Origin of the sequence: Draconibacterium halophilum (assembly GCF_010448835.1) — a bacterium.
In the GTDB taxonomy this organism is placed as follows: Bacteria; Bacteroidota; Bacteroidia; order Bacteroidales; family Prolixibacteraceae; genus Draconibacterium; species Draconibacterium halophilum.
In genome coordinates, this window is sequence record NZ_CP048409.1 from 230687 (window position 1) to 288357 (window position 57671).

46 protein-coding genes (2 of these 46 running past the window's edge) are annotated in these 57671 nt (G+C 40.9%); 21 read left to right on the forward strand and 25 right to left on the reverse strand.

The features are described from left to right. Positions 1-1187, reverse strand: partial view of an isoleucine--tRNA ligase gene (gene ileS, locus G0Q07_RS00730; RefSeq protein ID WP_163344279.1) — the 5' end (the start) only. The gene continues 2251 nt to the left of window position 1, outside the view; 1187 of the gene's 3438 nt are visible here — the first part of the coding sequence; its start codon is at positions 1185-1187; the stop codon falls past the left edge of the window. 283 nt (positions 1188-1470) lie between these two features. Here ileS and G0Q07_RS00735 point away from each other — a divergent pair, with 283 nt between their 5' ends. Next, on the forward strand, positions 1471-3054 hold the full coding sequence (locus tag G0Q07_RS00735; RefSeq protein WP_163344280.1) for a sulfatase family protein: 1584 nt from the start codon (positions 1471-1473) through the stop codon (positions 3052-3054). A gap of 267 nt (positions 3055-3321) precedes the next feature. Here the strand turns inward: G0Q07_RS00735 and G0Q07_RS00740 are convergent, their stop codons facing one another. Both G0Q07_RS00740 and G0Q07_RS00745 read right to left on the reverse strand, forming a co-directional pair. Then, the gene (locus G0Q07_RS00740) at positions 3322-3633 is read right to left on the reverse strand and encodes an isoamylase early set domain-containing protein (RefSeq protein WP_163344281.1); all 312 of its coding nucleotides are present in this window, start codon (positions 3631-3633) and stop codon (positions 3322-3324) included. A 402-nt stretch (positions 3634-4035) separates the two neighbouring features. Further along, the gene (locus tag G0Q07_RS00745; protein ID WP_163344282.1) at positions 4036-4830 is read right to left on the reverse strand and encodes a BtpA/SgcQ family protein; all 795 of its coding nucleotides are present in this window, start codon (positions 4828-4830) and stop codon (positions 4036-4038) included. Positions 4831-4942: 112 nt separating this feature from the next. Between G0Q07_RS00745 and G0Q07_RS00750 the strand changes: the two genes are divergently transcribed. After that, a complete protein-coding gene (locus G0Q07_RS00750) occupies positions 4943-5875 on the forward strand; it encodes a CPBP family intramembrane glutamic endopeptidase (RefSeq protein ID WP_163344283.1) in 933 nt (310 codons plus the stop codon). 59 nt (positions 5876-5934) lie between these two features. Here G0Q07_RS00750 and G0Q07_RS00755 read toward each other — a convergent pair whose 3' ends face one another. The 4 genes from G0Q07_RS00755 to G0Q07_RS00770 all read right to left on the reverse strand — a co-directional run bounded on the left by G0Q07_RS00755 (position 5935) and on the right by G0Q07_RS00770 (position 10572). Beyond that, positions 5935-6672, reverse strand: a complete 738-nt coding sequence (locus G0Q07_RS00755) for a hypothetical protein (protein ID WP_163344284.1) — start codon at positions 6670-6672, stop codon at positions 5935-5937. Between the two features lie 456 nt (positions 6673-7128). Beyond that, entirely contained in the window at positions 7129-7890 is a 762-nt protein-coding gene (locus G0Q07_RS00760) for a succinate dehydrogenase/fumarate reductase iron-sulfur subunit (protein ID WP_163344285.1), read from the reverse strand. A gap of 37 nt (positions 7891-7927) precedes the next feature. Further along, entirely contained in the window at positions 7928-9868 is a 1941-nt protein-coding gene (locus tag G0Q07_RS00765) for a fumarate reductase/succinate dehydrogenase flavoprotein subunit (protein WP_163344286.1), read from the reverse strand. A 14-nt stretch (positions 9869-9882) separates the two neighbouring features. Beyond that, positions 9883-10572 (reverse strand): succinate dehydrogenase cytochrome b subunit, encoded by a 690-nt coding sequence (locus tag G0Q07_RS00770; RefSeq protein WP_163344287.1) that lies wholly within the window; start codon positions 10570-10572, stop codon positions 9883-9885. Between the two features lie 464 nt (positions 10573-11036). On the opposite strand from G0Q07_RS00770, the gene G0Q07_RS00775 reads away from it, so the two are divergent. From G0Q07_RS00775 to G0Q07_RS00800, 6 genes are all read left to right on the forward strand, one after another. Continuing rightward, complete coding sequence (locus G0Q07_RS00775) at positions 11037-12068, forward strand: galactitol-1-phosphate 5-dehydrogenase (protein WP_163344288.1); 1032 nt, start codon at positions 11037-11039, stop codon at positions 12066-12068. A gap of 60 nt (positions 12069-12128) precedes the next feature. Then, positions 12129-13256, forward strand: a complete 1128-nt coding sequence (locus tag G0Q07_RS00780) for a Gfo/Idh/MocA family protein (protein ID WP_203532633.1) — start codon at positions 12129-12131, stop codon at positions 13254-13256. Between the two features lie 30 nt (positions 13257-13286). Beyond that, positions 13287-14645: a GntP family permease gene (locus G0Q07_RS00785; protein ID WP_163344289.1), complete on the forward strand. Its 1359-nt coding sequence runs from the start codon at positions 13287-13289 to the stop codon at positions 14643-14645. A gap of 282 nt (positions 14646-14927) precedes the next feature. Continuing rightward, positions 14928-15380, forward strand: a complete 453-nt coding sequence (locus G0Q07_RS00790) for a GNAT family N-acetyltransferase (protein ID WP_163344290.1) — start codon at positions 14928-14930, stop codon at positions 15378-15380. A 3-nt stretch (positions 15381-15383) separates the two neighbouring features. Continuing rightward, complete coding sequence (locus G0Q07_RS00795) at positions 15384-16118, forward strand: hypothetical protein (protein WP_163344291.1); 735 nt, start codon at positions 15384-15386, stop codon at positions 16116-16118. 83 nt (positions 16119-16201) lie between these two features. Further along, positions 16202-16945: a hypothetical protein gene (locus G0Q07_RS00800; RefSeq protein ID WP_163344292.1), complete on the forward strand. Its 744-nt coding sequence runs from the start codon at positions 16202-16204 to the stop codon at positions 16943-16945. Here G0Q07_RS00800 and G0Q07_RS00805 read toward each other — a convergent pair. Beyond that, positions 16942-17358: an SIR2 family protein gene (locus G0Q07_RS00805; RefSeq protein WP_163344293.1), complete on the reverse strand. Its 417-nt coding sequence runs from the start codon at positions 17356-17358 to the stop codon at positions 16942-16944. The genes G0Q07_RS00800 and G0Q07_RS00805 overlap by 4 nt on opposite strands. Positions 17359-17483: 125 nt before the next feature. Here G0Q07_RS00805 and G0Q07_RS00810 point away from each other — a divergent pair, with 125 nt between their 5' ends. The 6 genes from G0Q07_RS00810 (at position 17484) to G0Q07_RS00835 (ending at position 24990) form a co-directional block, all read left to right on the forward strand. Continuing rightward, complete coding sequence (locus tag G0Q07_RS00810) at positions 17484-18044, forward strand: peroxiredoxin (RefSeq protein ID WP_163344294.1); 561 nt, start codon at positions 17484-17486, stop codon at positions 18042-18044. Positions 18045-18079: 35 nt separating this feature from the next. Next, the gene (locus tag G0Q07_RS00815; RefSeq protein ID WP_163344295.1) at positions 18080-18484 is read left to right on the forward strand and encodes a hypothetical protein; all 405 of its coding nucleotides are present in this window, start codon (positions 18080-18082) and stop codon (positions 18482-18484) included. A 67-nt stretch (positions 18485-18551) separates the two neighbouring features. Next, positions 18552-21893 carry a transcription-repair coupling factor gene (gene mfd, locus G0Q07_RS00820; RefSeq protein ID WP_163344296.1) on the forward strand — a complete coding sequence of 1114 codons (3342 nt, stop codon included), beginning with the start codon at positions 18552-18554 and terminating at the stop codon, positions 21891-21893. Between the two features lie 184 nt (positions 21894-22077). Continuing rightward, positions 22078-22797 carry a hypothetical protein gene (locus tag G0Q07_RS00825; RefSeq protein ID WP_163344297.1) on the forward strand — a complete coding sequence of 240 codons (720 nt, stop codon included), beginning with the start codon at positions 22078-22080 and terminating at the stop codon, positions 22795-22797. A 175-nt stretch (positions 22798-22972) separates the two neighbouring features. Then, on the forward strand, positions 22973-23350 hold the full coding sequence (locus G0Q07_RS00830; protein ID WP_163344298.1) for a BlaI/MecI/CopY family transcriptional regulator: 378 nt from the start codon (positions 22973-22975) through the stop codon (positions 23348-23350). 2 nt (positions 23351-23352) lie between these two features. Beyond that, on the forward strand, positions 23353-24990 hold the full coding sequence (locus tag G0Q07_RS00835; RefSeq protein WP_163344299.1) for a M56 family metallopeptidase: 1638 nt from the start codon (positions 23353-23355) through the stop codon (positions 24988-24990). A gap of 444 nt (positions 24991-25434) precedes the next feature. On the opposite strand, the gene G0Q07_RS00840 is transcribed toward G0Q07_RS00835, so the two are convergent. The 7 genes from G0Q07_RS00840 to G0Q07_RS20940 form a co-directional block, all read right to left on the reverse strand. Further along, positions 25435-27315, reverse strand: coding sequence for an alpha-amylase family protein (locus G0Q07_RS00840; RefSeq protein ID WP_163344300.1), 1881 nt, complete (start codon positions 27313-27315; stop codon positions 25435-25437). 115 nt (positions 27316-27430) lie between these two features. Next, complete coding sequence (locus G0Q07_RS00845) at positions 27431-29269, reverse strand: glycoside hydrolase family 13 protein (protein WP_163344301.1); 1839 nt, start codon at positions 29267-29269, stop codon at positions 27431-27433. Between the two features lie 181 nt (positions 29270-29450). Next, positions 29451-31115, reverse strand: a complete 1665-nt coding sequence (locus G0Q07_RS00850) for a family 65 glycosyl hydrolase domain-containing protein (RefSeq protein WP_246222958.1) — start codon at positions 31113-31115, stop codon at positions 29451-29453. Between the two features lie 26 nt (positions 31116-31141). Then, positions 31142-31759, reverse strand: coding sequence for a hypothetical protein (locus tag G0Q07_RS20125; protein ID WP_203532634.1), 618 nt, complete (start codon positions 31757-31759; stop codon positions 31142-31144). Positions 31760-31777: 18 nt separating this feature from the next. Continuing rightward, positions 31778-33289, reverse strand: coding sequence for an MFS transporter (locus G0Q07_RS00855; RefSeq protein ID WP_163344302.1), 1512 nt, complete (start codon positions 33287-33289; stop codon positions 31778-31780). A gap of 293 nt (positions 33290-33582) precedes the next feature. Continuing rightward, entirely contained in the window at positions 33583-34026 is a 444-nt protein-coding gene (locus G0Q07_RS20935; protein WP_203532635.1) for a LacI family DNA-binding transcriptional regulator, read from the reverse strand. Continuing rightward, a complete protein-coding gene (locus G0Q07_RS20940; RefSeq protein ID WP_203532636.1) occupies positions 34014-34598 on the reverse strand; it encodes a LacI family DNA-binding transcriptional regulator in 585 nt (194 codons plus the stop codon). Before G0Q07_RS20940 ends, G0Q07_RS20935 begins: the two co-directional genes overlap by 13 nt. A 349-nt stretch (positions 34599-34947) precedes the next feature. Here G0Q07_RS20940 and G0Q07_RS20945 point away from each other — a divergent pair, with 349 nt between their 5' ends. The 5 genes from G0Q07_RS20945 (at position 34948) to G0Q07_RS00880 (ending at position 44056) form a co-directional block, all read left to right on the forward strand. Further along, the gene (locus tag G0Q07_RS20945; RefSeq protein ID WP_203532637.1) at positions 34948-35496 is read left to right on the forward strand and encodes a carboxypeptidase-like regulatory domain-containing protein; all 549 of its coding nucleotides are present in this window, start codon (positions 34948-34950) and stop codon (positions 35494-35496) included. 20 nt (positions 35497-35516) lie between these two features. Further along, positions 35517-37916: a SusC/RagA family TonB-linked outer membrane protein gene (locus G0Q07_RS00865; protein WP_262888001.1), complete on the forward strand. Its 2400-nt coding sequence runs from the start codon at positions 35517-35519 to the stop codon at positions 37914-37916. Between the two features lie 19 nt (positions 37917-37935). Then, complete coding sequence (locus G0Q07_RS20145) at positions 37936-40152, forward strand: RagB/SusD family nutrient uptake outer membrane protein (RefSeq protein ID WP_203532639.1); 2217 nt, start codon at positions 37936-37938, stop codon at positions 40150-40152. Positions 40153-40174: 22 nt separating this feature from the next. Further along, positions 40175-41224 carry a SusE domain-containing protein gene (locus tag G0Q07_RS00875; RefSeq protein ID WP_163344303.1) on the forward strand — a complete coding sequence of 350 codons (1050 nt, stop codon included), beginning with the start codon at positions 40175-40177 and terminating at the stop codon, positions 41222-41224. A 75-nt stretch (positions 41225-41299) separates the two neighbouring features. Continuing rightward, positions 41300-44056 carry an alpha-amylase family glycosyl hydrolase gene (locus G0Q07_RS00880; RefSeq protein WP_163344304.1) on the forward strand — a complete coding sequence of 919 codons (2757 nt, stop codon included), beginning with the start codon at positions 41300-41302 and terminating at the stop codon, positions 44054-44056. 236 nt (positions 44057-44292) lie between these two features. Here the strand turns inward: G0Q07_RS00880 and G0Q07_RS00885 are convergent, their stop codons facing one another. The 10 genes from G0Q07_RS00885 to G0Q07_RS00930 form a co-directional block, all read right to left on the reverse strand. Continuing rightward, positions 44293-45234 (reverse strand): PorP/SprF family type IX secretion system membrane protein, encoded by a 942-nt coding sequence (locus G0Q07_RS00885; RefSeq protein WP_163344305.1) that lies wholly within the window; start codon positions 45232-45234, stop codon positions 44293-44295. After that, the gene (locus tag G0Q07_RS00890) at positions 45235-46044 is read right to left on the reverse strand and encodes a T9SS type B sorting domain-containing protein (RefSeq protein ID WP_163344306.1); all 810 of its coding nucleotides are present in this window, start codon (positions 46042-46044) and stop codon (positions 45235-45237) included. 17 nt (positions 46045-46061) lie between these two features. Next, positions 46062-47231: a hypothetical protein gene (locus G0Q07_RS00895; protein ID WP_163344307.1), complete on the reverse strand. Its 1170-nt coding sequence runs from the start codon at positions 47229-47231 to the stop codon at positions 46062-46064. A gap of 34 nt (positions 47232-47265) precedes the next feature. Beyond that, on the reverse strand, positions 47266-48102 hold the full coding sequence (locus G0Q07_RS00900) for a hypothetical protein (protein ID WP_163344308.1): 837 nt from the start codon (positions 48100-48102) through the stop codon (positions 47266-47268). A gap of 34 nt (positions 48103-48136) precedes the next feature. Then, a complete protein-coding gene (locus tag G0Q07_RS00905; protein WP_163344309.1) occupies positions 48137-48922 on the reverse strand; it encodes a hypothetical protein in 786 nt (261 codons plus the stop codon). A 28-nt stretch (positions 48923-48950) separates the two neighbouring features. Beyond that, on the reverse strand, positions 48951-50597 hold the full coding sequence (locus G0Q07_RS00910) for an immunoglobulin domain-containing protein (protein ID WP_163344310.1): 1647 nt from the start codon (positions 50595-50597) through the stop codon (positions 48951-48953). 454 nt (positions 50598-51051) lie between these two features. Continuing rightward, the gene (locus tag G0Q07_RS00915) at positions 51052-51555 is read right to left on the reverse strand and encodes a DUF4252 domain-containing protein (RefSeq protein ID WP_163344311.1); all 504 of its coding nucleotides are present in this window, start codon (positions 51553-51555) and stop codon (positions 51052-51054) included. Positions 51556-51630: 75 nt separating this feature from the next. Beyond that, positions 51631-53208 (reverse strand): PspC domain-containing protein, encoded by a 1578-nt coding sequence (locus tag G0Q07_RS00920; protein ID WP_163344312.1) that lies wholly within the window; start codon positions 53206-53208, stop codon positions 51631-51633. 31 nt (positions 53209-53239) lie between these two features. Next, positions 53240-53572 carry a PadR family transcriptional regulator gene (locus tag G0Q07_RS00925; protein WP_163344313.1) on the reverse strand — a complete coding sequence of 111 codons (333 nt, stop codon included), beginning with the start codon at positions 53570-53572 and terminating at the stop codon, positions 53240-53242. Positions 53573-53635: 63 nt separating this feature from the next. Then, positions 53636-54067, reverse strand: coding sequence for a hypothetical protein (locus tag G0Q07_RS00930; RefSeq protein WP_163344314.1), 432 nt, complete (start codon positions 54065-54067; stop codon positions 53636-53638). Between the two features lie 821 nt (positions 54068-54888). On the opposite strand from G0Q07_RS00930, the gene G0Q07_RS00935 reads away from it, so the two are divergent. Next, the gene (locus G0Q07_RS00935; protein WP_163344315.1) at positions 54889-57438 is read left to right on the forward strand and encodes a TonB-dependent receptor; all 2550 of its coding nucleotides are present in this window, start codon (positions 54889-54891) and stop codon (positions 57436-57438) included. 19 nt (positions 57439-57457) lie between these two features. Then, a protein-coding gene (locus G0Q07_RS00940) for a choice-of-anchor J domain-containing protein (RefSeq protein ID WP_163344316.1) crosses the window boundary here: on the forward strand, positions 57458-57671 show its 5' end (the start). It continues 1430 nt past the right edge of the window; 214 of the gene's 1644 nt are visible here — the first part of the coding sequence; it begins with the start codon at positions 57458-57460; its stop codon lies beyond the right edge, outside the window.

A 57671-nucleotide genomic window follows, 5' to 3' on the forward strand; every position in this document is an offset into this window, starting at 1 on the left:
TAAAAACGTCCTTTTCGGTCAACCAGTGCCTGACGTTTTCCTTCGGTATCAACCACCACAAGTGGCGAAATTCCATGTTGTTTCGCAACGCGGTCATCATCGGCACCAAAAGTTGGTGCAATGTGAACGATTCCGGTACCATCTTCAATGGTTACAAAATCGCCGGTAATTACTTCAAAAGCTTTTCCTTCGGGTTTCACCCAGTCGATCAGCTGCTCGTACTGAATGCCTTTCAGTTCCTCTCCGGTATATTCGGCCAGAACTTCGTACGGTATTTTTTTGTCGCCCGGTTTATACTCCTCCATTGCCAGTTCGGCATTTTTCGAATTGAAATAAACAGGAAACAGATCTTTTGCCAGAATCAAGGTAACCGGATCGCCGGTGTATGGATTAAACGAGCGAACTTTTACATAGTTGATATTCGGTCCCACACACAGTGCCGTGTTCGATGGCAACGTCCATGGTGTTGTTGTCCAGGCCAGGAAATACAGATCAGTTTCAACTCCTTCAAAAAGGAATTCCGATTTTTCGTTTCGTGTGGCTTTAAACTGGGCAATTGCGGTTGTATCTTTTACATCGCGGTAACAACCAGGTTGGTTTAGCTCGTGCGAGCTCAAACCTGTTCCGGCAGCCGGCGAGTAAGGCTGAATAGTGTAGCCTTTGTACAACAAGCCTTTGTTATAAATCTGTTTCAGCAACCACCAAACCGACTCAATGTATTGGTTATCGAAGGTAACATACGGATCGTCCATATTTACCCAATAACCCATTTTACGAGTAAGTTCTTCCCATTCGCGGGTATATTTCATCACCTCTTTTCGGCAGGCGTCGCTGTATTCTTCAACAGTAATTTTTTTACCAATATCGTCTTTGGTAATATTCAGTGCTTTTTCAACACTCAACTCCACCGGTAAACCATGTGTGTCCCATCCGGCTTTGCGGTGAACACGGAAACCTTTCATAGTTTTATAACGGCAAAAAATATCTTTTATGGCACGCGCCATCACGTGGTGAATCCCCGGCATTCCGTTTGCCGATGGCGGTCCTTCGTAAAATACAAATGTTTCATGCCCTTCGCGGGTTGAAATACTTTTATGAAAGGTATCGTCTTTCTCCCAACGCGCAAGCACATCCTTGTTTATCTGTGCTAAATCTAACTGCTTATATTCCTGAAATTTATTACTCATAAGAATACCTTATAATCCACTGATTTTAAAAAACATGCAAATATAGAAATTTTTTAGAGGCGAAGGGGATTCAATTTCTTTAAAATCCTTATAGTTATGGAGGTGAATCTTCAATGGTAAATGGAGCTTTTACGAAAAGAAGCGTTTAGATAATAACTGAATGCTCACAAACATCAATAGTTTATCGCTTCATTCCAGAATATAAATCGAAATTTCAACTATTTTTATTTCGCTTGAGATAAGTACGTTTTTTTTACTGTAAGAAAATCTACAATTTTAACCAATGAAAAACCTAATTTTAAGCCTTTCAATCCTTTTATTACTAGCTTGTTTTTCTGCATGTAAAATGGAGCAAGTGGCTCCTAAACAACCTAACATTTTATTTGCCATTGCCGACGATGCCTCGTGGAAACATTGGGGAGCCTATGGTTGCAAGTGGGTGGAAACACCAGGTTTCGACCGTGTAGCCCAAAACGGGATACTATTTACCCGAGCTTACACACCAAATGCCAAATGTGCCCCATCGCGTGCATGTATTTTAACCGGACGTAACAGCTGGCAACTGGAAGAAGCCGCAAATCACTCACCCTTTTTTCCTGCAAAATTTAAGACCTATGCTGAAGCACTGGGCGAGAACGGTTATTGGGTGGGCAGTGTTGCTAAAGGATGGGCCCCCGGTAGCCCTGGCATAATAGATGGAAAAATGCGCCAATTAACCGGACCTAAATTCGATGAATTTAAAACTACTCCGCCTGCAAAAGCAATTTCGAATAACGACTATGCCCGCAATTTTGAGGCTTTTTTGGAAGCACGCCCTGATGGGCAGCCGTTTTGTTTTTGGTATGGAAGCACCGAACCGCATCGTGCCTATGAATTTGAGGCAGGTATAAAGTATGGTGGTAAAAATTTAGATGAAGTGGATGAAGTTCCGGCCTTCTGGCCCGATGTTGATACTGTGCGAACAGATCTGCTTGATTATGCCTTTGAAATTGAATATTTTGACAGCCACCTTCAAAAAATGCTAAATAAACTGCATGAAATTGGCGAACTGGAAAATACAATTGTAATAGTAACCGCTGATAACGGAATGCCATTCCCAAGAATAAAAGGGCAGGCTTATGAATACTCCAACCACTTGCCATTGGCCATTATGTGGCCAATGGGAATTAAAAATCCGGGACGCATTGTTGATGATTTTGTAAATTTTATTGACTTTACTCCTACCTATCTCGAGGTAGCCGGAATTTCTTTAGAAAAAGCGGGGTTGCAGCCTATTACGGGAACCAGTTTAACGGATATATTTTATTCAGAAAAAGATGGAATTGTAAACCCGGAACGCGACTTTGTTTTGGTTGGAAAAGAACGCCATGATGTTGGACGCCCTAATGATGAGGGTTATCCGGTGCGTGGATTGATTAAAGAGGATTTCCTGTACATCCGCAATTTTAAACCAGAACGCTGGCCTTTGGGGAATCCTGAAACCGGATATCTGAATTGTGATGGAAGTCCGACAAAAACCTACGTTTTAAATACACGCCGACAAAAAGGACAACTGAAATACTGGCAGCACAATTTTGGGAAACGAGTTGCAGAAGAACTTTATAACATTAAAACCGATCCTTTTTGCTTGAACAACCTGGCAGACAATAGTGATTTTGATGCTATAAAAACTAAACTGATTGCAGAATTGAATTCAAAACTTACCGAACAAGGTGATCCTCGAATTTTAGGGAACGGCGATGTTTTTGATCATTACAACTATTCAGGAGCAGTACAAAACTATTACAACCGTTTTATGAGCGGTGAAAAAATTAAAGCCGGTTGGGTAAACGAAAGTGATTACGATTCGGATTTACAAGAAAAGTAACTATTCTGTTAAAAAACCAAACCGCTCTTTCGATAATCGAAAGAGCGGTTTTTATATCAAACTATTTTTATTGTTGCCGGAATTTGGAAACTCCGGGCTGAGTAATTTTTTTCAGCTTGTTTCGAACTTAAACCAGTGTTTATGTAACTTTATGGGAAATCAGGTGTGACATAACCACAAATTTAAAAGTCGAACGAAATGTTTTCCCATTCCGTATCAAACCGTTTTAAATATGATTAATTAGGTCCCCGGGGACGATGCTATCTCTTATAGTACAAGGGTTGAATTAAATTCACCCTCTACAATACCGTTTGGAGCCAGCTTATCTGCTTCACTTTCGTTTTCCCAAACTGAATTGTCGATTAAATATTTAAACTGGTACTCTTTACCTGTTTCAAGATTTAATGTTTGTGTAAAGTCGCCGTTTTTGAGCTTTTTCATTGGCTCAACATCTTTGTTCCAGTCGTTAAATTCACCAACAATTTTAATTGTATCTGCGTTTGGTACATCAGCTTTTGCTACTCTGAAAGATACTTTACACTCGGGTTTACTTTTTAAATATTGTTTTTTAATACTCATAACTCAATTTTTTTTATGAAACAGAAAAGTTCCGAAAATATGGGCTGAAAACATCATTCTGAATTCGCATCGGCGCCTGATGAAAACTCAAAAATCACCTCTCAACAATACAGATCCGATAAACTCTCTTGAATCGTTCTTGTTTTCAATTCTTAAATTCCGTTTTAGTTCTTATTGGTTTGGATTTGAACGTCTATTAGTTTACGGATCAAAAGTATGGCTTTCACATTGATAAACACCTAAACAAATAAAAATACATTCTGATATTTAACACTTAAATAAAATTAAAAATTTTTAGTATCTTCCTGTATATCAGCCGGGTTTAACGAATCTTTAATTCGAATTAAAACTGTGTCACAGAAACACAAAGGGCTAATTTAAAGGGCTATAATCAAGCAAATGTTAGTTACTGTTTCGCAAATCTTGTACCCGGACCATAAACGCCTGAACGCTTTGAAGTTCCACTTCGTTTTGCCAGTCGCCGTCATACTTAAAAGATGAACCCACAATATAGGCATCGGCATAAGGCCAATAATCGGCAATATTTTTCACAGTAATCCCCGAGCCAATTATTACTGGCAAGCGAACAGCCTCAACTACAGCCTGCACATCTTTTATCGATGCTTCCTCCCCCGTAGCATTTCCGGTTACAATTACACCATCGGCTAAAAAGAATTCGGCAGCTTTGGCCATATCGTCAATCGACACATCGGAAGAAATGGCGTGCGACGAATGTTTCTTTTTAATATCGGTATATATTTTTATGTGTTCGGCACCAATCAACTTTCGGTAGCGCAAAAGTTTTCCGGCATCGCTGTTCATCATTCCTTCGTCAGCCAGGTGGCCAAACACAAACCCTTCTTCCCTGATAAAATTAAAACCGGCAGCATGTGCAACGGCCAATGCCTGTTTGTTGGCTCCGGCTAATATCTGAATTCCCAAAGGACACGAAACAGCCTGACGAAGTTTTGTTGCAACGGCAGTCATTGCCGCAATAATTTCGGGGCCAACTTGGCGGTTTAAATACGGTCTATCGTGCATGTTCTCCATCATAATCGCATCCACACCTCCTTGTTCCAGTTTTTGTGCATCGCTTGTTGCTTGTTCCACAATTTCCGCAATCGACAAACAATTTCTTGGTGTGCCGGGTAAGGCTCCAACATGCACCATTCCAATTATCGATTTATTTATTTCCACGCTGTTTATTTTATTTCCATAAAGTTAGTTGAATTCGGGAACTTTTTACCTCGTTCAAAGACTACACAAACGAAAATGCTCAGAAAAATTATCTTTGTCAAAAATATTTCCGATGATGGCATTTACTGCATTCCGCGACATGAAACCCTTTTCGCAATTGATTTTCGCTGCATTTATTGTGGTGGTCAGTATTTTAGCCTTCTTCGTATTGTCGCTTGTTGTGGCTATTCCAATTTGGGGATTTGATACCGTTTTAAACCTTCCGGCAATTGGCTCCGATACGCCTCAAAATATTATCAGGCTCTATAAATTCATTCAGGTTACTCAGGCGATCGGCTTTTTTATTGTGCCACCGTTTATTTTAGGTTACCTGTTCCACGGAAAATCAAAGGAATACCTTTATCTTGATAAATCCTTCAACTCACAAAGTGCTATTCTGGTTATTGTAATGATGTTTTTTGCGGCTCCGCTTATTAACCTGATCGGAGAACTGAACAATAACATGAGTTTCCCGGATTGGCTATCGGGCATGGAAAACTGGATGCGAAATGCCGAAGAAAATGCAGCCGAAATTACTGATGCATTTTTAAATGTAAAAACCGTTGGCGGACTTGCCTTTAATATATTTATGATTGCACTGTTGCCGGCGGTTGGCGAGGAGCTTCTATTTCGTGGAGTTATCCAAAAGATCTTTTCGCAAATGACACACAATCACCATTGGGGAATCTGGATTTCGGCGATTCTTTTTAGTGCGCTGCACATGCAATTTTTTGGTTTTGTTCCACGGGTTCTGCTTGGTGCCTTGTTCGGTTATTTGCTGGTTTGGAGTGGCTCCATGTGGGTACCCATTATTGCCCATTTCCTGAATAATGCTATTGCTGTAATCGCCATGTACTTAATCAGTAACAATATGCTAAAACCAGAGTATGAAGAAATTGGTTCGACAGCTGACAGCTATTACATGGCCGGAATTAGCCTGGCACTTACATTGGTCTTCCTTCTGATGTATAAACGACATAATGCAGGGAAAGAAATTCCTGTATAAAAAATCCCGGATCAGTTTTCACCAACCCGGGATTTAAAATATCAATACAATAATTTTCGTTAAGCAAATTCAAAGAGCAAATCGGTTTGAATTTCTTCTGCCGACAGCTTTTTCTTTTCGTTTCTGCGAAATACATAAACAATACCATATTCCTGCGCCAGTTGCCTTTTCGCTTTTGGCGACTCCGCCTCAATACTTTCTTCTATTTCGGTCCACAACTTGCTAATAAAGTCATTGGTTATCTTACGTAGTTTCTGCATCTTATCGAACGAGCGTAAAGTATTTCGTTTTAGCGTTTGCTGAAATACCGAAGCATCGTGTAATTCTTCTACCTTAAAATTTACCAATGCAATTGATGGATTATAAATGGCACTTCCTCCATTTTGTTTCCTTTTTTGTTCGCCTTCCACCATAATTTTACCCCACTCAATTATATCTTCTTCAGTGTTCACTGGTGGCACTTTTCCATCAAACGAAGCCAAATTTCCGTAAAATTTTATTCCTCCGTTTATCTCCCCCCGCTCTGAAGCAAAAAGTAAAACCTGTATAAAATGCGAAACGTACATTTTAGCCCGATCAAAAGCCTCCTTGTATTCTTTTATATTTTCCGACTGAAGGCGTGTGTCCAATTCGTATTGAGTGAGGTGGTTCTCAAAAGTGTTCTTTACATTTTGAAGTTCTTCAACTGAATGGTTGGAGAATGCAAGTTTGTTTTCATTCTTAATCACCTTGGCCAGTGCTGCATTAAGTGCTCGTATTCTGGCTTTATCCGTCGTGGGCAAACGTCTGTATGGCATAATTTTCCTTTGTGTTTATGCGAAGTTATGGATTGTGCACGGAGAATACTTGTGTTCGCCCTTGCACTTATGCACATGTACTTGTTTATTATTGTGAAAAAGAGGAGGAGCTCTTTAGCGATTACCCTATTTTAATACCTTTCAGTCTCTATTTTTGCAAGAAGTTAACAGGTTTAGAAACAAAAAATAAAATCATAAGTGAACATTTAAAATGCAAGTACTGCATTATATTGGCTCCCCTTGCAAGGGGAGCTTCCGTCGGCTGACGGATGAGGGGTAGAGTTTGATAAATTATAAATAGTAGTCCTCTACCCTTTTGTCTGTAGACATTTTCCCTTACAAAGGGCAAACAGCTTGATCGATTGATAAATAAAATTGAAACGGCTAAGATTGTTAGAAACAAAAAAGCCTCCTCAGAAACTGAGAAGGCTTTTCAAAACTATAGCGTGAATTCTCTTATTCGCTAATTCGTGCTTTTAAGTATTCGCGGTTCAAACGTGCAATGTTTGTAATCGAGATACTTTTCGGACACTCGGCCTCGCAAGCTTGTGTATTGGTACATCCACCAAAACCAAGTTCGTCCATTTTACCCACCATGTTTTTAGCACGGCTTGCAGCTTCAACTTTACCTTGTGGCAATTTTGCCAGGTGCGAAACTTTTGCCGAAACAAACAACATCGCTGATGAGTTTTTACAAGCTGCAACGCAAGCACCACAACCGATACAAGCTGCTGCATCCATCGACTCTTCTGCATCGTCTTTATTAATAGGAATAGTGTTTGCATCGGGAACACCACCAGTATTTACCGAAACGAAACCACCAGCCTGAAGAATTTTCTCGAAAGCGGTACGGTCAACAACAAGGTCTTTAATTACCGGGAATGCACGTGCACGCCAGGGCTCAATAGTAATGGTTTCACCATCTTTGAACTTACGCATGTGCAACTGGCAGGTAGTAACCTCGGTGTCAGGTCCGTGCGGACGGCCGTTAATATACAGACTACAAGTACCGCAAATACCTTCGCGGCAATCGTGGTCGAAAGCAATTGGGTCGATTCCTTCTTCAATTAACTGGAAATTCAAGATATCCATCATTTCAAGAAAAGAAGACCCGGTTGAGATATTTTCGATTGTATAGGTTTCGAATTTACCTTTTGATTTGGCATTATTTTGACGCCAAACTTTTATTTTGAGTTTTTTAAGAATCTTATCAGCCATAATCTTACAGATTTATGATTTATACTTATTCGATTGATTATTTGTAAGAACGCTGCGTAAGCTTCACATTCTCAAACACCAAATCTTCTTTATGCATTACCGGCTCTTCACCTTCTCCTTTGTGCTCCCAGCATGAAACATACGTAAATTTTTCGTCGTTACGTTTTGCTTCACCTTCTTCGGTAGCCGACTCTTCACGGAAGTGCCCACCACACGATTCGTTTCTGTCGAGTGCATCGCGAGCCATCAACTCACCAATATCGAAGAAATCGGCAACACGTCCGGCTTTCTCCAACTCCGGATTAAGGTTATCCAATTCGCCGGGAATACGAACGTCTTTCCAGAATTCTGCGCGAATTTCCTTAATCATCTCGATGGCTTTTTCCAAACCTTCAGCATTACGGGCCATACCAACATAATCCCACATTACTTGTCCCAGTTTTTTGTGGAAATAGTCAACCGGTTTCGAACCTTTTATATTGTAAAGTTTCTCTATACGATCTGTTACTTCTTTTTCAACCGCAGCAAATTCAGGAGCATTTGTGTCGGCTTTTGGCGTCATAATTTCATCGGCCAGGTAATCACCAATTGTGTAAGGCAAAATGAAATATCCATCAGCTAATCCCTGCATCAATGCCGATGCTCCCAAACGGTTAGCACCATGATCGGAAAAGTTAGCTTCACCAATAGAATACAAACCGGGTACTGATGTCATCAGGTTGTAATCAACCCAGGTACCACCCATTGAGTAGTGAATAGCCGGGTAGATCATCATTGGCTCTTTATACGGATCGGTGTCGGTAATTTTTTCGTACATCTGGAAAAGGTTTCCATAACGCTGCTCAATAACATTTTTACCTAAACGATCGATCGAATATTTAAAATCAAGGAATACTGCTTTACCTTCACCATTTACACCAAAACCTTCGTCGCAACGTTCTTTTGCAGCACGCGACGCAACGTCACGAGGTACAAGGTTACCATACGAAGGATATCTTCTTTCCAGGTAAAAATCGCGGTCTTCATCAGGAATATCGTTCGGACCAATTTCTCCTTTTTGCAATTTTACTGCATCTTCTTTTTTCTTCGGAACCCAAACACGGCCATCGTTACGCAACGATTCCGACATCAGGGTCAGTTTCGACTGCTGGTCGCCATGAACAGGAATACACGTTGGGTGAATTTGTACAAAACAAGGGTTCGACATGTAGGCACCACGTTTGTAACACTGCCAAGCCGCCGATCCGTTACTGCCCATTGCATTAGTCGACAGGAAGAATACGTTTCCGTAACCTCCGCTTGCCACAACTACTGCATGTGCCCCAAAACGTTTTATATCGCCACTAACCATATCGCGGGCAATAATACCACGGGCTTTCCCTTCGATTTTTACCACATCCAACATCTCGTGTCGGTTGTACATTTCTACATTACCTTTTGCAATCTGACGGTTTAATGCCTGGTAAGCACCAATTAACAACTGCTGACCGGTTTGCCCACGTGCGTAGAACGTACGGCTAACCAACACACCACCAAACGAACGGTTGTCTAACAAACCTCCGTATTCGCGGCCAAATGGTACACCTTGTGCCACACACTGGTCGATAATATTTGGTGAAACCTCCGCTAAACGGTAAACGTTAGCTTCGCGTGCACGGTAGTCGCCACCTTTAATTGTATCGTAAAACAACCGGAAAACCGAGTCGTTATCGTTCTGATAATTTTTTGCAGCATTAATACCACCCTGTGCAGCAATGGAGTGCGCACGACGCGGGCTGTCCTGGTAACAAAATGCTTTAACTTTATATCCTAATTCTGCCAATGAAGCAGCTGCAGAGGCACCACCTAAACCGGTTCCAACCACAATTATTTCTAATTTACGCTTGTTGGCAGGGCTAACCACTTTAATAGCCGACTTGTGATTATTCCACTTTTCAGCTAATGGTCCTTCTGGAATCTTACTATCTAATATGCTCATAATTCTTTCCTTTCTTAGTTATACATTCCTAACATAAAATAAAGTGGAATAACGGCGAAACCCACAGCAACAAGAATTGCGTAAATCTGACCAATCGCTTTCCAGCGTTTTAGCCAGTACTTGTTGTTCAAACCTAAGGTCTGAAAAGCCGACCAGAAACCATGCGACAAGTGAATTCCAAGTAAAATACCACCAAGAATGTAAAAAATACCCAGGGCAGTGCTATTAATGAAAGCCGTAGAAACCAAAGCGTACGCATTGTGCATGTGTTCACCATTGATAACAACCTCATCAAGTAGCGGATCACCGGTAAACTTCATCTTAATAAAAAAGTTAATGATGTGGATGATAAGGAAAACCAATACCAGTCCGCCTAAAACCAACATGTTACGTGATGCCCACGAGCTTGCTCCGCTCATGTTCTTTTTGGCATACTTAACCGGGCGTGCTTTCCAGTTTTGATATTCAAGAAAGAATGACCAAACAATGTGAATGATAAAACCCAATCCAAGGATTGGTTCCATAATCTTAATCAGAGGGTTAGTAGCCATAAAGTGAGCTCCCTGATTAAACAAATCACCGCTGTTGTCAAAGATCAGTAATAAGTTGATGCCCAAGTGGACTGCAATAAATACTACCAGGAATAATCCCGACAGACTCATTACAAATTTTCTTCCAATTGAGGCTGTTAAAAATCTGCTCATAATCTATTATTTATTTTTGGTTGATTCCGAATTTTGCGTTAAGCGCCACAAATGTAGACGAACGCAAATATTCCTGCAAAAAAGGCGTTCCAAATTAGCTAATTTATAACGATTCTACAACTGATTTAATTTTGGCTTTAGATTGAATAAATTTCCGCACAGTTTTAAGGGTGCTAAAAGTGCTGTTCCCCCTGCTTATTTAACGGATAGCGCGTAACTATCTTGCACCGCAAATACTGGTGATTCATTTTTGCTTAGCATTTCATAATGCTACAAACTATTATTTTGGTAATACAACTACCAAGATGAAACTTTTTTAAGGCTATCATCAAGACCATACAGCTACCGGATCGTGGAAAGAATAAATCATAACCGAATTTAACAGAATGGAAAAAGAGTTCTGTTATTGACTTGGTAACGTCCTCTCATATATCTATATTTAATTCCAATTATCAAAACAAAGTATGAAAGCACTGGTGTTGGAAAATTACAATGAATTGGTTTATAAAGATGTTGCTGATCCTGTTCCGGCAAAAAATGAAGTACTCGTGAAGGTAAAAGCCTGCGGAATTTGCGGCTCGGATGTGCATGGAATGGACGGAAGTACAGGAAGGAGAAAACCACCGCTTATTATGGGGCACGAGGCATCGGGTATTATTACATCTCTTGGCAGCGAAGTTTCGGGGTGGAATATTGGCGACAGGGTAACATTCGACTCCACGATATATCCGTTAAACGATTGGTTTACTTTGAATGGCCATTACAATTTAAGCGAAAACAGGCGAGTGCTTGGCGTGTCGCCCGGTAATTATAAAAAGAATGGTGCTTTTGCCGAATATGTAACAGTGCCCGAGCATATTTTATACAAACTGCCTGATAACGTTACGTTTGAACAGGCTGCGATGGTTGAACCCGCTGCCGTTGCGCTTCATGCCATTAACCAATCGGGATTCCAATTGGGCGAAAGTGCTGCAGTAATAGGTACCGGAATGATCGGCTTGTTCCTTGTACAACTCTTATCGCTTTCCAATGCCTCGCCACTTTTTGCTATTGATATTGAAAGTTCAAAGCTTGAAATGGCAAAAGAATTTGGTGCTGAAATTGGCTTGAATCCTAACAAAAATGATCTGCTAAAAGAAGTTTTAGCCCGAACAAATAAGCGCGGCATCAACCATGTTTTTGAGGCTGTCGGCACTGAGTCCACAGTTAATAACGCTATTGAAATCGTGAGAAAGGGTGGGAAAGTAGTGCTGGTCGGGAACCTTTCTGCGGATATTCGTTTTCCGCTGCAAAGTGTAGTTACCCGCGAAATAAAAGTATTGGGGAGTTGCGCCATCAGGGGAGAATATGAAAAAGTGCTTCAACTCATCAATTCCGGTAAAATTAAGGTGAATGATATGATCTCGGCCGTAGCACCTCTTTCAGCCGGTGCCGATTGGTTCAGGCGATTGTATAACAAAGAACCCGGTTTGAAAAAAGTTATTCTTGTTCCATAATGCTATCTCTCTGATCTCGAAAATGCCAAAATCAACAAAAACCATAAAACCTGAATTATCTTGAAAAAAAATCTGTTCAATATTGCCATTCTTGGTTGCGGCAAGGTAGCTCATCTTCATGCCAAAGCCATCCGAAATATACCCAATGCTCAATTGTCAGGGGTTTGGAGCAGGACTAATGAAACAGCCAAAAGCTTCGCCTCAGAATACAACGTGGAAGCCTTTACCGATATTTCAAAACTGGTTTCCGAAAAGGAAATCGATCTGGTCATTGTCTGCACGCCTCATCCTTTTCACTTGGGGCCAACCCTGGAAGCTGCCAGAGCCGGAGCAAATGTGTTGGTTGAAAAACCGCTGGCATCAACGCTTAATGATTCTGACGAAATGATACGCATTTGTAAAATGCAAGGTGTAAAACTAGGAGTTATCAGTCAGCGGCGTTGGTACGAACCCGTAAAAAGAATAAAAACTGCAATAGACGAAGGTAAAATCGGAAAGCCTGTTTTTGGAACCGTAAATATACTTGGCTGGCGCGACAAAGCGTATTATGACACAGATGCCTGGCGGGGAACCTGGAAAATGGAAGGCGGCGGTGTTTTGGTCAATCAGGCTCCGCATCAACTGGACATTCTATTGTGGTATATGGGCGAAATTGAAGAAGTTTACGGCATTTGGAAAAACCTGAATCATCCCTATATAGAAGTGGAAGATACGGCAGTGGCGATTATAAAATTCAAAAATGGTGGCATTGGTAACATCATCGTAAGCAATTCAACTAAGCCCGGAATTTACGGAAAAGTGCATGTACATGGCGAAAATGGAGCTTCGGTGGGGGTTCAAACCGATGGCGGAGCCATGTTTATAGCCGGAATGTCGGGAATTCTTGAGCCTCCTGTAAACGACATTTGGACGGTTCCCGGCGAAGAGCAATACCTCGATCAATGGGAAAAAGAAGACGCTGCATTTTTTCAATCGCATGATCCAATGGTTTACTACATGCAAAAACAGATTGAAGATTTTTTGGCGGCTTTAAGCAATAATACCGATCCGTTGGTAAGCGGCGAAGAAGGACGAAAAACAGTTGAGTTGTATACGGCCATTTATCGTTCAACGCGCGACAACCAGCCGGTGAAATTTCCACTTCAACCTGAAACAGGGCGAAATAATATGGATGGCAGACTGGTATAACTGATTTTACGCAAACTAAACCTAAAAACTATGTCAACATTATTTATTTTTTTCCTGGTTACTTCGGCAGTTGGGCTTCTGCTATTTATGGTACTCAAATTAAAAATCAGTGCTTTTATTTCATTACTAATCATTTCTATTTACGTTGGAATCCTGACCGGAATGCCACTGACAAATATCCTTCAAAGTATTCAGGACGGAATGGGAAGCACTCTGGGTTTTGTAGCTACGGTGGTTGGACTGGGAGCCATCTTCGGACAAATGCTTGAAAGTTCAGGAGGTGCCCTTTCGCTGGCCCATTCTTTAGTGAAAAAGTTCGGAAAAGAAAAGGCATCCTGGGCGATGGTGATCACTGGATTTATTGTCGCTATCCCCGTCTTTCTCGATGTTGGTTTTATAATTTTGGTGCCTATAATTTATGCCTTATCTAAAGATACCCAAAAGTCGCTGCTTTATTACGGCATCCCGCTCTTAGCCGGACTTGCTGTTACCCACAGTTTTATACCACCAACACCCGGCCCGGTTGCTGTCGCTGATATTTTGAATGCACAGTTGGGCTGGGTAATATTTTTTGGTATTATCCTTGGGTTTCCAACGGCCGTAATTGCGGGCCCTTTATGGGGGAAATACATTTCAAAGAAAATACATATTTTACCTCCCACCGAGTTTTTTAATTCTTCCGAAGAAGAAAAAGAAGACAAAAACCTTCCTTCGTTTCGCACTGTGGCGCTGATTATTTCAATACCGTTGGTATTAATTTTACTGAATACTTTATCGTCTCTTCTTGTTGAAAAAGGAGTACTGGAGAAATCAATGCTGACAGATGGTGTTGAATTTATCGGGCATCCTTTTTCAGCACTGATAATTGCTACCTTAATTGCTACTTATGTGTTGTGTGCGAAGCGGGGAATGTCGAAACAGACCATTCTCGACCTGAGCACCAAGGCACTTGGACCGGCGGGTATTATCATTTTAATAACCGGAGCAGGAGGCGTGCTCAAACAAATATTAGTTGATTCGGGGATTGGGAAAATGATGGCTGAATCGATGGCCAATTCAGCAATGCCACCTATTGTTTTGGCGTGGTTACTCTCCGCCGTTGTACGTGTTACGCAAGGCTCGGCAACCGTTGCCATGATTACTGCTGCGGGAATAATTGCCCCTATTCTTAGCGAATTTCAGTTAAACGATCCGCATCGTGCTTTGGTCGTTTTAGCCATTGCTTCTGGTGCCACACTTTTATCGCATGTAAACGACAGTGGATTTTGGTTGGTTGGTAAATATTTTGGTATGAACGAAAAACAAACGCTGCAATCCTGGACAGTTATGGAATCGATAATTGCGGTTTGCGGATTGGCATTTACCATGTTGGCCAGTTTGTTTTTTTAATTCTTTAAATCTATATCCTTTTGTCTATCGACATTTTCCCTTAAAAGGGAAAACAGCAATATGAATGGCTGGCAGAGTCCCCAAACAGCAGGCTCCCTTGAAAAGGGGAGCTCCCGACAGGGTTAGGGGTAAAGAAGTTCCTTTCCCAATTTCGTGACCGCTAATTCCATACACCAGCCAAAAGTCGCCTTCGGGGATTTAGGGGTCAGAAGAATAATCAAAAATTACTATTATTGCACCACAAATCGCTTTGCGCCCGGCGCTTTGCTCCATGCTGTTATTATGACTTTTAAATTCAAACATTTCACAGAACTCTCAACTTCCGAACTTTACGACATCTTACAACTTCGGGCAGAAATTTTTGTGGTTGAGCAAGACTGCGTTTACAACGATTTGGATGGGCTGGATAAAGATGCCGTTCACCAGTTCCTGGAAAAAGATGGAGAAATTGTGGCCTACTCGCGTTTACTAAAACCAGGCACACGTTTTAACCATTACTCTATTGGCCGCGTTGTGGTTAAAGAAACCAAACGCGGAACAGGGCTGGGAATCCGGATGATGGAAGAAGCCAAAACCTACATTCTAAATAACTGGAAACCTGGAAAAATAAAAATAAGTGCCCAAAAATACCTACGTAAATTTTACGAAGACCTGGGATTTAAAGTTGTTACCGATGAATACCTTGAAGATGGCATCCCACATTACGGAATGTTATTTGAGAACAAAGCCGATTAATTGATGCGAAAAATTGTAATTCTATTATTTCTTTTTCTGGGCAGTCAGGGTTTTGCCTCCCCGCAGGATAGCCTTGTTGAAAGCATTTTTAACGAAATGTACAACCAGCATTATTCCAAAGCAGAAGAAATGCTTCGCACCAAAAAAAACGATATCGACTCTGTTCTTTTCGCCGTTTTTTCGGTTGACATGAGTTACTGGAAAAATGTTACCGGCACCGACACTCCGGATTATCCAGCCTTTGAAAATGATTTGCAACTGCTTTCGCCAACTAATCCCACATCATCAACTCAACAGGCGATTCGGCTGGTTACTTTGTCGTATCAATTGCGATACGAACTCAAACGTTTTAAGCTCATTAAAGCTATTTCGACCCGGCAGGAAACAAAAGCGCTCTTCACTTCGCTAAACACTAACGAAGCATTACCGCCCGAACAGCAGGAACTGTACGAGTTGTATTCCGCTTTATTTCAATATTTCGACAATTATTTAAAGCCGTTTTTTGTTTCGGACAAAACAGAAAACTGCAGCAAAGCATTAAAAACCATGACCGGTTTGTACCAGTCGGAAAGCCGGATTACAAAAACGCTGGTTGCCTATTTCCTGGGGAAAACATGGCTGAAATACGAGAACGATCCGTCAAATGCGGTCGGTTATTTTCAATGGCTGACCAAAAACTTCCCTGGAAATATTAAGTTTAAAGAGCTGCTGGATGAATGCAATAAGCAGTTGAATTAGGTTTTCAAACATTTTGCGCAATTTTCTGTTTCTCACGCAAGTTTTGATCAAAGAAACTTTTTACTTTACACAAAATTTTTGAGATGATTCAACGGGTATTTTTTTCAATTTTTTTGGTGTGCTTTAGCCTGTCGACCTGGGCAAATAATGCAAACAACGACAGCATTGCCAATCGGATATTCACCTTAATTTATCAGCAAAACCTTACCGAAGCTGAAAAGACCTATACAAACGGCAAGGACGAGCTGAGCGAATTTTACCGTACTTTTTTGAACCTCGATCTGCACTGGTGGAAATACCGCACCACCTATTCAAAAGAAAACTCGGAACAGCTTGATGAACTGATAGACGCATCATTATTGCCCGAAACCGATACTTACGAGAAAAAGATGCTACAGATTATTGTTCGCTCCTACCAGCTGCGCTACGAAAAGAAGAAATTCAACATATTCGGAATGCTTTCGGCACGATCAGACATCAGAGACCTGATTGCAGCTATAGAAAAGGAAGACCCGCCTTTTACCGGTGATGAACAGAAGCTTTTCGAAAGTTATGTGATCATGTATCAATACATCGAGAACATTAACTTTTTTGCCAACGCAAAAAAATCGGAAGCCCGCGAAAAAAAACTGAAGCGAATGGAAAAATTTGCTTCCGAAAATAATGTGATCTTAAATACAGTGGCTGATTTTTTCCTGGCGCGTATGTACCAGAAAATTGAGGACAAACCCGAAGTTGGACTGCAGTATTTTAAAATTCTCACAAATAAATACCCTACCAACAAAACCTTTGCTGAATACCAGACAGAGTGCGAAGAAAAAATTTAAGGAAAAAGCTCGTGCTGTGCATAATCGCGATGAAAAGTACGCTGTCTGCAGCGCGGACAAATTGCCCTTTTTAAACGATGAATATTTGTAAGTTTCAGTCGGGCTTTACAGTCCCTGCAACGGAATTCGCTTTTATGTACCGCCTCTTCATTCTCAAAAACTGTGACTTCAATTTTGTCATACAACGTTTTACAATGCGGGCATTTATATACCTGAAAACCGGCTTTCAAGTGTAAATTCTCGGATGTCTTTGCCATCTTCCGAAGCAAATCGTGTGTTTTGTAATGAAAGATGCGGGTACGTTGTTTCAGGTATTCGCTAACCGGCTGCGAATGAACCAGAAAACCATGCCCCTGGTTAAAGCTTTCGGTAAAACCACAATGATCGCAACAGTATGAATAAGCATGTCCCATCTGTTAAAATTAATTATTTTCAAGCGACAATTAAATGTTGTAAAGTATAGTTTACCAAAAAATCCTTCTGCCTGAAACATTTTTTAAACTCATCTGTATTAAATACATACATAAAAATATTCAAAATGAGGTTAATTATATTTACAGCACTCGTATTAAGCATATCGTTCAGCAGTTTTTCTCAAGAATTAAATGTTGGCGATAAAGCACCTTCGTTTTCTACCGTAGCCGACGATGGCTCAACATGGAATGTAAACGATTATTTGGGCGACAAATTTATTGTGGTTTATTTTTATCCGGCAGCAATGACAGGTGGTTGTACAAAACAAGCCTGTGCCTACCGCGACATGAAAACTGAGATTGATAAAGCCAATGCTGTTGTGGTTGGAATTAGCGGCGATAATGTTGAAGGTCTTCAGCTTTTTAAAAAGGCCAACGACCTTAATTTCCCTTTATTATCGGACGAAAATGGTGAAATTGCCAAAAAATTTGGAGTCCCTTTACGTGATGGAGGAAAGATTACCCGCGAAATTGAGGGACAGAATTTTGAGTTGGTTCGGGGAGCTACTGCTTCGCGCTGGACATTCATAATCGACAAAAAAGGCAATATTGTTTATAAAAATACAGACGTTGACGCAAGTAAAGACTCTGCCGAAATATTGGATTTTCTAAAAAACAATGCTTAAATTGCAACAATTACAAACCCATAATTTAAGTGAAGATGATAAAATTAAGAGCAATTTTAATTGTTGGGCTACTGTGTTTTTTACTCCCTGTGAAAAACAGTAGTGCCCAGGCAGAAGTTTTTAAAAACGGCGACTCCTACGTTTTTGTGTACAACGAGATTGGGGCAGATGATGACACCACTCGCTGGGAAACAAGCAACTATGCTTCTAAAAGCACAATTTCAGCATCGGGAAATATTGTAAAAACACTTTATTATCAGCTCCAGAACGACCACCCTTTTATGGGATACTCTTTTGTTTTTGGTGCTAGTATTAATGTTGGTGATGCGAAATTGGTTGATGAGAGAGTCTTTTTGAAAAAAGACGGAAGCTTTAAAGTTACTATTCACAGTAACGGTGCAGGAACTCGTCTTCCCATCGGGTGGATAATCGAAGATTAAAATAATTTTTACATTCATTTTTACCACTCAACAGGCTTAAAAACTATCTTTGCGCAAAACTCAGGTTTTGGAAACAACCACGTTTCTAAAATATTTCGAGGGGCATAGTGCTATTGCCAAGGTGGTAAAAAAAGCCGATGTCCCCCCGGGTGAATTGATTCACCTGCATGGGCTTATTGGGTCTTCTAAAACCGTTTTACTCGCCAAGGTATTTCAGGAAATTCAAAAAAACTGTGTTGTACTATTAAACGACCGCGAAGAAGCTGCCTATTTTTACGACGATCTGAATAACCTGGGACTATCCGAGAATACACTTTTTCTGCCCTCTTCCTACAAACGATCGGTGCAGTACGACAGCCCGGAGCAGGAAAATATTGTGCAGCGCACTGAAGTGTTGAACCTGCTTTCAGCAGCAGAAAAACCCTACTTTGTTATTTCGTATCCCGAGGCTATTATCGAGAAAGTAATTTCTAACGATAGCCTCGAAAGCAATACACTGCAAGTAAGAAGTGGCGATAAAATATCCATCGATTTCATCAACGAATTTTTATACGAATACGGATTCGAGCGGGTAGACTTTGTTTATGAGCCCGGCCAGTTTTCGGTGCGCGGAAGTATTGTCGACATCTTTTCGTTTTCGCACGAAGATCCGTTTCGCCTCGATTTTTTTGGTGATGAAGTTGACTCTATCCGTAGTTTCGATATCGAGAATCAACTTTCGAAAGATCGTTTAAACCACATCACCATCGTTCCGAATATTCAAAACAGTTCGGTGGAAGGCGAGCGAGTTTCGTTTATCGATTTTCGGAATAAAGAATGCCTGTGGTTTGGCAACAACCTCAACCAGTTTATCGACCGGATTGCAGAACTGCACCGCCAAACAATTGTTTCGCGCGAGGATGAAGATATTGTTGATCTGTTGCTCACTTCCGGCGAGCTGGAAAAACAGCTAAAAACAAAAACACTATTTGATTTTGGTAACGACCTGGCTTTTTCTCCCGATGATAAAATTGAATTCTCAAATTCAAGTCAGCCTGTTTTTAACAAGAATTTTGAACTGCTGGGAACGAACCTGACAGAACACCGCCAAAATGGGTACGAAATTTTTATTCTCTCCAGCCAGGAAAAACAGATCGAGCGCCTACAATCTATTTTTAAAGATACGGATGTTAAAGTCTCCTTCAATCCGGTGAATTTTGTGCTGCACGAAGGATTTATTGATCACGAGTTAAAAGCCTGTTTTTACACCGACCACCAGATTTTTGAGCGCTACCACCGTTTTAAACTAAAAAACCGAAAAGCACAACGCGAAGCTATTTCATTGAAAGAGCTAAATAAGTTACACCCTGGCGATTATGTGGTTCACATCGATCATGGGATTGGAAAATTTGCCGGACTGGCACGTACCGAAGTGAACGGAAAAATGCAGGAAGCCATTCGTTTGGTTTATAAAGATAACGACTCACTTTTAGTGAGTATCCACTCCTTGCATCGCATTTCGAAATACAAAGGCAAAGATGGTGGCGAACCCAAAATCAACAAACTGGGTACCGGTGCGTGGCAAAAAATGAAAAGCCGCACCAAGTCGAAAGTAAAGGATATTGCCAAAGAACTAATTGCGCTGTACGCCAAACGACGTGCTGAAAAAGGTTTTGCTTTTTCGCACGATTCGTACCTGCAAAACGAGCTGGAAGCATCGTTTATATACGAAGATACACCCGACCAGGAAAAGTCTACAACAGCCGTGAAAGAAGACATGGAAAAAACCATGCCGATGGATCGCTTGGTATGTGGCGATGTAGGTTTTGGGAAAACAGAAATTGCCATTCGTGCAGCTTTTAAAGCCGTTACCGACAGCAAACAAGTGGCCGTTTTGGTGCCGACAACCATCCTGGCCTTTCAACATTTTAAAACTTTTACCGAGCGCCTGGAAGATTTCCCGGTAAAAATAGATTACGTAAGTCGTTTAAAATCTACCGCCCAGGTAAAAGCTGCCTTAAAAGATGTCGCCGATGGAAAAACCGACATTATTATAGGTACACATCGATTGGTAAGTAAAGACGTAAAGTTTAAAAACATTGGCTTGCTGATTATCGATGAAGAGCAAAAATTTGGTGTTTCGGTAAAAGAAAAGTTAAAGCAGTTCAAAGTAAATGTTGATACCTTAACGTTAACTGCAACGCCAATTCCACGTACTTTGCAATTCTCGCTGATGGGTGCGCGCGATTTGTCAATTATTCAAACGCCGCCACCCAACCGTTACCCAATTGTAACTGAAGTTCATGGCTTTAACGAGCAAATGATAAAAGAAGCCATCCTTTACGAAACGGACAGAAACGGGCAGGTTTTCTTTATCCATAACCGTGTACAGAATATAAATGAGGTGGAAGCGACCATTAAACGTATTGTTCCGGGAGTAAAAACGGCGGTTGGCCACGGACAAATGGAAGGCCCAAAGCTGGAAAAGGTGATGCTGGATTTTATTAACGGGAAGTTTGATGTGCTAATTGCAACAACCATTATCGAATCGGGACTAGACATTCCGAATGCCAACACCATTATTATCAACCATGCACAGAATTTTGGATTAAGCGACCTGCATCAACTGCGGGGTCGCGTTGGCCGCTCAAACAAAAAAGCATTTTGTTACCTCATTGCACCGCCACTTTCAACGGTTAGTGCCGAAGCGCGACGGCGGTTACAGGCCATCGAACAGTTTTCGGAACTGGGTAGTGGTTTTAACATTGCCATGCAAGATCTCGACATTCGTGGTGCCGGAAATATGTTGGGTGCCGAACAAAGTGGTTTTATTGCCGACATTGGTTTTGAAACCTACCACCGCATCTTGAATGAAGCCATTCAGGAATTGAAACAGGATGAGTTTAAAGATCTTTTTGCTGAAGAAGACAAAGAACAATCGCAGGCTTTCCTGAATATAAAATATGTAAACGACTGCACCATCGACACCGATATGGAACTGCTTTTCCCAAGCGATTATATTCCCGGAAACTCGGAGCGCATGATGCTTTACCGCGAGTTGGATAGTATCGAAAGTCAGGAAGCACTGGACAATTTCACCAAAGGACTGCAAGACCGTTTTGGGGAACTTCCGCGCGAAAGTCGCGAACTAATAGACATTCTTCCCCTACGTTGGAAAGCAATCAATTTGAGTATGGAAAAAATCATTCTGAAGAACAAAAAAATGATCTGTTATTTTGTGTCAGATCAGAAATCGTCCTTCTACCAATCGGCCGACTTTATTAAAATTGTACAGTACATCCAAAACGGAAAGACGAAAGGTCGGATGAAAGAAACAAAAGGAAAATTAACGCTCAGTTTTTCGAATGTGCCCAATGTTGAAACCGCTGATTATATCCTTCGTGAGATTATTGATGAAGCAAAAAGTTAATCGCCCATTCACAAAAAACGCAATTTATCGGGAAGCTTAACGTTTTACAATGCACTCAATTTGATGCATTTAGTAGATGTTGTTTAAAAAAAATTCACGATATTGGCACTCAGAGACAACCAAATCAGGAGAAATAACATCAATTAAATAGTACAATTCAGAAAATCTTTTAAAAATTAGAAATATGGACACAATGATGAAAATTGGAAAAACACTGACTTTCTTTTTAATCGTTGCAGGATTCTTTGCCTGTAACGACGACGACAACTCAGTACCGTTCGAGGTAATTGGCGATGTATTTGTGATAAAGCGAACAGTTGACAATGAAGAAAAATTCGCCCATTCATATGTTGCATGGGGTAACCAGCCAATGAGCCACGCAGAGGTTACAACTCCCGGTGGAGCAAATATAACTTTAGACCCGGCTAACGAAATTTTGAATACGTACGCGAAAGAGCCAAGCCTAAACGAATACAGCACCTCAGCTCCCGTTGAAGGCAACTACCAGTTTTTAGTGATAAACGAGGATATTACTCACCAGTCTGTCGATCTGCTCGATTTTGATAATATTGCATTTACTACCATCACATCGGCCGAAGTTAGCAACCAACAACTTGCTGTGCACTGGGAAACCAACGACAATGCGGAAGCTTATTTGATAAGACTAATAAATGAAGCTGGCGAAATAGCTTTTATTAGCCAAACTCTTCCCGTGCAAATGACAAGTTTGCAGGAAATTGGTGTAGGAACCGCTTCAGGCTCTTGGCAGGAAACTCCTGAAATTGGTAATGTTTACAATGTTGAATTATTATCGGTAAGATTTGAAGATGATGCGGTTAGCAACGATGCTGCTTATCACATTCAGGAAATTGCTGTTACTGAACAAGAAGTTACATGGCAATAAAATAAATGCATTACATATATCAACCGTCTGAATTTCAGGCGGTTTTTTTATGTCTATTTCACCTCTTACTATTTATATAGTAGTTTTTCTATTAAAATAGTTTTATTTCTAAATAAATAGTACTATGTTTGTAGTAGAAAATAATTTTAGTACGATAATTGTAGCAACTCATAAAATGAAGACATTAACAAAAGCAGAAGAACAAGTAATGCATATTCTCTGGGATTTAAAAGAAGGAGTTGTAAAGCAGGTAGTTGACGGTTTTGGCGATGACAAACCAGCCTACACCACCGTAGCAACTGTTTTAAATGTTCTGGAGAAAAAAGGATTTGTTACGCACAAAAAAATTGGTAACACGAATCTTTTTTCGCCTGCAGTTAGTAAATCAGAGTATAAAAAAGTTCAGTTTTCGTCTTTATTGAAAAACTATTTTAACGGCTCGTTTCCTAAAATGGCCACCTTTTTTGCCAAAGAAAACAATCTGGGCATGGAAGAATTGGAGGAGTTGTTAAAACTTATCGAAAACGAATTAAATAAGAAAAAGGAAGATTAGCCATGGAAACTGCACTGAACTATTTATTAAACGCATCGGGAGGAATTGTACTCTTTTTCCTGGTTTATTGGTTGTTTCTTCGTAACGAAACTTTTCATGTGGCCAACCGGTGGTTTCTGGTTGCATCGTTGTGTATGGCAACCATTTTACCTTTAATTCCCGTGCAATACGAGGTTTTGGTTGAGGCCGCCGATGGTGCAAAAACCGGAGCACATACCATTGCCGATACCTTTAAAAACATTCCGGTTTTCAATAATACTGACGAAAGCACCACTCATTTTGGCTGGCAACAAGCAGTTTTATTGATTTACCTTACCGGAGCAGCGATTTTCCTGCTTCGATTGCTTACTCAAACTTTTATCCTTATTCATTTAATGATAAAACACCGCGTAACTTCGCTTAACGGAATGCGCGTTGTAGAAAACCAAAAATACGGACTCCCCTTCTCATTTTTTAATATTGTTTTTATCAATCCGAAATTTCATACACAGGACGACCTGCCGGAAATTCTGGCTCACGAAAAAGTGCACATTCGTGAGAATCACTGGTTCGACCTGCTTTTTATAGAACTGTTAACAGTCATCTTTTGGTTCAACCCATTTATTTGGTTGTTTGAACGAGCAATTAAACAAAACCATGAGTACCTGGCCGACAAAGGTGTTCTTGCGCAGGGACACACTGTGGGCCGCTACCAGGCTTTATTAGTAAACCAGCTGATGGGCATGCAAATTATTGGAATTACCAATAACCTGAATTTTGCCCTTAGCACAAATCGATTAAAAATGATGACGAAAAAGAAAACATCGGCCCGCCGGCTGATACGATTTACATGGGCACTGCCCGCACTTGCGCTGTTGTTGTTCGCTTTTGCCGAGCCGCAGTATCATTATACTATATCGAAAACTGACATAGTTGAGCGTGAGATTACTGGAACATCCGGAAAAGAAGCTGTTAAAATAAGTGGTTTGGTTGTAGATGAAGATGGAAAACCGATGTCAGGAGTGTCGGTAGTAATACGTGGAACAACAGTTGGAACCGTAAGCGATATCGATGGATCTTTTAAATTGGAAGTTCCTGAAAACGCGTCGATAATTATTTCGTTTGTAGGTAAAAGAACATTAGCTGACACTTACAGCAGAATTATTACAGGAAATAAAAAAGATGAGTTTTTTAACCGGAAATATACAATGGAAGATGAGGTGATTTACGCTAGTGCTTGCTTTGATATGCCTACACCGCCGCCGCCACCTCAGGCAAAAACAAAAAGTTTGGCACCACCACCACCACCACCAGCCCCTCCAATTGGGACTGTAGAAAAAACAAAACTTAAAGACTTCGAAAAAGAAAAAGAAGTATTCTTTGTTGTTGATGATTTACCAGAATTTCCTGGAGGATCTAATGCCCTTACCAAGTTTGTCCAAAATAAAACAGAAAAATATAATTTGATTGGAAAAGCAAAAATTGCTTTCACCGTAAATCCTAAAGGTAAAGTAACCGACGTTAAAATTGTAGAAACTGATAACGACAAATTGGGCAAAGCCGCTGCTGAAATTATTTCCCAGCTACCAACCTGGGAACCGGGGAAACAACGTGGTAAACCTGTTCCAGTGAAATATTTAATTGCAGTTGAGTTTAAATAACAGAAAACTAGAATAACCATTTTGACACCCGTTGGCTTTTAGTCATCGGGTGTTTTTTATTGCTTGCTGTTCTGAAAACCAAAGTGATACAGAAAAAGTATAGACGATGAATGTTACATGCGAAGATTCACACCGCGAAATGACCGGAGTCTTTGGCCGGAACCAAACAAAAAACGTGTTGCTGGCGAACAAGAGAAATTAGGGTTGAAATAGAATGGCTATAAAAAACGAAAGGCCGGTTCAATAACCAGCCCTTTCTCAATCAACCTAAACCTAAACTAAACCAAAAACCAAACCATCTTTTATGGTATGTAAATCTTTATGAAAAAGATTTGTAACACTAAAACACCAGTTGGTTAAAAAGGTTTACCGAATTGTGATATTTTTGTTGGAATGCAAAATTTTCTCGCAGATTATGCTAAAATCCGCAGAATTATTGCTGTGCTATTCTACAAGATCTGCAAGCAAATCCATTTTTAAAATAAACGATTCCAGCCCTGTTAATGCTATTTCAACCTTACCCTTTCCATTTTTCACCTCCAGTACAAATTCATTTTCATTTGTCAATTGGTCAGTCAGTTTATATAAACCGTCTGTTATATTCAAGGCCTTAACTGTTCCCTCATCCAGTTTCAGTTGAAATTTGTGCGAAGCTTCTTCGAAATTACTCACTACAATTAAACGGTTATCTCCATTCCAACGCACAAACGAGAAAATTTTATCCGAATATCCGGCTGTGTTTTGGCGGTTATACGAATGAATTTCTTTGTAGTCGCCCATCAATGCCGCAGATTGTGCCGAGAAACTCAGCAGGTTTCTGTAAAAAGCATTTAGTTCCTTCTCTGCATCAGAAAGCTCGCCACCATCAAATTTTCCATTATTCATCCAACGTTGATGAGCTGGCACACCACAGTAATCAAAAATCGATGTTCGTGTTTCATCGCCAAACCCCATGTCGCCATCGCCGGGTTCGCCAACGTTTTGCCCAAAATAAATCATAGTTGGCGAAGTACTTAAACAGGTTGAAACCACCATTGCAGGTTTTCCTTTTTCAGCACTTCCGGCAAATCCGGCACTGGCAATACGCTGCTCATCGTGATTTTCCAAAAAGTGCAACATATGGTGCTCAATATCTTCCAATCCATCGTAAATCGCCGGAAGATTATCAGTGCTTCCGTGCCCCTGCATAATGTGTTTTAGCGTATCGTACAGTTCCACTTTGTCGTACAGGTAATCCATTTTCCCTTTATGAATATAGTCGCGATAAAGAGCTGGATTATAAACTTCAGCCAACAGAAAAGCATCCGGATTTTTCATTTTCAAAGCTGAGTTCATATAACTCCAGAATTCCACAGGAACCATTTCTGCCATATCGTAACGAAAACCATCTACCCCTTTTTCCATCCAATACAAAGCAATATTTTTAAACTTCTCCCACGAATCGGGCACATCTTTATCTTGCCAGAACTCGAAATGTGCTTTGTAATCTTCCCTGTTGAAACCTTCGGGAAGCAAATCAAAATCATAGGTTCCATCTGGCTTCACACCGTAATTTACTTTTACCGTTTCGTACCAGTCATAAAATCCGGGTTGTGCTAAGCGCGCTCCGTTGCCCGTCCATTTTGCAGGATTCTCATCAAATTTTCCATCAGCCAGCGGATTGTTGTCGCCTCCCAACGGTTGGTAACCATTCAAAAATTCCGGCACCTGAAATGCCTCGCCGGGAATGTAATAGAAGTTATTATCTCGTTTGTATTCCACTGAAGTATCGTCGTTCTCGCCAAAATCAGCAACTCCTTCAGGTTTCGAAATCGACTGGTAATTTCGGGCAACATGATTGGGAACAATGTCAATGATCACTTTCATGCCATGCTGGTGAGTTCGCTCGATCAATGCTTCAAATTCTGCCAGTCGGTTTGCCGGATCAACAGCCAGATCGGGATCTACATTATAATAATCTTTCACCGCATAAGGCGAACCGGCGCGGCCTTTTACCACATCGGGGTCGTCGTTTGAAATGCCATATTCGGTATAATCGGTTATCACATCATGATGCGGAACACCAGTGTACCAAATATGCGTAACACCCATCGATTTAATTTCATCCAGTGCGCGATCGGTAAAATCGTTGAATTTCCCAACGCCATTTTCCTCGATTGTTCCCCACGGTTTGTTGGTGGTGTTTGTGTTTCCAAACAGACGGGTAAAAACCTGGTAAACTACGAATTTACCCTGAGCAGGTTTTTGTTGAATTATCTCTTGTTTTTTACTGGATTGACAAGCACATATACACATAATGATGAATAAGCCTACTAGTTTTTTCATAACTACTTAAATTAAAAACTGTCATTTCGATACTGAGATACAAGGGAGAGAAATATGTTAATCACGGAGATTTCTCAGTCGTTCCTCCTTCGAAATGACAGCAATTTTGAGAAGTTTACTTCGCTAACTCAACAATAAACGCTGATTTTGCGGGAACTGTAACTTCCGAAATATCTGAAATTGTAGCCCCCGAAATAATTTCTTTACCTGACTTATAACCATTAGTCACTTCGTTAAAACGATCGGTTTTAATGGTTTTTGCTTCAGCGTTTTTATTCAGAATAACCATCACAGCTTCATCATCAGAATAGCGGAAATAAATATAAGTACCATCTTCAGGAACAAAGTGCATCAATTTCCCATCGTGAATTACATCGGCATTTTTACGCCAGTTCTGGATTTTAGAAACATATTCCTGCATGTCCTTCGCAGCATCACTCATTCCTTCGCCGGTAAAAGCATTTACTTTATCGCCTTTCCAGCCACCGGGGTAATCAGCGCGAATATCACCGTGTTCACTCCCATCGTGACGCATTAAAATCTCAGTACCGTAATAGATTTGGGGAATTCCTCGGGTAGTTAAAAAGAAAGTCACACCCATTTTCAGCAGATCAACATCTTCGCCGACCTGAACATAGAAGCGCGACATATCATGGTTATCCGGGAAAATGGTCAGTTTGTATGGATCAGGATATAAGAAATCGTTGGCCAATGCATTATAAATCTGAATCAATCCAAAGTCGAAACTTTCTTCGTTGCGTAATCCTTCAGAAACCGCACTCTGCAATGGAAAATCCATCATACTCGGGGCATAATTCTTATAACCGTCCTGGTTGAGTTTTCCTTTTTGCCAGTACGAAACAATGGCCGGATTGGTGGTCCACTCTTCTCCAACCACATTAAAATCCGGGTATTCTTCCAACAATTGTTTTGTCCAATCGCTCATCATATTTTTATCTGGATAAGGCCACGTATCTTGTCTGATTCCTTCCAAGCCAACATATTCAACCCACCAAATACTGTTTTGAATAAGGTATTTTGCCAGGAAGGGATTTTTCTGATTCATGTCGGGCATTGCTGAAACAAACCAACCGTCAACCATTGCTTTTTTATCCGCTTCCGAAGCGTGCGGATCTTCGTTTACCGTACGGCGGTGACTGGTAATCTTCATTTCGGGATAATTGTTAATCCAGTCTTTCATAGGCATATCGTGCATCCACCAGTGTTCTGATCCGCAGTGGTTAAAGATCAAATCCATTATCAGTTTCATGCCACGTTTATCCAGCTCTTCATTCAGTTCCTGGTACTCTTCATTCGAACCATAACGGCGGTCAACCTGGTAAAAATCGGTGCAGGCATATCCGTGGTACGATGCTTCGGGCATGTCATTTTCCAACACCGGATTTAACCAAACGGCAGTAAATCCCATGTCTTGCAAATAATCCAATGAATTTATGATTCCGCGGATATCGCCTCCATGTCGGCCATAGTTATAATCACGATCGAGGCCTTCTTTCATTCCTTCAACCTCGTCGTTGCTGGTATCACCATTCACAAAACGGTCGGGCGTGATCAAATAAATTACATCTGATGAATTGAAACCTTCTCGGTTGGTTGAACCCTGTTCACGATCCCACAATTCGAAATTGTAGCTGTCTACAACTTTATCGCCTTGTTTAAACTGAATTTCGAATTCGCCGGGTTGTACATCTTTTGCCATTTTCAGATCGACAAACAGGTAGTTTGGATTTTCCACTTTTGTAGTTGCCTCCAAAGTCACTCCCGGATAATCAATTACCACATCGGTTTTTGAAATATTCTCGCCGTAGATCAATAATTGGAGATCAGGATTTTTCATTTTGGTCCACCAGTTTGGCGGCTCAACGCGTGCCACTTCCTGCCCCACAACATTTAGGGTAAGCAGGATGATAAACAAAGTGATTAGTTTCTTCATTATGAATTGGTTTTAATATTTTACATTTCCTTTACCCCTTACCCTGTCGGGAGTTCCCCTAAAAAGGGGAACAAGCATCAACCAAATTTTCCAGGTTGTTTCAAAGCTCCAACTTTGCTTAAAACTGTTTCCCCTCGCGAGGAGAAATACCGACAGACAATAGGGTAAATATCGTATTCTTTTACTTTTTAATTTCAAGGGTTGAGTTTCCGGCAATTTTGTGTTCGGTTCCCCAAACTGTTGCAGAAACAACAACATCTGAATGATTTACTATTAAGAACAACTCACGCTGTTTCTTCACCTCCAAATGTGCCCCACCAAAGTCGATTCGGAAACCATACGATTTCCACGATTCGGGCAGGAATGGATTAAATGTCAGCTTATTATTTACCACACGCATTCCGCCAAATGCCATTACAAACGACATCCATGTTCCACCCATGCTGGTAATGTGCAGACCGTCATCGGTGTCGTTATTGTAATCATCCAAATCGAGGCGCGAAGTGCGCAAATACATTTCGTAGGCTTTGTCCTGGTAACCGATTTTTGCAGCCAGAATTGAGTGAACACATGGCGACAACGACGATTCGTGAACAGTTAATGGCTCATAAAAATCAAAATGCCGTTTCAATTCTTCTATGGAAAAGTTTTCCTGAAAAAGGTATAAACTCTGTAAAGTATCGGCCTGTTTAATATATGGAGCACGTAGAATTTTATCCCACGACCAGTTCTGGTTAATTGGCAAGTCCTCTGCCGGAAGTTCTGCAACCGGCGTTAAATCTTTGTCCAGAAAACCATCCTGCTGCAAGTATATTCCCCGCTTCTCATCTCTCGGATAATACATTTTATCAATGATGTCCGTCCAGCGTGCTGTTTCCTGTAATTCGTTGAATTTCCATTTTTTCACCAATTCTTCAAACAAGAACGGTATTTCCTTTTTCAGGTATTCAATTACTTCAAGCGTATATTTTAATGTCCACACAGCCATGTAACTGGTATGGAAATTATTGTTTACGTTATTCTCGTATTCGTTTGGCCCGGTAACACCCAGCATGACATACTTTTCTTTGTTGGCCGACCAGTTTACGCGCTGGCTCCAGAAACGACTAATGCCCAGCAACACCTCAAAGCCCATCGGCGCCAGATATTCCTTATCGCCGGTGTAATTCACATAATCGTAAATGGCATAGGCAATGGCACCATTTCGGTGAATTTCTTCAAAAGTAATTTCCCACTCGTTGTGGCATTCTTCGCCATTAATGGTTACCATCGGGTACAATGCTGCACCATTTTTAAAGCCAAGTTTTTCTGCATTTTCAATGGCTTTTTCCAAATGTTTACGACGGTAAATCAAAAGGTTCCGCGAAACTTTTTGCGGTGCTGTACTCAGGTAAAAAGGCAAACAATAAGCCTCGGTATCCCAATAGGTTACACCGCCATATTTTTCGCCGGTAAATCCTTTAGGCCCGATATTCAGCCGCTCATCTTCGCCCGAGTAGGTTTGATTGAGCTGAAAGATATTGAAGCGAATTCCCTGCTGGGCCGCAACATCGCCTTCAATTTTTATATCGCTGGTTTCCCATTTCTGTAACCAACAGTTTTTATGATTTTCAAATAGGGCATCGAAACCGGCTTCAACAGCTAGGTCAACTGCTTCTTTGGCTTTTTGGGGTAAATCTTCTTTGGCATAATTAAGGGAAGAAACAGTTGAAGAGAATTTCTCAACAACTATTTCATCACCTCTCTCTACCGAGACATTTTGAGATGCCTCGACATACTTCTCCCTTTCCCCGTTCGTGATATCTGTGTTTACTTTTTTTCCATTTTTTAACAGTTGAAACCACATTCCGGTACTTAGCTGAAAGCCGGTTTTTAAGGTTTCAACGGTGAGATACCCTCCTGTCCGCCAACGGCGTGGGCAACTTCTACCCAGAATTTTTCGTCGTAATTCGAATCTTCATTCTCCACATCACCATCGAGGTAAGGTGTTACGCTCAGCTCACCGTCAAAGTTCAGCGCTTTTACCGTGTAACGGATGGCACCAATTTCGGTGGCAACAATACTTACAAAACGGTGCGAACAAACCTCAACCTGATTTCCGTTTTGCAACTCGGCAACAAAACAACGTGTTAACAAACCGTGTTGCATGTCGAGCTCGCGTTTAAACGAAAGTACTTTTGCTTTTGCCAGATCGAGCTCTTCGTTGTTTACAGTAACTCCAATTCCAATCCAGTTGGTCGAATTAATGATCTTCGCAAAATATTCAGGATAGCCGTTTTTCCACCATCCCACGCGGGTTTTGTCGGGGTAATAAATCCCGGCAACATAGGTTCCGTTTAGCGTGTCGCCTGAATACTTTTCCTCGAAATTGGCACGCTGGCCCATTTTCCCATTTCCGATACTAAAAATACTCTCAGAAATTCGGTTATGTTCCGGAACAAAACCCTCTTCAACTATTTTCCAGTCGTGATGAATGATATAATTCTTCATCTCAGTGCTTTTAATTTTTTAATTTTCTGTTGCAACGTCTTTCACAAAAAGTACGAGCACAGCTGCTATTACCATTGAAACTCCACCAAAAACGAGTGCTATAATCGACTCTCCACCAAACAGATCTTTTACCATGAACCCAAGAATTGTAGCCGCCAGAATTTGCGGTATTACAATAAAGAAATTGAAAATGCCCATGTAAACGCCCATTTTGTTCGATGGCAACGATCCGGTAAGAATGGCATAAGGCATAGAAAGGATACTTGCCCAGGCAATGCCAACACCGATCATTGGAAGTATCAGCCAGGTTGGATCGTTAAACAGGTAAATAGAAGCCAGCCCTACACCACCGATTATTAAACTAATGAAGTGTGTGAATTTTCGATTGGTATATTTTGCAACAACCGGTAAAGCAAATGCCATTAGCGCAGCAACTCCGTTATAAACGCCAAAAAGAATGGTAACCCAGTCGGCACCGTCGTTGTATAATTGCGATTGCGGATTGGTGGTGCCGTATATGTGACTGGTAATTCCCGACACGGAATAAATCCACAGCGAGAATAAACCAACCCAGGTAAAAAACTGCACCAGTGCCAGTTGTTTCATGGTGACTGGCATACGTAACAAATCGCTAAATATTTCAACCAAGGCATTCTTATCCTTTCTTTGTGATTTTAGCCATGCAGCCATCATCATCAACAAAAAGAAAAGAAAAAGAATACCTCCAAGAATGTACAGTTCTTTTTCCAACTCCATCAGCCGTGTAACTACTACGATCAGTAAACCGAGCAAACCGAGTATTCCTCCAGTTTTGGCAAAGCGGTTGCTTACCACTTCTTCTTCATTTAGTACTTCCTCCTTGTTGGTTGTTTGTCTTTCGCTTTCTTCAAACTCGTTCAATTCTTCGGGCTTATATTCTTTGGTTGTAATAATGGTCCAGAGAATAGCCAGAAAGAAGATGACACCACCAATGTAAAAAGACCATTGCACGGATGGAGGAATCACTCCCTCGGGGGCAGTATTTGCAATGTTCAACCAGTTGGTCATTGCATACGGCAGTACAGATCCTACAACAGCCCCGGTACCAATAAAAAAGCTTTGCATGGCAAAACCCATGGTACGTTGTTCGTTGGGCAACATGTCGCCAACAAAAGCACGAAACGGCTCCATTGAAACGTTAATGGAAGCATCCATGATCCAGAGTGTACCGGCAGCCACCCACAAGGCAGGCGAGTTTGGCATTAGGAAGAGTGCAAGCGAAGCGAAAATCGCTCCAAACAAAAAATAGGGCCTTCTTCGTCCGAGTCGGTTCCAGGTTTTATCGCTCATGTGACCGATAATAGGCTGAATAATTAAGCCCGTAACAGGAGCAGCGATCCACAAAATCGGAATGTCCTCGACATTGGCCCCAAGTGTTTCGAAAATCCGGCTTACATTGGCATTCTGCAAGGCAAATCCAAACTGGATACCCAGAAAACCAAAACTCATATTCCAGATCTGCCAAAAACTTAACCTAGGTTTTTTGCGCATAATATTAGTTTTAATTTGTAGCTAAGCCGTATGTATAATTATACCACAGCAAAAGAACTTTTGCTGCTAAACACGAAGTATGTGTAAGTTGAAATTGCCTGCACAAATATAAGTCACAATTCGACTTAAATCCAAATAGCTTGTCTTCTGAACACTTGAAAATTAGGGGATTTTAACCAAAATTGATCATTTCAAACGTTTGCGGAAAGTGAAAATATATTCTATAACATGTTTTGCCTGACACCGGAAATCGGCCAATAATTACAAAAAAGCAATAAAATACAAATAGGATATTATATTATGGATGATCCACGAATAATCAAATCGGCATTCAGCACTTTGGTTTCAGCCGGATATTCATCATCTTCTGATGTTATTCGCCGAAGTAGCATTTCGGTAGCCATAGTTCCCATTTCGTAACCATGTTGATCGACAGAAGTTAGCGTTGGAACAGTAATTCCGGAGAAACGTCCATCGGAAAAGCCAACAATCGCAATCTCATCAGGTATTTTGTAGCCTTTTTTCTGAATGGTTTGCATGGCTCCAATGGCGGTCAAATCGTTGGTAGCAAACACACCATCAAATTTTTTCTTTTGATTAATGAGCTTCATTATGGCCATTCGGGCTTTTTCAAACGAGTCGGCTTCAATAATCAAATCTTCATCAACAGGAATTCCGGCATCGTTTAACGCTTTTAGGTAACCTTCTTTTCTTCTTTGCCCAATTATAAGCGCCATTGGCCCCCAAGGTGTGCAATTCGAGTTCGCCCGCTATCAATTAAATGACAGGTTGCTTTGTACGCCGCATCAAAATCGTCGATAATAACCTGGTCGGCAGCAATGCCGGGAACAACGCGATCGTAAAATACCATGGGTACTTCGTTGCGGTTGAAATTATATAAATGTTTGTAATCTGTGGTTTCTTTCGAAATGGATATCAAAACACCATCTACCCGGCTCGATAATAAAGTTTTTGCATTGGCTACCTCGCGCTCGTACCGCTCGTTACTCTGACAAATAATTACATTAAAACCTGCATCGTAGGCAACATCTTCAATTCCGCTAATAACCGATGAAAAGAAATAGTGTACAATTTCGGGAATAATAACACCAATGGTATTGCTGCGCCGTTGTTTTAAACTAAGTGCCACTGCATTGGGCTGGTAGTTCAGCTTTTGGGCCAATTCCTGCACCGCACGCTTGGTTTCTTTGCTGATATCGGGGTGGTCTTTTAACGCGCGCGACACTGTCGACGGCGAAATATTAAGTTCACGAGCCAAGTCTTTTATGGTTACTAGTCCGCTTTTCATCTTCTCAAAATTCCCTCAGTATTGATTATTGATACTATTAAATCCTTGATTCAGGCTTTACACAAATGTAATCATTTAGCCAAAACTACACATAAATTCTTCGCAGCAAAACAGCACAACCAGTAACCACCTGTTTTATAACATGTTGAATGCAAACGACACCGCAAACGTTTGCGGAACCGGAAGTGTTAAAAAACGTAATTTTTTCTTCGCAATTGTTATACATTAGCTATTGAATTTTAGCATTTGTTGAACACGAAGTCTCTGTAACAAATTGATCTATTGCCTACTAAAACAAGTTAAGAGAGATTTTAACAAACAATAAATTCATAAACTAATAACATGTAAAATGAGGATTATTCGTAAAAACCTTAAAGTAGTCTTGTTTTTATTTGCTATGCTAAGCGTTAGTCTTGGTTATGCGCAGGTAAAAACAGTTACAGGTACTGTTAGCGATGCCGGTAGTGGCGAGCCTTTACCTGGTGTTACCATTGTAGTTAAAGGAACTACACAAGGAACAATTACTGATTTTGACGGAAATTACAGCATTGATGTTGAGGAAGCACAAACAATTGTGTTTTCATACATTGGCTATAATGAACAAGAAGTAACAATTGGAGCCTCAAACCAAGTAAATGTTCAGTTGGAACAATCGATGGAAAACCTCGATGAGGTTGTTGTAATCGGTTATGGTCAGGTAAAAAAAGAAGATGCTACCGGTTCGGTATCGGCAGTAAGTTCTGAAGACTTTAACCAGGGAGCAATTACTTCTCCACAAGAGTTGGTAACCGGTAAAATTGCCGGTGTACAAATTACCAATAGCGGTGGTGCTCCGGGAGAAGGTTCTACAATTCGTATCCGCGGGGTTCTTCACTATCAGCAAGTAACGACCCATTAATTGTAATCGATGGTGTTCCTATTTCAAGCGAAGGAGTTTCCGGAATGCGGAACCCGCTGAATATGATTCACCCAAGCGATATTGAAACCATGACGGTTTTAAAAGATGCATCGGCAACTGCTATTTACGGTTCGCGCGCGTCAAACGGTGTTATTTTAATAACCACTAAAAAAGGCCGCAAAGGTGCCGGTTTAAAACTGAGCTACAACGGCTTTAGTTCGTACAGCACACCATCCGGAAAGGTTGATATTCTGTCAACGGACGATTTCAGACAAACAATTATCGACCAAAACGGAGCAGGCTCTAACGCAGCCAGCCTTATGGGTGGTTCTGATACCGACTGGCAAGATGTTGTTTTTGATCCGGCAGTTAGCCACGACCACAATTTTAGTGTTACCGGTAATATTAAAGATATTCCATTCCGTGCTTCGGTTGGTTATTCCGACCAAAACGGTATTCTGAAAAAATCGAGCATGGAACGCTGGACCGGAACGGTTGGTTTTAACCCCAGCTTTTTCGATGATCATTTAAAAATGAACCTGAATTTTAAAGGAATGTTGATCGACAACGATTTCTCAAATCAGGGCGCCATTGGAACAGCAGTAAGTTTCGATCCAACTCAATCGATTTATGTGAACAGCAACCGTTACGGTGGTTATTTCACGTGGTTGCAACCAAACGGAAATCCAAATACGCTGGCACCAACCAACCCGCTCGCAATGATTATGATGCACGACGACACTTCTACTGCAAAAAGAGCGGTTACCAACGCACAATTCGATTATAATTTCCACTTTCTGCCCGAATTAAAAGCTACACTAAACCTGGGTTACGAGTATACCGACTCGGAAGGAACAACCATCGACGACGACGATGCTCCGTGGACAATTGGTAACGGTGGCGGTTATTACGGAGAGTACTCACAGGAAAAGAAAAATAAATTGCTTGATTTTTACCTCACTTACGACAAAGAACTTGAGTCGATTGAAAGCAACATTAGCCTTATGGGTGGTTACTCGTGGCAACATTTTTGGAGCGAAAACTACAACTTCGCCAGAAGTGGAATTACCAACGAAACAATCGATCCTCAAAACTGGGATCCAACAGAATATTACCTGGTATCGTTCTTCGGTCGTATGAACTATTCATTTAAAAACCGCTATTTACTAACGTTAACTGTTCGTCAGGACGGAACTTCACGATTCTCACCTGATACTCGCTGGGGACTTTTCCCATCGGCAGCTTTTGCATGGCGAATTAAACAAGAAGAGTTTTTGAAAAACAGCACTGTAGTTTCTGATCTTAAATTACGTTTGGGTTACGGTATTACCGGTCAACAAAACATTGGTAGTGGCGATTACCCCTATTTAGCGCGCTATACTTACAGTCAGGAAAATGCCCGTTACCAGTTTGGCGATCAGTATTACACTACAATTCGCCCTGAAGGTTACGACTCTGAAATTAAGTGGGAAGAAACCACTACCTATAACATTGGTTTAGATTATGGTTTTATGGATGACCGTATCACCGGTACACTCGATGTGTACAAACGCGTTACCGACGACTTGCTGAACTTTATTCCTGTTCCGGCTGGTACCAACCTAACTAATATGTTGCTAACTAACGTTGGCGACCTTGAAAACCGAGGTGTTGAGTTCTCAATTCTGGGACGTATCATTTCGAAACAAGACCTTTCGTGGGAAGTTGGTTTTAACGCCACTTACAACGAAAACGAAATTACCAAACTTACTGCAACACAAATGTCTCTGGAAGACTATCCGGGTGTAGAAACAGGAGGTATATCCGGTGCTGTTGGTAACAACATTCAAATCCACTCGGTAGGTTATCCTTCTAACTCGTTCTATGTATACGAACAGGTGTACGACGAAAGCGGAAAACCAATTCAAGGACTTTATGTTGACAGAAATGATGACGGACAAATTACCAGCGAAGACAAGTACCGTTACGAAAAATCGGCTCCGGACTGGTTTATGGGCTTCAACTCTAAACTATACTATAAAAACTGGGACTTCGGATTTTCCGGACGTGTCAGTCTGGGCAACTATGTTTACAACAATGTTTGGTCATCAAGCGGTTCGTTAAATAACTTGTACTGGTCGTCGAATTATCTGTTAAATGTAAACCAAAATGCACTTACAACAGGATTCGAAAATCCTGAATATTTTTCTGATTACTACGTTAAAAATGCGTCGTTCCTGCGTTTAGATAATATTTCGCTGGGACACACATTTAAAAATCTGAATGACGACAAAATGAGCCTTCGTTTATACGGTTCGGTTCAAAACGTATTTGTAGTTTCAGATTACGAAGGTCTTGATCCAGAGGTTGGTAATGGAATTGACAACAACATTTATCCACGTCCACGCGTGTTTATGATGGGCTTAAGCATTGATTATTAATCTCTAAAAAATGATAACCATGATAATAAAGAAATTTAAATATATAAGCATCATCGTACTTGCAGCAATGTTTGCAATTACGTCATGTACCAACGATTTGGACACCGTGCCGATCGATGAAGATGTGGTTACCTCGGAAAGCGTTTACGAAAATCCGGCGAACTACATCAATGTTCTTTCAAAACTTTATGCAGGTTTGGCAGTTAGTGGCCAGCAAGGACCAAGCGGAAACAACGACCTTAGTGGTTTGGATGAAGGTTTCGGTCAGTACCTGCGTGCCTACTGGTATGCACAGGAACTTCCAACCGATGAAGCAGTTATTGGATGGAACGATGCAACTCTGAGAGACTTCCACGATATAGACTGGTCGGCCGACGACGGTTTTATTACCAACCTGTATTACCGAATTTTTTACCAGGTATCGTTGTGTAACGAGTTTATTCGCGAAACAACTGCCGACAAACTGGACGGACGTGGAATTGACGGTTCTATCCGTACTGATATTGAATTGTATCGCGCAGAGGCTCGTTTTCTGCGTGCATTAAGTTACTACCACGCTGTTGACTTATTTGGCAGTGTACCTTTTGTTACTGAAGAAGACAATGTTGGCGCATTCTTCCCGGAACAAATTTCAAGAACTGAACTGTTTAGCTATGTTGAGTCGGAATTATTGGCTGTTGAAAGCGAACTTGCGGCAGCAGGAAGTGCAGAATACGGAAGAGCCGACCAGGCAACTGTTTGGATGGTTTTGGCAAAAATGTACCTTAATGCTGAAGTTTATACCGGAACAGCAAGATACAGCGATGCACTCGACTACTCAGAAAAAGTAATTAATGCAGGCTATTCTATTGATCCTGATTATACACACATGTTCCTTGCCGATAACCACACATCAAACGAAACAATATTCCCGATCATTCAGGATGGAACCAACATTCGTACCTGGGGTGGAACAACTTTCCTTGTTCATGCTCCTGTTGGCGGAACGATGGATCCTGCCGCATTTGGAATCGATGGTGGATGGAGTGGTTTAAGAACTACAAAGGAGTTTGTTGGAAAATTCTTAGATCTTGAAACTTTGGCACCAAAATTAAAAAGTGCAAATGCAACAGCTGATTATCCGGTAATTTATGTTCCGGGTGGTTACCAGGTTGCAGCAGGTTATAGCGAAGGCGACTGGTCGCCAGATGTAGCTCCAACACTTGGCTCGATTAATTCGGATGATAACTACGAAGGCTACATATATTTTGCCGATGCAGCAGAATTTAAATTCACTGCCGGACCAAACTGGGATCTAAACTGGGGAGACGACGGTGCTGATGGTTCATTGGAACCAAACGGTGCAAACCTTTCGGTTGCTGAGGCTGGTTACTACAAAATTAACGTAAATACAGTCGACCTGACTTACTCAATAATGAAAACCGACTGGGGAATTATTGGATCGGCAACTGCCGGTGGTTGGGATTCGGACCAAAACATGGAATTTGATGCCGAAACCAAAACATGGAATGCAGAGATAGATTTGGCAGCAGGTGAAATTAAATTCCGTGCCAACGATGGTTGGGATCTGAACTATGGTGATGACGATGTCGATGGTATTTTAGAAGCCGGAGCAAGCAATATTGCAATCGCAGAAGGTGGTAGCTACAAAATTTCCATGAAACTGGAATCACCGGATTATACTTACACCGTTGAGAAATTCAGTTCTGATGGTCGTGCCTTATTCTTCACCGACGGGCAAAACCTGGAAATCAACAATTTGTTTGAATTTACAGATGGTTATGCAATTACAAAATGGCGTAACATCACTTCAACAGGCGAAACCGGATCAGACTTAACACATCCTGATACTGATTTCCCAATGTTCCGTTTGGCTGATGCTTACCTGATGTATGCCGAGGCAGTTGTACGCGGCGGTGGCGGAAGTATGAGCACTGCGCTGTCGTATGTCAACGAACTACGCGAAAGAGCTTATGGCGACGACTATGGTAACATGACTGAAGCCGACCTTACGCTTGACTTTATTTTAGATGAACGTGCACGTGAATTGTACTGGGAAGGACACCGCAGAACCGATTTGATTCGATTTGGCAAATTCACCGGCTCAGATTACGTTTGGGCATGGAAAGGTGCTGAAAAAGATGGTATTGGTGTTGATGAAAAATACAAGCTGTTCCCGCTTCCTTCTTCAGATGTGAGTGCCAATCCAAATCTTACTCAAACAACAGGATATTAATCACTTGCAAAAATTAATGAACATGAAAAAGATAAATTATATATTAAGTATTCTGGCTGTTTTGCTGGTGTTTGTTTCTTGCGAAGAAGAAACTTTCGACCCGGTAGTTGGCGTATATACTCCGCCAACACTTGAAGACGTATCGGGCACTTATGTTTTTACAGAAGACATGAGCGATGATGTATTCAAAACATTTAGCTGGACCGATGCCGATTTTGGTTTTCAATCGGCAACTACCTATACTGTGCAGCTTGATTTTGCTGGCAATGAATTTGCAGAAGCAGTTGACCTGCTAAATACCTCTGGCCTGTCAGCAAGTATTACTGTTGGTGAATTAAACCAAAAGTTACTTGCCAAAGGAGCCAAAACCAACGTTCCTTCAGATTTTGAAGTACGCGTTACCGCCTCGGTGAACGACAATGTTCAAACCCTGGCTTCAAATGCTCCGGTATTGAATATTCATCCGTTCGAGGTAGTAATTAGCTACCCATCGTTGTATCTTCCTGGTAGTTACCAGGCGGCCAGCGGATATGGTTCCGACTGGAGTCCTGATCAGGCGCAGCAGATATACTCAGTTGCACAGGATGAAAAATATGAAGGCTACGTAAATATGTCCGGAGATGATATTCAGTTTAAATTTACTGATGAACCTAACTGGGATCTAAACTGGGGTGATACTGACGCCGACGGTACTTTAGATGATGGCGGCGACAACATTGTTATTCCTGAAGCAGGTTATTACCGCATTAATGCTGATATCAATGCACTTACCTATTCTGTAATGAAAACAGATTGGGGATTGATTGGCGATGCAACACCCGACGGATGGGATGCCGACCAGAATATGACTTACAGTACCGAAACCAAAACGTGGTCGATTACACTCGATCTGGTTGCTGGTACAGTTAAATTCCGTGCAAACGATGATTGGGCATTGGATTACGGAGACACCGGATTCGATGGAAGCCTAGATCAAGGTGGCGACAATATTCCAATTGACGAAGCCGGAAACTATACAATTGTTCTTAATCTTGAAGTGGCAGGATACGCCTACGAGATTATTAAAAATTAGATCTTAACAAGATAAGGAATGGGTTGCCGGTCGAATGAGACAGGTAGCCCTTTCCTTTTTTAAAACGCAGAAAACATGTTTCAGAAATTATCTTTTGCCTTCCTTTTAAGTGTGCTTATTTATAGTACACAAGCACAGGTAATTACTACCAGTCCCGAACTTCCGGTAGCCTCGCAAGCCGTTACAATAACTTTTAACTCGGCCGAATCAACCGGTTTGGGTTACTATACAGGCGATTTATATGCGCACACCGGAGTAACAATTGAGGAGGACCGATGGCAATATGTAATTGAATCCTGGGGAGACAACACGACTCAACCACAGCTAAATTATCTGGGCGATGGTATTTACGAACTGGAAATCACTCCAGACATAAACAGCTTTTACAGTGTTGATGCAGGAGATAAAGTAACCGAACTCTGTCTTGTTTTTCGTTCGGCAGATGCAACCAGTCAAACTACCGACCTTTTTGTAACTGTTTTTGAAGACGGACTGGTGGTAAATATTACCGAACCTTCCGGCTCTTCTATTCTTGAGATGAACCAGGAAGCAACTTTTTCTGCACAAGCATCAGTAGAAGCCAATTTAAAGCTAAGCCTCAACGAAACAATATTAACCGAAACTACAGGCACCGAAATTACAACTACCCACACCTTTACCGAGGGCGGAAACTACTGGCTGATTGCCGAAGCCACGGCCGAAGGCGAAACCATTTTCGATTCGCTGAATATTTTTGTAGGCAGCGAAGTGGTTAACGAACCACTTCCTACCGGATACAAAAAAGGAATCAACTACATCGACGATAATACTGCAGCTTTGGTACTTTGGGCACCACTAAAAGAATTTGTATATGTACAGGGCGATTTCAACAACTGGCAACTTTCTGATGAATACCTGATGAAAAAAGACGGCGATTATTTCTGGCTCGAATTAACAGGTTTGGAGGCCGGAACAGAATATGCCTACCAATACCTCATCGATGGGAATATCAGAATTGCAGACCCATACACCGAAAAAATATTAGACCCCTGGAACGACAGCTACATTGACGAAGCAACCTACCCCAATTTAAAAGCTTATCCTGAAGGGAAAACCGAAGGAATTGTTTCAGTTTTGCAAACCGCCCAAACGGAATATAACTGGAAAGTTGAAAACTTCGATGTTCCTGAAAAAGAAAAACTGGTTATTTACGAGTTACTTGTTCGTGATTTTATGACCGAGCACACCTACCAGGCAGTTATCGACCAATTGGATTACCTGGAAGATTTGCGCATAAATGTGCTGGAACTAATGCCCGTTAACGAGTTTGAAGGAAACAGCAGCTGGGGATATAATCCGTCGTTTTACTTTGCACCCGACAAATATTATGGCCCAAAAGAGAAGCTAAAAGAATTGATTGACGAATGCCACCAGCGCGGAATTGCTGTGGTAATCGACATGGTTTTAAACCACAGTTACGGGCAAAGTCCGTTTGTGCAAATGTACATGGACAACTGGACGGTTACTGCCGATAATCCATGGTACAACCAGCAAAGTAATTTCCAGAATACAGCAGCACAATGGGGTTACGATTTTAACCACGAAAGCACTGCCACACGCGAGTTGGTGGACAGTGTATCGGCGTTTTGGATGAACGAATACAAAGTAGACGGTTTCCGTTTTGATTTTACAAAAGGATTCTCGAATACAACTTACGGACCATCAAGCTGGGGCAGCGATTACGATCCAGACCGCATTGCCAACCTTAAACGTATAAGCAACGAAATTTGGACACGTAACCCGGATGCACTGGTAATTTTTGAGCACCTTTCCGATAACTCGGAAGAAACAGAGCTGGCCAACCACGGCATTTTGCTTTGGGGAAATATGCACGGTAGTTACTTAAATGCAGCTGCCGGCCAAACAAGCAGTTCCGATATTAGCTGGGCACTTTACACCGAAAGAGGTTGGGATCAGCCGAACCTGGTTTCGTATCCTGAAAGCCACGACGAAGAGCGTATTATGTACACCATAAAAAATACAGGCTTGTCGACCGACGATTACAACATCAGAAACCAAACGACTGCGCTGCAACGAATTGAAATGAATGCGTTGTTTCATATTCTACTTCCCGGACCAAAAATGATATGGCAATTTGGCGAGCGCGGTTACGACCTGTCGATAAACCGTTGCACCGACGGATCGATTAGCAACGACTGCCGCCTCTCGGAAAAACCTCCGTATTGGCAGTACCTGAACAATACCGACCGTACCGATCTGTTCCAGGTTTTTGCCAAACTAAACGAGCTAAAACAAACCTACAATGAGTTCTCACCCGAAACGTTTACACACAATCTTTCGGGTGCCACAAAATGGTTTGTTTCAAGCCATACCGGTAATCACGCGGTTGCGCTCGGCAACTTTGGCATCACCGAAAGCGATGTTACCATAGATTTCCCCGAAACAGGAAAATACTACGAGTTTTTTAGCGGTGATTCTATTGAAGTAACAAGCACAAATCAAACATTTAGTTTTGCTCCTGGCGAATACCGCCTTTATTCAACACAACAGTTTGAAGAGCCGAGCATTGTAACCGATATCAACGAAATAGAAAACAGTACTGATAATTTGCAAGTTTATCCTAATCCGGTTTCAAGTAAACTAACTGTAGCTTCGGATAAAACCATTTCTGCCATTCAGGTGTATTCAATTTCCGGAACTTTGCAATATCAAAGAACCGACTTACGCAAAAACAAGGTTGAAATTGATGTGTACGATTATACTCCGGGTGTTTATTTAATTCGTGTTGTACAAGATGGAAACAGCACCACTCAAAAGGTTTTGGTAAAATAAATGTAAGAAATAATACTATGAATAGGCCGGGGTAATACCCGGCTTTTTTGTTCCACTTCAATCCTCAGTTGTTTTTCAAAAAAATGCCAATTATCGCATGCGATAGAGGGTATTTTCGCGTCAATCTATTGCCTTTGGCAGTTATCGGAGGGCATTTTTGTGAAAATCCATTGCCTTTCAGGTGCGATAACATACATTTTCGGAAGCAATTTTTTGATTGCCAAAGGGCCTGCGGGTTACTTATTAGCTGTTTCCTCGCGGTTACGGTTAAAAAGGTCGAGATCGTAGCTGAACATGATTTCGTGTGTACCGCTGTTAAAGGCACTTAATTCTGAAATTGTAATATCATATGAATAACCGATGGTCATTCGTGGCGAAGGTTTAAATTGAGTAAGCAAGCCGTAAGCATCACCAAAACGATACATGCCACCCACATAGAATTTATCTCTGAAACCACCCATTATAGTCATATCTACCGAAACTGGAGCACCACTAACCCAGCGAACCATTCCGTTTGTTTTTAACTGAAAATCTTCGCTGACAACAAACCGATGACCTGCAATAAAGTAGAGGTGCATGAGTTGTTTATTGATATAATCGACGGTAACATCTTCGTGTGTAATTGTATTCTCAATAAGCTTTGGCACCGACAACCCAAAATAGGTATCTTCTGAAAATAAAAACATTCCCACACCCACATTAGGCAGAAAGTTTTCGTAAATGTCGCGACTAAATATTGGGTCGGAATCAACCGTCTCCAATGCAACAAGATTGGCACGGTAAAAACTTACCCCACCTTTTAGTCCAAGTCCCAGTTTAAATTTTTCCGAAACCCTTAGGAAGTACGAATAATCGGCATAAAATCCTGTTTGTTTAAGCGGCCCGATTCTATCCGACATCAGCGAAAAACCAACACCCACATTTTTATCCTCAGCGCCAATATTATAGGTAAACGAGCGCGTTGCCGGAGCTCCATCAAACTCCACCCACTGACTGCGTGCTACCATTAAAACATTACCAACATTATTCGAACCGGCATACCCCGGATTTATTATCTGCATGTTATCCATATACTGGGTGTACATGGGATCTTGCTGGGCACAGGCGTCTTTCCCTTGTAGAAAAACCACAACGGTAAGAATGAAAAATGCTGCTATTTTTTTAATTGTTTTCCCCATTTATCTGTCGATATATACCGAGCCGGCAATTGCTTGTTCTCCGTTTCCTAAATCCAAAACATAAAAATAAGTTCCTGATGGCAGATCGTTATTGCCACCACCCTGATTAGATTTACCATCCCAAAACTGCGGAGTGGTAGAAATACCATATCCCTGCGCTTTGTATACAGTTTTTCCCCAACGGTTTATAATCGTTATTGAGTTCTGTTCAAACAGGTCGATTCCCTTAATTTCAAAATAATCGTTTACATTATCGCCATTTGGTGTAAAAGCCTCGGGAATAAAGAAATCGGCAGCCGTTATATACACATAAACATTGGCGTTGTCGCACTTTTCGTAGTAATTACAAATGCTGTATTGAAACACATCGCCACCCAAAAAGCCATAGTTTGGTGTGTAAGTTACCGTTCCGTCGCCATTATTATCAACCATTCCATTTTCGGGATATTGCAAAACCTGTAACGACATTGGATCGAGCTCTCCCTGCGGATCTTCATCGTTGTCAAGCAGATCGATCGTTACTGCGGTTTGATAATCGGTAGTATCGTAATCATCATTGGCAATTGGTGCCGAAATAAAACGACTAACCAAAACTGAGTCGGTTGAGCTACAACTATAACCATCGGTAACAGTTAAGTAGTATGTTCCCGGACTGCTTATTTCAGGCGTTGCTGTTTGCTCACCACTAACAAACGCCCCATTTTCTGTTGTCCAATTATATTGAAGCTGCTCCCCAAAACTTGCCATTCCGTTCAAAAGGGCAATCGATTCATTTTCAAGCATAAAATCTTCGCCGGCATTGGCTTCCAAATCCGCTACACTAATTGTTACCGTATCGCTAGCTGTAACCCCAAAGGCAAGCTAACTGTTAACACATAAGTGCGTGTTTCTTCCGGCGTAAACACCGGGTTTGCAATTGTTGGGTCGTTTAATCCTGTTGCCGGCTCCCATAAGTATGTAAATGTATCTGCAATTGGAAACACATCGGTAAAAACGTAAGGTTCGCAAGCTCCAACAGTTGTGTCTGGTCCGGCATAAATAGAAATTTTTGGTGGTTCAATAACTGTTGTGTCAGGATTGAACACTTCAACCATCGTTTCAATTGTATCGGCCAAACAGCTATTTTCATCGGTTGCCCAGGCGTTAAGAGAATATACTCCAATTGCTCCATCCCAGCGAATGGTAGCTGCTTCTGAGTTTATGGCGCTCACGTCGGTAGTTGTTCCTAAAGGTGGATCGACAAACCAATGATAAGTGGCATTACCCAGAATCTCATTTGTAAACTGAACTTCGTATTGTCCAGCATTATCTTGATAAACCGAGTCATCGACGTAAACAAACTCCAGCATTGGAATTGCGTCAATGGTTCGGCTGTGTGTATTGCTACCGGAAAGAACAGGAATATCATATCCCTGCTGATCTCGTGAAGCAACCAACTGAACTGTTACTAACGACTCCTGAGCCGGATCTGCAGTAAACCATGCCTCATCAATACTCAAAATCTGTTGTGTATAACTTACCAACTGCGAATGAATTGTTCCGTTAACAGAAAAATTTACATTTATCGGAAAATCTGCCTCATCCAAAGCAACTCCTCCATCGCCAAGCGTTTGAATTGGCAGGTCGAATCCATTTCCGGAAAAGCTGTAACATGCGGTACTTTGAGACGAGTTGAATACAATACCACGGTTATTGGCATTTACCCGAACCGCTATAGCTTTTCGGTTGATACAGCCTGTAATATCGGTTTCTACAACATCGAGGTAGTACAAACCTGCTTGGTTCCAGCGAACGCTGATCTCATTGGAATTAGCTGAAGAAATAAAAGTATAATCATTTGCAACGGCCTCAGTGTCGGGATTAAAACTGGTCAACACTTTCCAGGAATAATCACTCCCGGGATGATCGTCGACAAAATAATTTTGCTCGGCACCCTCAAAAACGACATAGTTCTGCTGGGCTGCCCCATTTAGGGCAGCCAGCAGGATTGTTATCATTATGAAAAATGCCTTTGCTTTCAATTAGTTGGGGTTAGTTTGTTCCTATGCCAGTTGTATGTGGTCTTGACACAAAAGTATTATCGTTATAAGCAGATGAAGCACCATTATCAGAAATTCCATTGCTTGTTTTACCACTAGAAATTGTCGCGGTTGCAGTAAAATCAGCGGCAGTTCCATCAGCATCAGTAACATTAGTAAACGTTGTTTGATTGTCAATAACGTAGGTTACTATTACCTCATTATTATCTTCAACTGATACATTACCACTATTGTCAATTGTGGCATTTGAAGAAACACTTACATCTGAATCATCAAGAGTACCGGAGTATGAGTTGAAATCAATACCAATGCTGAAATCGTAACCATTATATGAAGAACTTAATCCTGAAGGAGCAACACTAAATGAGATTGTTGCACTACCATGATCGTAGTTAATTACACCTGCATCTGTCCCATCAATTGAAGCAGTTACTGCTCCGTTGTAGCATGCATTTTCACTTCCTGAAATTGTAAGATAGAATGGATTTGCGATTATTTGAACTGGCAACACTTTTTCGTTTGAACAAAGTGTATTATCATCAGTTTCAATAACATGAACATAATACCAATCATTTTCCTGAACTGTTGTTGCCCATGTAATATCCGTGGTGTCCAATGTACTTGCAGAAATTGTTACATCGTTAGTAATGTTCGCAGAATCTAAAGATCCTTTAGTAACATACCAACTAACCGAGGTATTCGGATTATCGGCAATAAAATAACTGTGAGTTGCACCCGGAGCAGGATTTTCTCCTGAACTTTGAGCAAAAACACCCGAACTAAATGCGGTAACTAAAACTGCGGCTAAAAGAAAGACTAGTTTTTTCATAGTGATAAATTTTTATTGTGTGATTTTTAATTTTTTAATCTGTTGCTATATCTGTGGTATTGGGTATTTTATAAATAGTACTGGGAACTGCCGACCAGCCTCCTGTACTTGAAGCAGGAGTATTGTAATCTAATTCTTTCGCAGCTGTAATTTCTATATTAGATACTACGTCCTCAAACGAATACCCTTTAACTTCAACTGCAATTGAAGTTGTGCCACCTCCTATATCGGCAATAGTATATGAACTTCCTCCTAAATCATTTAAGGTTCCTGATGCTCCTGTTGCCAATTCAACGGAGGGAATTCTTGCATTTCCACTGCCAATTGACACATTAAAAGTTACCTGCCAATTTGGATTCCATGAAGTAGCCCCTTTTTCCATTACAAATGGAATGGTTACTACCGATGTTGCACTGTCGCCAGGACTAACTGAACCTGAATTATTATTACAGGCATCTGTTAGTGTGCCAATATTTACATCGAAAGCATTATTAATTGGATTAACAGAAAGTTGCTTCACTGTAGAACAGCTTGCTGGCGCAGGTGTGGTTTCAGTAAATGACAATGTAAAACTCTTACCTACAGCGGAGCTGTTCCAGGTAATACTAATAGAATCCCCATCCAACGCGGTGTTAATAGTATAATCGGAGGCAGTTCCCCCTGAAATCTCCCAAAGCAAATCGTTGGATTGATCTCCCGGATTTACTTTGTATTCATGCGTTGAGCCAGCCATCGGACTTGCTCCGCCCTGTGCCATTGCAGCTACACTGATAATCAGAAGTACTGCGGTAGCGATTAAATAAGTTAATGTCTTTTTCATCTTTTTGTTTGTTTATCTTTTTATTCTTCTAATCTGGTATTATTTCGCCAGTGGCTGGTAGTGGATTTACTATCATTGTAATTGTATTAGAAGTAGCCGGATTATTGCTAACACCACTCAGATTGCTCGTCATAACACAGCTAATCTCTTGGGCATTGTTTAATGATGAGATTACAAAAGTTGCCGAATTGACTCCTGAAACATTTTCACTATCAATTTGCCATTGAAAAGAAGGAGAAGAACCTCCGTTGAGTGGCGTAGCAGTAAAAGTAACTTCCTCGCCCTGACATATTGTAGTGTTTGAAACAGTAATACTCACACTGGCTATAGTATTTGCTTCTGCAATGGTTATAGAAACCGGATAGGCAATACTTTCGCACTCAACAGGAGTAAATATTTTTACAGCTAATACGCCATTATAGGTTCCAGTTGCAATTCCCTCGCCTCCATTAGGAATATATACAGCTAGAGAATGTGCAGTTAATGCATAATCAATTTGGTCACTAAATCCTGCGGCTTCTGCACTTGCATCAAAATCAATAGTATAGTTGGTCGGATTTCCTGTTGTTGAAGAATAAGGAATAGATGCAGTGCCTATTTCTGTTTCAATTTCAGGCATTACACCTAGTGTAATCGTTGGGGGTTGTTTAACTGTTACTGTAACCGACATACAATTGGCCGATTCGCATCCTGTTAAAGGATTATAAGCGCGAGCAAAGTATGTTGTTGTTGTATCGGGCCCCACGCTTAACTGGCTACCTGTTCCAACCAAAACTCCCGAACTACAATTACCGACATACCAATTTATATTATGAGTTGCACTTGCTCCTATGTTGGCTGTACCGCCCAGGCAAATAATACCACCATCATTATTCCATGCCGAATAAATGGATGGAAGTGAACCGACAACTACTTTCGCACGATGAGAATCAAAAGTCTCACCCCCATTTGTTATTTTCACAAAATACTCTCCGGGCTGATCAGTTGTAAAAGTGTAGCCCGTTTCTCCAGAAATATTAACTCCACTCGAATCACACCATTGATATGTAGTTCCGACCTCTTGGTAAAGTGCTGATATAACTGCTGCATCTCCTTGGCAAAGCTCTGAATACACTGGAGTTACTCCCTTATTTCCATCACCCGAAACAAACAGATCGTAGATCCCGGTGCTATCATTTTCATTGTCTTCTAATGAAATAATATCGCCATAATTACAATTTGTATCACCGGGAGGATCATAACTAGAAGTATTGCCGCAATTAAAATCATCGCTATTGTCTGATACAGTACCTAAAATATAAAATGCAGCCGATGGCGCAACCTCCACGTCTACTTTGCCACTACCTGAAGGAGCATCCAAATTTCCTCCAACAATGAGATGAGCCCCAATACTCAGATTTACTTTATTCTTAACTATTAAATTGCCATATATTATGCAAACAGCATTTGTCTTGATAGTCAAAACTGCATCATTTTTCAATTCTAAGGTTCCGGTAATTATTAAAGTGTCGTTCTCTGCAACAACCAAAGTTTTGTTTGTCGCAATAATAGTATCTCCCTCAACTACAGTCTTTGACTGAGCAGAAGACCCAAAACATTGAAGAAGGAAAAATATAAACAGGAGAAATATCAGCGCTGATCGATATCCAGTACCTAAAAGGTCTAAGATATTCATCCTCACAGTATGGACATGGGGAATAGTCAATATGTCCTTAAAACACACTCTTAGCACAATTCTTTTACTCCTATTTTCTATCTTTTTTCAACCCTTGCTAATCCCCGCACATGAGAATAACAACCTCGTCGGCTAATCAGTAAAATGTTAGGTTTCCCTTTGTGGACTTTTTACATAAACCACCAACATGTTTTTCAAATTATTGAAACAATATTTACCAACACATATCAATCGTTCCAAATATAACAATTACAACTTGTTACCTATTAGCCGCCAAAAATAAAGAATTAACATTAAGGTGTGAATCTAACTACCCCCATTTTAGGGCTTTGTTTCATTTTGGGACAAGAATTCACATGGAATTGTTTTTATAAATACAAATTGAACCAAAAAAAAGGTCGTTATAAACACAATTGCTTATAACGACCTTCGATAAAATCACTTTTTTAAAACTTTATTCCGACATATTTTGTCCCTGAGACTTTAGTTTTTCGATATCGTTGACATTAAAATCGCCAAAGAATGACACAACAAAACAGTTGCCTTCCGAATTTTCACTGGTGATAAAAACATGACACTCGGAATATTTCTTCTTTCCTCCCAGTAAATAAATCTCCGCATCCGAATCGTCGTCATCATCGCTTTCGTATTTTTTATATTTGCCGGGAAGAATAGCTATAGCTTTTTTAGTAAACTCGCTATTTTTTAAGCTCCCCTTTTCAGGATTGTACGACATAAACCGAACCCGATGCAAATCGCCGGTAACGTTTTGCTCATCATCATTATCGCCAAGATCGATATCAATGGCATCAATCATATCTCTTGAGAAGGAAAAACTTGTTACGCCATCTTTACTGGCAAAGGTATCGTACATTTTGTCCGACTTGCTTTGTCCTGAAGCCAGTAATCCGGCCAATAAAAGCCCTAAGGCAAAAAGTAATGTTGTAATTGTTTTCATTGCTTGTTATTTTTTAGACTCTAAGACACAATTTTTTTTCTGAAACTTTTCTTCATGCCTCTAAGTCTTTGTGTTTTATTTACTTGCTTTCTCTGTCAGGCCTTCTGGTTTCATTTCCCAGTATTTACCCAGCATGTCACCATCCCAGGTATTCGATGTATTTTCAATATCGTGAATGATTTCATCCATATCGTTGCCAAGAAATATGGCTTTTCCTTCGGGTACTTTCACTTTAATATCCACTTCCTGGCCTCTCCATTTTGAATCATCGCCAATAAAAAAGTAGGGATCAAAATAAAGGGTAGAGTCCGATCTTTCAAAAGTATAAACCATTTCCTCGCACCACTCTTTGGCATCTTCACGGGTTTTTCCTCTTGATGAACTTCGAACAGTAACAACAAAATCATCACCCGACGACCGCACAACATCCAGTTTCGGATAACCAACTACTATTTCACGTCCATCAATCATCGCTACTTTAAACCCTTCAACATCCCAGTCAATTTCTGCATAATCATCCAGTTTATCGTCGGCTAAATGTAAATACAAGGTTTGACACGAGTCGCACGAAATGCTTTCGCTTTTTGTTATGGATGAGCTTTGTTTATAGTTTCCAACCTGCCCAACAGATACGATCAACAGGGCAAAGAGCGATACTAACCAAACACCGGCCATCGACAGGGCCACTGCTGCATTGTTCGATTTATACCTAAAAACCAACTTTGTACCAATATAAATAAGCGCAAGCAGCGGGATACCCAGAATCAACCCAACCAATATCAATCCCCAGGTAACCGTACCGGGCTCAACAAAGTGGTTCAACATATTAGGCACATGAATTTCGGGACCCCAAAGCAGCGGCATTCCATCGACAAACGACTGGCCAATAATCATTGAAGAAACCAATCCAAGTATGCCGAAAAAACCGGAAATGACAAGAAACACTCCAAACACAATTACAAATACTTTCAGAATCACCTTGAAAATATTATAAACCACATCGCCGGCCCCCTCCATCGATCGCTTTCCTTTCGAATAGGTATCCGATTCTTTAAATTTCTTGTAACTCTCTTTTACTTCCTTTACTTCATCTTTTATCGATTTCTCGATATTCTTCACAGTAGCTTCCTGCCCTCGCATTTCAAGACGCTGAGCGGTACTAACTGCTTTTGGAACTGCAATCCACAAAATCAGATATGCTAAACCTGCCGCACCTGACGTTACAAAAAAGAGGATCACAAGAATTATCCGCAAGATTACCGGATCCATATTAAAATAGGCACCCAAACCTCCGCAAATTCCTCCTAACACACGATGATCGGGATCGCGGTACAACCGGCGTTTGCGCTTGGCTTCCGATGCTATAGAAACATCTTCTTCCTCACCTTCTTCCTCGGCAAAATCTTCCGGCGTTCCCATTATTTCAACCATGTCGTTTACCCACTCAACGGTGATAACCTTTTTCTCTTCCGCACTTTTCGAGCTGAAAATCTCGGCAATACGTGCCTCAATATCAGCAATAATCTCTTTTCCTTCTTCGTCAATCCCGAAATGGTTTTTCAGATTGATCAGATATCTTTGCAGCACCTCATAGGCATCCTCTTCAATGTGAAATATTGTGCCGCTTATATTTATTGTGAATGTCTTTTTCATCTTGTTTTTTGTTTGAATTTATTAGGATGGTCTAAGCTTTATTCTCTCTGATTTTCGCTACAGCACTAACCAATTCGCCCCACGAGCCTTCAAGTTCAATTAAAAAGGTCTGCCCGGTTTCGGTAAGCTCATAATACTTACGAGGTGGCCCTTGTGTTGATTCTTCCCAGCGGTAAGCCAGCAACCCTGCGTTTTTCAGTCGGGTTAACAATGGATACAGGGTTCCCTCTACCACTATCATTTTTGCTTCTTTCAACGATTGAATAATATCGCTGGCATAAAGTGGTTTTCCGTTGAGAACGAGCAGGATACAGTATTCCAGTACTCCCTTTCTCATTTGTGCTTTTGTGTTTTCTATCTTCATTTTATGTCCCTTTCTATCTGTTAGTTCTCTACATTCCTCACTGTTGGTATTTTCAACCTACCATTAAATACCCCAGGTATTTTCCGCAACCATCCAGGCTTCCAACTCCAGCGCTTCTTCCTCTTCTAACACTGGCTGAAAAAATGTTTCATTCATCATCCAGTCTTCAAGTTCAAGGCTTGTTTCTGTTGCCTCGTTGTATACAAACTGGCTGGTAGTAAATCTTGAATAATCAATCATCCATGCTTCAATCTCCATGGCAGGCTCAACGTCGTTGACGAAATAATAGCTTGTTTCTGCCGATGCAGGAATTCCTGCTACATCTTCGCTTTCAGCCGGAGATGCCATTGCAATGGCAATATCGCGAAAACCTGTATTCTCCAATAATCGTTTCCAAAAAGTTTGTGCGCTTACTGTAAAACTAATAAGGACAAAACTTACTACTACTGCTGCTGAACGTAAAATTGCTTTCTGAACATTGTTTTTTGTTTTCATGGCTTTTTGTTTTTGTTTCTGTTTTCTGATTGTTTGTTTTCTTGACTTTGAGTTTTGCTTTGTATTTTGTTTCTACGATTTTTTCTGAACTTCGCTTTTCGTTTTCTGCTTTCTAATTGTTTTCTGTTTCCGCCCTTAAGACGATTGTTTTTTGTTTCCGTTACAAGCTGCAAAGAACTTTTTTTAGGATTGTACCGTTTTTTGCATTGTTATTTGCATTACAAATATATGTCATTAATCTAGTACTTTGCAACACATAGTACCATATTTTTTAAATATAACACTGCCACAAACAACTTTAAACTTTGTATATCTGGGTGTTACACCTATTAATATTTTTTGAAAAAAATTTTATCAAATCGAAAGAGCCCTTTCTTATTTAACAATAAACATGTATTTTGGATTTGGGAAGTATTTTTAGAATCGTTAAAATGTGAATAAAAATGTTAATAACTCGAACAAATTATTTAACAACTTAATTCATGTTGGTTTGTTTTTACTCTGCATTAATGGGAATTTTATCGTGTTGGAAATAAGTGTAAAAGTTAAGGCATTGTACACAATAAGATAACATCTTTTTAACAATAACAATCAAAAGAAAAGTTTCCTTTGCTGCACAAGTTCAGGAAATTGGGGGTATTTGATTTTACGGTCAATAAAACTGCACACAAATAAAATGAAAGCCACATTAGAATATACAAGACAACATGTTCTATTAAACCATGCGCAATCTACTATTGAAGTGAGCCTCAAGCACATACATTCCACTCAGCAATTGATTTAAATTCAATATTTATATTTTAATCCAAATTAATAATTCTATGAAAAAAGCAATTTTTTCGATTGTATTACTGGCTGTTTTAAGCCTGTATTCTTTTGCAGCTAAAGCACAGGGTACTATTACCGGCGTGGTTGTAGATGCAGAAACCAATGAAGCACTCATTGGTGCAAACGTTGTTGTTGAAGGAACAACAAAAGGTACTATCGCCGATATCGATGGTAATTTTTCATTGCCTGTAGAATCTGGCGAAGTGAACCTTATTATTACCTATATTGGGTATACGAATGAAAAGGTTATTGTATCGGTATCAAATGGCCAGACAAGAGACCTGGGAACTATTGCGTTAAATTCAGATGCAATAGGTATTAATGAAGTTATGGTACTGGCTTCGGTGGCGATAAGCCGCGAAACACCGGTTGCCGTTTCAAACATTCCTGCCGAGATGATCCAAACAAAACTGGGAACACAAGAGTTTCCTGAGATTTTGAAATCAACTCCCGGTGTTTATGCAACAAAATCAGGTGGTGGTTTTGGTGACGGCCGTGTAAACCTCCGTGGTTTTAATTCGGAAAACGTTGCGGTAATGATCAACGGTGTTCCGGTAAACGACATGGAAAATGGCCGTGTATACTGGAGTAACTGGGCTGGTCTTTCTGATGTTACCCGCACTATGCAGGTACAGCGTGGTTTAGGAGCTTCCAAAGTTGCTGTTCCATCTATTGGTGGTACTATTAACATTGTTACCAAAACAACCGACATGGAACAAGGTGGTAACTTTATCTCAGGTTTTGGTAACGACGGCTACAAGAAATTTGCCGGTACACTTTCAACTGGTTTAATGGAAAACGGGTTTGCTGCCACGGCATCGTTTGCCAGCATTTCTGGTAATGGTTATATTGATGGAACCGAATTTAAAGGACACAATTACTTTGTAAACGTTTCGAAAAAAATTGGGGAGAACCACCGCATCTCGTTCACTTCATTCGGTGCTCCTCAGCGTCACGGACAGCGCCAGAACAGAAGTTTGATTTCTGCCTACAGAGAAGCAGAGAGTGACAGAAAATACAACCCTGACTGGGGGATTATGAATGGCAAAGTTACGCACGTTGAAGATAACTTCTATCATAAATCTCAAAACTCTTTCAACCATTATTGGTCAATTACACCAAATACAACACTGTCTACTTCGGTTTACGCATCGTGGGGTACCGGCGGTGGCGGTGGTAGAGGTGGCGAAAGCAGCCTTTTCAACCAGCGCTTAGGTGATTTCGATCAACCAATGGATTTGGATGCAATTGTTGATGCGAACCGTGCAAATGGTGCAAACGGTGCAATTTCGTGGTTAAGGGCATCGCACAACGACCACAGCTGGTACGGAGCACTGTCTTCATTAAACACAAAACTTACCGACAATTTAACTTTTGTTGGAGGTATTGATTTAAGAACATATACCGGACACCACTTCTACGAAGTTACCGACTTAATGGGAGGTGAATACGCTTTAAGCGACGACGACATTAACGAACCAAACAAAGCGCTGAAAGTTGGCGACAAATACAATTACTATAACGACGGTGTTGTAGGCTGGCAAGGTCTTTTTGGTCAGCTTGAGTACTCGAACGATGTATTGTCAGGATTTGTTTCTGCTTCGGTTTCAAACACTTCTTACAAACGTATCGACTATTTCAACTACCTGGATTCAGATCCACTGCAGGAAACTGATCGTTACAATTTTGTCGGTTTCATGCTCAAAGGTGGGGCAAACTATAACATTAACCAAAACCACAACGTGTTTGCCAACATTGGTTATTTTGAAAAAGCGGCCGGTTTTGATGCTGTTTTCCTGAACTACGACAACGAACACATTAACGAAGACGCTGAAAACCAAAAAATATTTAGTGTTGAATTAGGTTACGGTTACCGAACCAAAAACTTTAACGCCAACATTAACGTTTACCGCACAGCATGGAACGACCGTACGTTTACGGATGTTTTATACGGACCAGATGGCGAAGAGTTTTTTCTAAACCTGTTGGGTGTTAATGCACTTCACCAGGGGCTTGAGGTAGACGTAAAATGGGATCTTGCTACAAACCTGAGCCTTACCGGTATGTTATCGTTAGGCGACTGGAAATGGAACAATAACGTAGAGAATGTTCAGGTATATGACGATCAGCAAAATCCGATTGGTGATCCGATTAATTTATACATCGACGGCCTTAAAGTTTCAGATGCTGCACAAACAACAGCGGCTCTCGGTATAGAGTACCAGTTATTAAGTAAATCATACATTACTGTTGACTACTTCTACTTTGCCGACTATTATGCCGATTTCGAACCAACTAACGTTACCAGCGAAGGAGCTCCACAACCATGGAAAGCACCCGACTACGGAACTTTCGATGTAGGTCTGCGTCATGGATTCAAAATTGGAGAATTCGATGCTACGCTAATCGGTTCGATGAATAACGTATTTGATACTGAATACATTGCTGACGCAATTAACGGATCAGGCAACAATGCCGAAACAGCACTGGTATGGTACGGATTTGGAAGAACTTTTAGTGCCAGTTTAAAAATTGATTTTTAATTAAAAAGACATTAATACGATGAAAAAGATAACATTCATATTCGCAATACTTGCATTGATTTTTGCGACAGCATGTAACTCGCTGGATGATATACATGAGGATATCGATGCAATGGACAATCCAATCGTTGGAGATGCTGAATATACGCTGACCGATGAAGATTACGACGAACTGGAACTAAGCTACGGAAACTTCAGCAGCGAAGACGATGCCAAATCAATACTTCCCGGTT

Bases quoted from the DNA above. Each gene is read 5' to 3' on its own strand.
- G0Q07_RS00910 (WP_163344310.1), bottom strand. From the start codon at position 50,597: ATGAATATCTTAGACCTTTTAGGTACTGGATATCGATCAGCGCTGATA.
- G0Q07_RS00805 (WP_163344293.1), bottom strand. From the start codon at position 17,358: ATGGGACATGCTTATTCATACTGTTGCGATCATTGTGGTTTTACCGAA.
- G0Q07_RS00810 (WP_163344294.1), top strand. From the start codon at position 17,484: ATGAGGTTAATTATATTTACAGCACTCGTATTAAGCATATCGTTCAGC.
- G0Q07_RS00935 (WP_163344315.1), top strand. From the start codon at position 54,889: ATGAAAAAAGCAATTTTTTCGATTGTATTACTGGCTGTTTTAAGCCTG.
- G0Q07_RS00930 (WP_163344314.1), bottom strand. From the start codon at position 54,067: ATGAAAACAAAAAACAATGTTCAGAAAGCAATTTTACGTTCAGCAGCA.
- G0Q07_RS00915 (WP_163344311.1), bottom strand. From the start codon at position 51,555: ATGAAAACAATTACAACATTACTTTTTGCCTTAGGGCTTTTATTGGCC.
- G0Q07_RS00845 (WP_163344301.1), bottom strand. From the start codon at position 29,269: ATGAAGAAACTAATCACTTTGTTTATCATCCTGCTTACCCTAAATGTT.
- G0Q07_RS00925 (WP_163344313.1), bottom strand. From the start codon at position 53,572: ATGAAGATAGAAAACACAAAAGCACAAATGAGAAAGGGAGTACTGGAA.
- G0Q07_RS00755 (WP_163344284.1), bottom strand. From the start codon at position 6,672: ATGCCATACAGACGTTTGCCCACGACGGATAAAGCCAGAATACGAGCA.
- G0Q07_RS00740 (WP_163344281.1), bottom strand. From the start codon at position 3,633: ATGAGTATTAAAAAACAATATTTAAAAAGTAAACCCGAGTGTAAAGTA.
- G0Q07_RS00825 (WP_163344297.1), top strand. From the start codon at position 22,078: ATGGACACAATGATGAAAATTGGAAAAACACTGACTTTCTTTTTAATC.
- G0Q07_RS00785 (WP_163344289.1), top strand. From the start codon at position 13,287: ATGTCAACATTATTTATTTTTTTCCTGGTTACTTCGGCAGTTGGGCTT.
- G0Q07_RS00830 (WP_163344298.1), top strand. From the start codon at position 22,973: ATGAAGACATTAACAAAAGCAGAAGAACAAGTAATGCATATTCTCTGG.
- G0Q07_RS00775 (WP_163344288.1), top strand. From the start codon at position 11,037: ATGAAAGCACTGGTGTTGGAAAATTACAATGAATTGGTTTATAAAGAT.
- G0Q07_RS00875 (WP_163344303.1), top strand. From the start codon at position 40,175: ATGAAAAAGATAAATTATATATTAAGTATTCTGGCTGTTTTGCTGGTG.
- G0Q07_RS00800 (WP_163344292.1), top strand. From the start codon at position 16,202: ATGATTCAACGGGTATTTTTTTCAATTTTTTTGGTGTGCTTTAGCCTG.
- G0Q07_RS00790 (WP_163344290.1), top strand. From the start codon at position 14,928: ATGACTTTTAAATTCAAACATTTCACAGAACTCTCAACTTCCGAACTT.
- G0Q07_RS00765 (WP_163344286.1), bottom strand. From the start codon at position 9,868: ATGAGCATATTAGATAGTAAGATTCCAGAAGGACCATTAGCTGAAAAG.
- G0Q07_RS00770 (WP_163344287.1), bottom strand. From the start codon at position 10,572: ATGAGCAGATTTTTAACAGCCTCAATTGGAAGAAAATTTGTAATGAGT.
- G0Q07_RS00815 (WP_163344295.1), top strand. From the start codon at position 18,080: ATGATAAAATTAAGAGCAATTTTAATTGTTGGGCTACTGTGTTTTTTA.
- G0Q07_RS00885 (WP_163344305.1), bottom strand. From the start codon at position 45,234: ATGGGGAAAACAATTAAAAAAATAGCAGCATTTTTCATTCTTACCGTT.
- G0Q07_RS00855 (WP_163344302.1), bottom strand. From the start codon at position 33,289: ATGCGCAAAAAACCTAGGTTAAGTTTTTGGCAGATCTGGAATATGAGT.
- G0Q07_RS20125 (WP_203532634.1), bottom strand. From the start codon at position 31,759: ATGAAGAATTATATCATTCATCACGACTGGAAAATAGTTGAAGAGGGT.
- G0Q07_RS00835 (WP_163344299.1), top strand. From the start codon at position 23,353: ATGGAAACTGCACTGAACTATTTATTAAACGCATCGGGAGGAATTGTA.
- G0Q07_RS00840 (WP_163344300.1), bottom strand. From the start codon at position 27,315: ATGAAAAAACTAGTAGGCTTATTCATCATTATGTGTATATGTGCTTGT.
- G0Q07_RS20945 (WP_203532637.1), top strand. From the start codon at position 34,948: ATGAGGATTATTCGTAAAAACCTTAAAGTAGTCTTGTTTTTATTTGCT.
- G0Q07_RS00905 (WP_163344309.1), bottom strand. From the start codon at position 48,922: ATGAAAAAGACATTAACTTATTTAATCGCTACCGCAGTACTTCTGATT.
- G0Q07_RS20935 (WP_203532635.1), bottom strand. From the start codon at position 34,026: ATGGCGCTTATAATTGGGCAAAGAAGAAAAGAAGGTTACCTAAAAGCG.
- G0Q07_RS20940 (WP_203532636.1), bottom strand. From the start codon at position 34,598: ATGAAAAGCGGACTAGTAACCATAAAAGACTTGGCTCGTGAACTTAAT.
- G0Q07_RS00900 (WP_163344308.1), bottom strand. From the start codon at position 48,102: ATGAAAAAACTAGTCTTTCTTTTAGCCGCAGTTTTAGTTACCGCATTT.
- G0Q07_RS00735 (WP_163344280.1), top strand. From the start codon at position 1,471: ATGAAAAACCTAATTTTAAGCCTTTCAATCCTTTTATTACTAGCTTGT.
- G0Q07_RS00880 (WP_163344304.1), top strand. From the start codon at position 41,300: ATGTTTCAGAAATTATCTTTTGCCTTCCTTTTAAGTGTGCTTATTTAT.
- G0Q07_RS00895 (WP_163344307.1), bottom strand. From the start codon at position 47,231: ATGATAACAATCCTGCTGGCTGCCCTAAATGGGGCAGCCCAGCAGAAC.
- G0Q07_RS00750 (WP_163344283.1), top strand. From the start codon at position 4,943: ATGATGGCATTTACTGCATTCCGCGACATGAAACCCTTTTCGCAATTG.
- G0Q07_RS00760 (WP_163344285.1), bottom strand. From the start codon at position 7,890: ATGGCTGATAAGATTCTTAAAAAACTCAAAATAAAAGTTTGGCGTCAA.
- G0Q07_RS00850 (WP_246222958.1), bottom strand. From the start codon at position 31,115: ATGTGGTTTCAACTGTTAAAAAATGGAAAAAAAGTAAACACAGATATC.
- G0Q07_RS00795 (WP_163344291.1), top strand. From the start codon at position 15,384: ATGCGAAAAATTGTAATTCTATTATTTCTTTTTCTGGGCAGTCAGGGT.
- G0Q07_RS00920 (WP_163344312.1), bottom strand. From the start codon at position 53,208: ATGAAAAAGACATTCACAATAAATATAAGCGGCACAATATTTCACATT.
- G0Q07_RS20145 (WP_203532639.1), top strand. From the start codon at position 37,936: ATGATAATAAAGAAATTTAAATATATAAGCATCATCGTACTTGCAGCA.